At 35.6% G+C, this 57671-nt stretch carries 51 protein-coding genes, 1 tRNA gene and 1 pseudogene (2 of these 53 cut by a window edge); 26 read left to right on the forward strand and 27 right to left on the reverse strand.

Annotated features, from left to right (window positions below):
* The 6 genes from B4F31_RS17660 to B4F31_RS17685 all read right to left on the reverse strand — a co-directional run.
* Positions 1-1364 carry the 5' portion of a DNA gyrase/topoisomerase IV subunit A gene (locus tag B4F31_RS17660; RefSeq protein ID WP_093305362.1) on the reverse strand. 1285 nt of this gene lie to the left of the window's left edge, so only the first 1364 of its 2649 coding nucleotides appear in the window; the start codon lies at positions 1362-1364; its stop codon lies off the left edge, out of view.
* Positions 1364-1846 carry a hypothetical protein gene (locus B4F31_RS17665; RefSeq protein ID WP_075326986.1) on the reverse strand — a complete coding sequence of 161 codons (483 nt, stop codon included), beginning with the start codon at positions 1844-1846 and terminating at the stop codon, positions 1364-1366. Before B4F31_RS17665 ends, B4F31_RS17660 begins: the two co-directional genes overlap by 1 nt.
* On the reverse strand, positions 1843-3705 hold the full coding sequence (locus B4F31_RS17670) for a DNA topoisomerase IV subunit B (protein ID WP_093305394.1): 1863 nt from the start codon (positions 3703-3705) through the stop codon (positions 1843-1845). The genes B4F31_RS17665 and B4F31_RS17670 overlap by 4 nt, the downstream gene beginning before the upstream one ends.
* 122 nt (positions 3706-3827) lie before the next feature.
* Positions 3828-4256 carry a response regulator gene (locus B4F31_RS17675; RefSeq protein WP_075326988.1) on the reverse strand — a complete coding sequence of 143 codons (429 nt, stop codon included), beginning with the start codon at positions 4254-4256 and terminating at the stop codon, positions 3828-3830.
* A gap of 208 nt (positions 4257-4464) precedes the next feature.
* Positions 4465-8796, reverse strand: coding sequence for a PAS domain-containing protein (locus tag B4F31_RS17680; RefSeq protein WP_286761861.1), 4332 nt, complete (start codon positions 8794-8796; stop codon positions 4465-4467).
* A gap of 198 nt (positions 8797-8994) precedes the next feature.
* Entirely contained in the window at positions 8995-9567 is a 573-nt protein-coding gene (locus tag B4F31_RS17685; protein WP_093305398.1) for a T9SS type A sorting domain-containing protein, read from the reverse strand.
* A gap of 218 nt (positions 9568-9785) precedes the next feature.
* Between B4F31_RS17685 and B4F31_RS17690 the strand changes: the two genes are divergently transcribed.
* Positions 9786-10664 carry an AraC family transcriptional regulator gene (locus B4F31_RS17690; protein ID WP_093305400.1) on the forward strand — a complete coding sequence of 293 codons (879 nt, stop codon included), beginning with the start codon at positions 9786-9788 and terminating at the stop codon, positions 10662-10664.
* 77 nt (positions 10665-10741) lie between these two features.
* Here B4F31_RS17690 and B4F31_RS17695 read toward each other — a convergent pair whose 3' ends face one another.
* Positions 10742-11095 carry a 4Fe-4S dicluster domain-containing protein gene (locus tag B4F31_RS17695; protein ID WP_057483042.1) on the reverse strand — a complete coding sequence of 118 codons (354 nt, stop codon included), beginning with the start codon at positions 11093-11095 and terminating at the stop codon, positions 10742-10744.
* Between the two features lie 134 nt (positions 11096-11229).
* Here B4F31_RS17695 and B4F31_RS17700 point away from each other — a divergent pair, with 134 nt between their 5' ends.
* From B4F31_RS17700 to B4F31_RS17735, 8 genes are all read left to right on the forward strand, one after another.
* Positions 11230-12279, forward strand: a complete 1050-nt coding sequence (locus B4F31_RS17700) for an acyl-CoA reductase (protein WP_093305402.1) — start codon at positions 11230-11232, stop codon at positions 12277-12279.
* 32 nt (positions 12280-12311) lie between these two features.
* Positions 12312-13376 (forward strand): 3-phosphoserine/phosphohydroxythreonine transaminase, encoded by a 1065-nt coding sequence (serC, locus tag B4F31_RS17705; RefSeq protein WP_093305405.1) that lies wholly within the window; start codon positions 12312-12314, stop codon positions 13374-13376.
* Between the two features lie 163 nt (positions 13377-13539).
* Positions 13540-14493: a D-2-hydroxyacid dehydrogenase gene (locus B4F31_RS17710; RefSeq protein ID WP_286761875.1), complete on the forward strand. Its 954-nt coding sequence runs from the start codon at positions 13540-13542 to the stop codon at positions 14491-14493.
* A 163-nt stretch (positions 14494-14656) separates the two neighbouring features.
* A complete protein-coding gene (locus tag B4F31_RS17715) occupies positions 14657-15277 on the forward strand; it encodes a DUF937 domain-containing protein (RefSeq protein WP_093305407.1) in 621 nt (206 codons plus the stop codon).
* 116 nt (positions 15278-15393) lie between these two features.
* Complete coding sequence (locus B4F31_RS17720; RefSeq protein ID WP_075326995.1) at positions 15394-15813, forward strand: DUF6146 family protein; 420 nt, start codon at positions 15394-15396, stop codon at positions 15811-15813.
* Positions 15814-15857: 44 nt separating this feature from the next.
* Entirely contained in the window at positions 15858-16160 is a 303-nt protein-coding gene (locus B4F31_RS17725) for a DUF6787 family protein (protein WP_075326996.1), read from the forward strand.
* 39 nt (positions 16161-16199) lie between these two features.
* Entirely contained in the window at positions 16200-16484 is a 285-nt protein-coding gene (locus B4F31_RS17730) for a hypothetical protein (RefSeq protein ID WP_093305409.1), read from the forward strand.
* A gap of 45 nt (positions 16485-16529) precedes the next feature.
* On the forward strand, positions 16530-18869 hold the full coding sequence (locus B4F31_RS17735; protein ID WP_286761862.1) for a TonB-dependent receptor: 2340 nt from the start codon (positions 16530-16532) through the stop codon (positions 18867-18869).
* 104 nt (positions 18870-18973) lie between these two features.
* Here B4F31_RS17735 and B4F31_RS17740 read toward each other — a convergent pair whose 3' ends face one another.
* The 5 genes from B4F31_RS17740 to msrA all read right to left on the reverse strand — a co-directional run bounded on the left by B4F31_RS17740 (position 18974) and on the right by msrA (position 21930).
* Positions 18974-19216 carry a hypothetical protein gene (locus tag B4F31_RS17740; RefSeq protein ID WP_286761863.1) on the reverse strand — a complete coding sequence of 81 codons (243 nt, stop codon included), beginning with the start codon at positions 19214-19216 and terminating at the stop codon, positions 18974-18976.
* A 138-nt stretch (positions 19217-19354) separates the two neighbouring features.
* Positions 19355-20248, reverse strand: coding sequence for a YihY/virulence factor BrkB family protein (locus B4F31_RS17745; RefSeq protein WP_286761864.1), 894 nt, complete (start codon positions 20246-20248; stop codon positions 19355-19357).
* A 182-nt stretch (positions 20249-20430) separates the two neighbouring features.
* A complete protein-coding gene (locus B4F31_RS17750) occupies positions 20431-20739 on the reverse strand; it encodes a hypothetical protein (RefSeq protein WP_093305415.1) in 309 nt (102 codons plus the stop codon).
* Positions 20740-20783: 44 nt separating this feature from the next.
* Positions 20784-21380, reverse strand: a complete 597-nt coding sequence (folE, locus tag B4F31_RS17755) for a GTP cyclohydrolase I FolE (protein ID WP_093305417.1) — start codon at positions 21378-21380, stop codon at positions 20784-20786.
* Between the two features lie 7 nt (positions 21381-21387).
* Complete coding sequence (msrA, locus tag B4F31_RS17760) at positions 21388-21930, reverse strand: peptide-methionine (S)-S-oxide reductase MsrA (protein WP_093305419.1); 543 nt, start codon at positions 21928-21930, stop codon at positions 21388-21390.
* A gap of 135 nt (positions 21931-22065) precedes the next feature.
* Between msrA and B4F31_RS17765 the strand changes: the two genes are divergently transcribed.
* The 9 genes from B4F31_RS17765 (at position 22066) to B4F31_RS17805 (ending at position 32933) form a co-directional block, all read left to right on the forward strand.
* A complete protein-coding gene (locus B4F31_RS17765; RefSeq protein WP_286761865.1) occupies positions 22066-24504 on the forward strand; it encodes a DUF5916 domain-containing protein in 2439 nt (812 codons plus the stop codon).
* A 137-nt stretch (positions 24505-24641) separates the two neighbouring features.
* Entirely contained in the window at positions 24642-25316 is a 675-nt protein-coding gene (locus B4F31_RS17770; protein WP_093305421.1) for an ABC transporter ATP-binding protein, read from the forward strand.
* Positions 25317-25321: 5 nt separating this feature from the next.
* Positions 25322-26086: a TIGR02757 family protein gene (locus B4F31_RS17775; protein ID WP_286761866.1), complete on the forward strand. Its 765-nt coding sequence runs from the start codon at positions 25322-25324 to the stop codon at positions 26084-26086.
* 61 nt (positions 26087-26147) lie between these two features.
* Complete coding sequence (locus B4F31_RS17780; protein ID WP_093305425.1) at positions 26148-27359, forward strand: sensor histidine kinase; 1212 nt, start codon at positions 26148-26150, stop codon at positions 27357-27359.
* A gap of 66 nt (positions 27360-27425) precedes the next feature.
* On the forward strand, positions 27426-28628 hold the full coding sequence (locus tag B4F31_RS17785; protein ID WP_286761867.1) for a sensor histidine kinase: 1203 nt from the start codon (positions 27426-27428) through the stop codon (positions 28626-28628).
* A gap of 43 nt (positions 28629-28671) precedes the next feature.
* Positions 28672-30597, forward strand: coding sequence for a BatA domain-containing protein (locus B4F31_RS17790; RefSeq protein ID WP_286761868.1), 1926 nt, complete (start codon positions 28672-28674; stop codon positions 30595-30597).
* Between the two features lie 54 nt (positions 30598-30651).
* Positions 30652-31902, forward strand: a complete 1251-nt coding sequence (locus B4F31_RS17795; RefSeq protein ID WP_093305431.1) for a dihydroorotase — start codon at positions 30652-30654, stop codon at positions 31900-31902.
* 44 nt (positions 31903-31946) lie between these two features.
* A complete protein-coding gene (locus tag B4F31_RS17800; protein ID WP_075327010.1) occupies positions 31947-32273 on the forward strand; it encodes a DUF4870 domain-containing protein in 327 nt (108 codons plus the stop codon).
* Positions 32274-32933: an alpha/beta hydrolase gene (locus B4F31_RS17805; RefSeq protein ID WP_075327011.1), complete on the forward strand. Its 660-nt coding sequence runs from the start codon at positions 32274-32276 to the stop codon at positions 32931-32933.
* On the opposite strand, the gene B4F31_RS17810 is transcribed toward B4F31_RS17805, so the two are convergent.
* Together B4F31_RS17810 and B4F31_RS17815 are read right to left on the reverse strand one after the other, a co-directional pair.
* Entirely contained in the window at positions 32930-33430 is a 501-nt protein-coding gene (locus B4F31_RS17810) for a hypothetical protein (RefSeq protein WP_075327012.1), read from the reverse strand. The two genes, B4F31_RS17805 and B4F31_RS17810, sit on opposite strands and share 4 nt — an antisense overlap.
* Before the next feature lies 1 nt (position 33431).
* Positions 33432-34193: an MBL fold metallo-hydrolase gene (locus B4F31_RS17815; RefSeq protein WP_286761869.1), complete on the reverse strand. Its 762-nt coding sequence runs from the start codon at positions 34191-34193 to the stop codon at positions 33432-33434.
* Positions 34194-34298: 105 nt separating this feature from the next.
* Between B4F31_RS17815 and B4F31_RS17820 the strand changes: the two genes are divergently transcribed.
* Positions 34299-35759: a nicotinate-nucleotide adenylyltransferase gene (locus B4F31_RS17820; protein ID WP_093305437.1), complete on the forward strand. Its 1461-nt coding sequence runs from the start codon at positions 34299-34301 to the stop codon at positions 35757-35759.
* A gap of 109 nt (positions 35760-35868) precedes the next feature.
* Here B4F31_RS17820 and murA read toward each other — a convergent pair whose 3' ends face one another.
* The 3 genes from murA to B4F31_RS17835 form a co-directional block, all read right to left on the reverse strand.
* Positions 35869-37182 (reverse strand): UDP-N-acetylglucosamine 1-carboxyvinyltransferase, encoded by a 1314-nt coding sequence (gene murA, locus B4F31_RS17825; protein WP_075327015.1) that lies wholly within the window; start codon positions 37180-37182, stop codon positions 35869-35871.
* Between the two features lie 16 nt (positions 37183-37198).
* Positions 37199-37846 (reverse strand): DUF4290 domain-containing protein, encoded by a 648-nt coding sequence (locus B4F31_RS17830; RefSeq protein WP_075327016.1) that lies wholly within the window; start codon positions 37844-37846, stop codon positions 37199-37201.
* Positions 37847-38123: 277 nt separating this feature from the next.
* On the reverse strand, positions 38124-38417 hold the full coding sequence (locus tag B4F31_RS17835) for a DUF493 family protein (RefSeq protein ID WP_075327017.1): 294 nt from the start codon (positions 38415-38417) through the stop codon (positions 38124-38126).
* 84 nt (positions 38418-38501) lie between these two features.
* Between B4F31_RS17835 and B4F31_RS17840 the strand changes: the two genes are divergently transcribed.
* The 5 genes from B4F31_RS17840 to B4F31_RS17860 all read left to right on the forward strand — a co-directional run bounded on the left by B4F31_RS17840 (position 38502) and on the right by B4F31_RS17860 (position 43032).
* Positions 38502-39038, forward strand: a complete 537-nt coding sequence (locus B4F31_RS17840; RefSeq protein ID WP_075327018.1) for an AAA family ATPase — start codon at positions 38502-38504, stop codon at positions 39036-39038.
* A 5-nt stretch (positions 39039-39043) separates the two neighbouring features.
* A complete protein-coding gene (locus tag B4F31_RS17845; protein WP_286761870.1) occupies positions 39044-40945 on the forward strand; it encodes a RecQ family ATP-dependent DNA helicase in 1902 nt (633 codons plus the stop codon).
* Positions 40945-41892, forward strand: a complete 948-nt coding sequence (gene fmt, locus B4F31_RS17850; RefSeq protein WP_093305441.1) for a methionyl-tRNA formyltransferase — start codon at positions 40945-40947, stop codon at positions 41890-41892. The genes B4F31_RS17845 and fmt overlap by 1 nt, the downstream gene beginning before the upstream one ends.
* A 185-nt stretch (positions 41893-42077) precedes the next feature.
* Positions 42078-42350 (forward strand): HU family DNA-binding protein, encoded by a 273-nt coding sequence (locus B4F31_RS17855; protein ID WP_006990442.1) that lies wholly within the window; start codon positions 42078-42080, stop codon positions 42348-42350.
* A 121-nt stretch (positions 42351-42471) separates the two neighbouring features.
* Positions 42472-43032, forward strand: coding sequence for a YqgE/AlgH family protein (locus B4F31_RS17860; RefSeq protein WP_075327021.1), 561 nt, complete (start codon positions 42472-42474; stop codon positions 43030-43032).
* Here B4F31_RS17860 and B4F31_RS17865 read toward each other — a convergent pair.
* Positions 43029-43874 carry an aminotransferase class IV gene (locus B4F31_RS17865; RefSeq protein ID WP_075327022.1) on the reverse strand — a complete coding sequence of 282 codons (846 nt, stop codon included), beginning with the start codon at positions 43872-43874 and terminating at the stop codon, positions 43029-43031. The genes B4F31_RS17860 and B4F31_RS17865 overlap by 4 nt on opposite strands.
* Positions 43875-43925: 51 nt before the next feature.
* Entirely contained in the window at positions 43926-44315 is a 390-nt protein-coding gene (locus B4F31_RS17870; RefSeq protein ID WP_075327023.1) for an START-like domain-containing protein, read from the reverse strand.
* Between the two features lie 182 nt (positions 44316-44497).
* On the opposite strand from B4F31_RS17870, the gene B4F31_RS17875 reads away from it, so the two are divergent.
* A tRNA-Met gene (locus tag B4F31_RS17875) sits at positions 44498-44571 on the forward strand.
* A gap of 882 nt (positions 44572-45453) precedes the next feature.
* On the opposite strand, the pseudogene B4F31_RS18185 reads toward B4F31_RS17875, so the two are convergent.
* Positions 45454-46115, reverse strand: a pseudogene (locus B4F31_RS18185) (DUF6904 family protein).
* A gap of 89 nt (positions 46116-46204) precedes the next feature.
* On the opposite strand from B4F31_RS18185, the gene B4F31_RS17890 reads away from it, so the two are divergent.
* On the forward strand, positions 46205-46507 hold the full coding sequence (locus B4F31_RS17890) for a hypothetical protein (RefSeq protein WP_034892311.1): 303 nt from the start codon (positions 46205-46207) through the stop codon (positions 46505-46507).
* A gap of 94 nt (positions 46508-46601) precedes the next feature.
* Here the strand turns inward: B4F31_RS17890 and B4F31_RS17895 are convergent, their stop codons facing one another.
* The 7 genes from B4F31_RS17895 to B4F31_RS17925 all read right to left on the reverse strand — a co-directional run.
* A complete protein-coding gene (locus B4F31_RS17895; RefSeq protein WP_208225738.1) occupies positions 46602-49748 on the reverse strand; it encodes a type I restriction endonuclease subunit R in 3147 nt (1048 codons plus the stop codon).
* 7 nt (positions 49749-49755) lie between these two features.
* Positions 49756-50067 (reverse strand): DUF1016 N-terminal domain-containing protein, encoded by a 312-nt coding sequence (locus B4F31_RS17900; protein ID WP_034892306.1) that lies wholly within the window; start codon positions 50065-50067, stop codon positions 49756-49758.
* 137 nt (positions 50068-50204) lie between these two features.
* Positions 50205-53828, reverse strand: coding sequence for a hypothetical protein (locus B4F31_RS17905; RefSeq protein ID WP_286761871.1), 3624 nt, complete (start codon positions 53826-53828; stop codon positions 50205-50207).
* The gene (locus B4F31_RS17910) at positions 53821-55092 is read right to left on the reverse strand and encodes a restriction endonuclease subunit S (RefSeq protein ID WP_208225740.1); all 1272 of its coding nucleotides are present in this window, start codon (positions 55090-55092) and stop codon (positions 53821-53823) included. Before B4F31_RS17910 ends, B4F31_RS17905 begins: the two co-directional genes overlap by 8 nt.
* Positions 55076-56641 (reverse strand): type I restriction-modification system subunit M, encoded by a 1566-nt coding sequence (locus tag B4F31_RS17915; protein ID WP_208225741.1) that lies wholly within the window; start codon positions 56639-56641, stop codon positions 55076-55078. The genes B4F31_RS17910 and B4F31_RS17915 overlap by 17 nt, the downstream gene beginning before the upstream one ends.
* 290 nt (positions 56642-56931) lie before the next feature.
* Complete coding sequence (locus B4F31_RS17920; protein WP_034892294.1) at positions 56932-57414, reverse strand: hypothetical protein; 483 nt, start codon at positions 57412-57414, stop codon at positions 56932-56934.
* Positions 57404-57671: the final stretch of a hypothetical protein gene (locus B4F31_RS17925; protein WP_034892291.1), read on the reverse strand. 512 nt of this gene lie beyond the right edge of the window; 268 of the gene's 780 nt are visible here — the last part of the coding sequence; its start codon lies off the right edge, out of view; it ends in the stop codon at positions 57404-57406. Before B4F31_RS17925 ends, B4F31_RS17920 begins: the two co-directional genes overlap by 11 nt.

Below are 57671 nucleotides of genomic sequence, written 5' to 3' on the forward strand. Positions count from 1 at the left end.
GCGTAATCTACCAAATGATCTAAATGATGTTTCACATTGGCGATTTCATCTTCTAAAGACTCAATTTTTTGCTGTGCTTTATCTAAATCGAATTTCGAAATTCTTTTGATCCTAATTTCGGTAAGCCTGGTAATATCTTCGCGGGTGACGGCGCGTTTTAAGTGTTTTATATGTGGTTTTAAACCTTCATCTATGGCATTGATCACACCATCCCAGGTTTCTTCCTCTTCTATCTCACGATAGATCCGTTTTTCAATAAAAATTCGCTCTAAAGATGAAAAATGCCATTGCTCTTCCAGTTCGTCAAGTGTGATCTCTAATTCCCTCTTCAGCAAATGAAGCGTATGATCTGTAGAGCTTCTCAATATTTCTGAAACACCAAGGAAAATAGGCTTATTATCAATAATTACACAGCCAAGCGGTGCGATAGAGTTCTCGCAATAAGTAAATGCGTAAAGCGCATCAATAGTTCTATCTGGCGAAATATTATTTGGCAAATGAATAAGGATCTCAACTTCAGCAGCTGTATTATCCTCAATCTTCTTGATCTTAATTTTACCTTTATCGTTCGCTTTTAAAATGGAATCTATAAGACTTGTAGTGGTAGTTCCATAGGGAATTTCGGTAATCGCCAAGGTGTTTTTATCATACTGGCTAATTTTAGCCCGAACTCTAACACGGCCTCCCCGCTTCCCATCGTTGTAGTTTGAAATATCTGCAATTCCGCCGGTTGGAAAATCGGGGAATAAGGTGAATTTTTTCCCTTTTAAATGCTTTATAGAAGCATCTATCAGTTCATTAAAATTATGCGGAAGCACACGAGTACTCAAACCTACGGCAATACCTTCGGCTCCCTGTGCAAGCAACATTGGGAATTTAACCGGTAGGTTTACGGGCTCCTTCTTTCTACCATCGTAAGAAAGTTGCCATTCAGTTAATTTCGGATTAAATAAAACTTCCAGTGCGAATTTAGATAAACGAGCTTCAATATATCTTGGAGCGGCAGAACGGTCTCCGGTTAAAATATTTCCCCAGTTTCCCTGGGTATCTATTAAAATATCCTTTTGGCCCATTTGCACCATGGCATCACCAATACTGGCATCACCGTGCGGGTGATACTGCATGGTATGCCCAACGATATTCGCCACTTTATTATAGCGGCCATCGTCAAGATCTTTCATAGAATGCATGATACGGCGCTGTACCGGTTTAAAACCATCTTCCATGGCAGGTACCGCACGTTCCAGAATCACATAAGATGCATAATCAAGAAACCAGTCTTTGTACATCCCGGTCACTTTTATAAGCTCTTCTTTTGGTTGTTCTAAATGTTCATCTTTAGCTTCTTCCTGGTTTTCTTCCATTAAGCTGTAGTTTTTTGATTTTCTACAATTTTCTGCATAGAAGCTATCATGCCACGCTTCTTTTTACGGCTGAGAAAAGTAGTATTAAAAGTATATTTTTTGTAACCGCGCCTTCTGCGCGAACTTATGTAAATTGTTACTGCGGAATAAAAAAAGTAATCGCTGAATTTAAATTTCCCAAGTTTTCTTTTTGGGAATTCAGCCTTCTTTACCCGGTATTCCATAAATTTTGAAAAGAAAACCCCGTTGTTCTTTAGATTCAGGGTTTCACCATCACTATCAAAGTCAAAACTCTGACCAATTTTATGCACATAGAAACCAAGTATAAGCACCACAATATTTGGTACATAGTGGCTGAACCTTACCGGTTCTTCGCTGCTCATTAGCTCAATATTCACAAAAATATTGGTGACAAATATCGCCACCAAAACAATGTACATTGAAGGAACTATTTTTACTTCATTTCTATTGGTGAATCTCATAAGCCTAACTCTTCAATAAGGTCAAGTTCAACTTTAAGATTGTCAATAATAAATTCCTGCCTATCAGGCGTATTTTTACCCATATAGAAATTAAGCATTTCGTCTATAGACTTTTCTTTGTCCAGCATCACGGGATCTAATCTAATATCTTCTCCAATAAAATGCTGAAATTCATCTGGAGAGATTTCACCTAAACCTTTAAATCGAGTGATTTCAGCTTTTCCGGTTAATTTTTCTACCGCATTTCTTCTTTCGGTTTCGCTGTAACAGTAAATAGTTTCCTTTTTATTCCGAACCCTGAATAACGGAGTTTGCAGAATATATAAATGATTTTCCTTGATTAATTCAGGAAAAAACTGGAGGAAAAAGGTGATTAACAACAACCTAATGTGCATTCCATCTACATCGGCATCAGTTGCAATTACTATATTGTTGTATCTAAGATCTTCTAAAGATTCTTCAATATTTAATGCGGCTTGCAGTAAATTGAATTCTTCATTTTCGTAGACGATCTTTTTACTTAAACCGTAACTGTTCAATGGTTTTCCTTTTAAACTGAAAACCGCCTGCGTATTTACATCACGAGATTTGGTAATAGAACCACTCGCAGAATCTCCCTCGGTAATAAACAAAGTTGTTTCTAAATAGCGTTCTTTTTTACTGTCACCCAGATGAATACGGCAATCACGTAATTTTTTATTGTGAAGACTGGCTTTTTTAGCTCTATCCTTTGCAAGTTTTCTAATTCCCGACAGATCTTTACGTTCTCTTTCTGCCTGTAAAATCTTACGCTGAAGCCTATCGGCAGTTTCCTGGTTTTTATGCAAGTAATTATCCAGCTGTGTTTTTAGAAAATCGTTAATGTAAGTCCGTACGGTGGGCATTTTCCCACCCATATCTGTAGAACCCAGTTTTGTTTTAGTCTGACTTTCAAAAACAGGCTCCATTACTTTAATACTAATTGCCGATACTATAGATTTTCTAATATCGCTGGCATCGTAATTTTTTCCGTAGAACTCGCGTACCGTTTTAACGATTGCCTCTCTAAAAGCCGCAAGGTGTGTACCACCCTGGGAAGTATTTTGCCCATTTACAAAAGAATGATATTCTTCACTGTATTGGGCTTTACTATGTGTTAGAGCAACTTCAATATCCTCACCGCGCATATGGATAATTTCATACAAACGCTCATCTTCGTGAATACTATCTTTTAAAAGATCTTTAAGTCCGTTTTCTGAATAGAATTTTTCGCCGTTAAAAATTATGGTTAACCCGGGATTCAGGTACACATAATTTTTCAGCATTTTTTCTATATACTCATTTCGGAATTTAAAATTCTTAAAAATAACCTCATCGGGAACAAAGGTAACCTTGGTTCCGCGACGGCGGGAAGTTTCGTCAAGATGTTCTTCTTCTTTTAATTCTCCCTGCTCAAATTCGGCAGCGTGAGATTTGCCATCTCTGGAAGATTCTACTCTAAAATATGATGAAAGTGCATTTACTGCTTTAGTACCAACACCATTAAGTCCTACCGACTTCTTAAAAGCGCGGGTATCGTATTTCCCGCCCGTATTCATTTTTGAAACTACATCAACTACTTTTCCTAACGGAATTCCACGACCATAGTCACGAACAATAACACGCTGATTTTGCACCGAGATCTCAATGGTTTTTCCAGATCCCATTACAAATTCATCAATACTGTTATCCAGCACTTCTTTTAGGAGAATATAAATCCCATCGTCTGCACTGGAGCCGTCTCCCAGCTTACCAATGTACATCCCGGGACGCATTCTAATATGTTCTTTCCAGTCTAAAGACCGTATATTATCTTCGGTATACTTTGTTTCCTGGCTCATAAGTGGTTCATGGAGTTGTGGCGCTAATATAAGGTATAGCGCAAAAAGTTAAAACAATGCAAGCGGATTTTAATTAACAAAAATTTAAAATATAATGTTAATTATATTTTGAAGAAAAACGACTATTTAGAGGGATGTTTTACCAAATTCACCCAAAACTCCTCAATTTGATTCACGGCTTTCATAAAATCTTCTACTTCTATAGGTTTTGTGATATAACAGTTAGCATAATTCTGGTAAGAAATATCTATATCTTCTTTGGAAGACGAAGTAGTGAGCATAATTACGGGAATTTGTTTTAGGTCTTTATGCTGTTTAACAAATTTAAGAACCTCGTGCCCATTCATTTTTGGAAGATTTACATCCAGTAAAATAAGATCTGGGGTAAGTGCTTTTACATGCGTTCCTTTTTTATCCAGAAAATCCATCGCCTCTTTTCCATCTCTAACCACACTTAATTTATTTAGAATTTTACCGTCTTCAAGCGCTTCAGAAGTTAAAAGTATATCGCCTTCATTATCTTCAACCAAAAGTATGTGGATAGATTCCATAGCTATAAGAATTTATTTGAAAGTTTTAATAATAATCTACCACATAGTAACTTATGGGTATTCATAATTGACAATTATTTAATGTTCTAAGCAATATTGGTGCATTTATATCTCCATTGCCGAGTAGAATATACTGATTTACGCAATAATTAACTAAAAAATATAAATCATTTTTAATGTAAATCTAATTATTAGAAACTATTTATTATTATGAAATATATTTAGAAATGGTAAAGTGAAAAATACTCCCATTTCCTTCTTGAGATTCTACCCAAATGTTTCCACCCAGGTTCTCAATAATCTTCTTGGTTACCGCGAGTCCCATTCCGGTACCCGAATATTCATCCCTATGATGCAGGCGCTGAAAAATCACAAAAATACGATCAAAATATTCCTTATCTATCCCAATCCCATTATCTTTTATGCTAAATTCCCAAAAATTTACAGTCTCCTGAAAATCAATGGTAATCGTAGGATTAACCTCTGGTTTGCTGTATTTAATAGCGTTGCTAATAATATTTTGAAATACCTGTCTTATGGGACTTTTAGGCACTTTTAATACCGGTAAATTTCCATATATAATCTTCACATTTCTTTCCTCTATTCTTTTCCTGTACAGGTACTTAATTTCTTTTAAAATATCATCTAGCGCAACAGTTTCAAGTTTATCTTCGGTTCTACCTACCCTAGAGAATTCTAAAAGATCTAAAATAATTTGTCGCATTCTTTTTGCTCCATCTACGGCAAAATCTATATACAACAAACCTTTTTCGTCCAGAACATCTGCATATTTCTTTTCTAATTGGGTTAAAAAGCTTGTCACCATGCGCAATGGTTCCTGGAGGTCATGAGAGGCTACGTAGGCAAACTGTTCTAATTCTGCATTTGAGGTAGCCAGCTCTTTAGCTCTTTCTTTTAATTCTGCATTAAGTTTTTTAAGCGATATTTCGTATTGCTTTTTACGCGAAATATCCTGCATTGCACCAACTACCCTAAGGGCTTTATTATTTTTAGCACGTACTACAAAACCCCTGTCAAAAACATCCAGATATTCACCCTGTGCATTTATATACCTATATTCTTCTTCCCAAATAGTATCTTCACTGTTAAGAAATTCCTGAAAGCTATTAACAATTCTTCCCTGATCTTCTGGATGAATTTTATTGTACCACGTAGAAAGTTTCGGTTTAAATTCGTTCAAATTATAACCGAATAAATTTTCGAATCCTGCACCCCAGAATAATTCCCCTTCCACTACATCATAATCCCAAATAGCATCAGATGTGGCTTTGGTTACATAACGATATCTTTCGTTTGCATTTTCCAGCTCCTTTTCATAAGCTCTAATGTCTGAAACATCACGAAGTACTCCAATCATTCTTACCGCTAAGCCTTCCTCATTCCTAATAATATAGCCGTTATCAATAATATTTAAAAAATCTCCGTTGGCTTTTCTAAATAAATATTCAGAACTCCATTTGTTTTTACTCTTATCTTTTAAACTATTTTCCAGACTTTCATATACTTCAGCTATATGATTGGGGTGAACGCCTTCGCTCCATTTTCCGAGTGAAAACTTTGCATCCTCCCTATCGGCGCCAACCATTTTATAAAACCCATCTCCCCATTTAAGCTCGTCCTTAACCACATCCCAATCATAAATAGCATCTTCGGTAGCTTTATTTACAAATTCGTAGCGTTGATTGCTGCGTTTCAAGGCGAGTTCATTTATCTGAAATTCAATAATTAACTGTAGCAATCCAACCGCTCTTTTAATACTTCTTTGCTCCTTTTTTTCTTCAGAAAAATGCTCTTTTTTATAAAAAACCGTAAAAATACCCAGTCTTTCGCCTTTTGAATCTATAATTGGGTAAGTAGAGCAGGATTCAATTTCATTTTCTAATGCCAGTGCTTTTAAGTTGGAATCTGGAATTTTATTTATTTTTAAATTAACAGGTTTCCCCTCGTCAAATACAGAAAATATTTTTTCTCTTTTTTCAATTCCCAGCTCATTTAAAGCTTCTACAAGTGAGGGCTGAATTTCACCGGAAGCCCAATAAGATAAATTCTCGTTTTCAAACTTTTGAATAACAAAAAATGCATTAGGATTTATCTTTTCCAGGCTCTCCACATAAAAATTAAGGATTTCCTTTAATCGGGAGGTTTTTTTAAAATTCATTTCCAGGACTTTTCGCTCTAAATTCTCTAATTCCTGAAAACGCTTCTTATCGGTAATATCCCTGGCATTAGAAACATATCCATTTACTGCGGGATCATCAGAAAGATTGGTTAAGGTAGTTTCCAACCATCGCCAATCTCCATTTTTGTGCTTAAACCTAAAGCCACTAATTTCTATTCTTTTTTGCTGTTCTATTTTTGCAAATTCCTTTTGAACCTTTGGGAGATCGTCAGGATGAATAAAATCAAACGCATTTCTATTTTTAAAATCTTCCTGGGTAAAGCCTAAAACAGAAACTGAAGTAGGGCTTGCATAGATATAATCTCCATTTTCATCTAATATGGCAATTAAATCGCCACCTTCCTGCACCAAACCTTTAAAGCGCTGCTCGCTTAACTGAATTTGTTCTTCAGCTCTTTTTCTTTTCGAGATATCTGTCATAATACCTCTTAGCCATTTGATTTCCCCGTTTTCTCTTATTACCGAAACCACATCACTTAACCACACATAACTTCCATCTGCTTTTTGCATTCGGTATTCAAAGCTGTGGTTATTTCCTTTTTTTACCTGGTTAGAACAAAAATTTACCGCGTATTCACGGTCTTCAGGATGTATATGGTTTTGCCAAAAGCCTGCATCGTGATACCAATCTTTGGGCTTAATTCCTATTAAATCTTTTGCTTGTTCACTTACAAAGGTAAACTCAAAGGTTTTTGCATCCATTTCCCAAAAAACACCTTCTATGCTGTTTATTAATCCTTCATATTGCTTTTTGGCTTCATTGAGCGATAACTCTGCTTCCTTTTTTTCTGAAATATCAATCCCTATACACTGAATTTCATTTGGATTTCCTTCGGCATCACATAAGGCAATAAAATCCCATACCGTAGTTCGGGTTTTACCGTCCCTTCGGGGTTTTCCTATCTCTATTTGAAATGTTTCATTAGGATTCTCCAGGCATTTAATAGCGGTTTCCTGCACTTTTGGCCTGTCTTCTTCCACAACCGCTATCATACAACTATTTCCAATTAAACCCTCCTCTGTATGGATCCACCCAAAATCTTCTTTAAATTTTGAATTGTAATAGGTGTAATTTCCTTCGGTATCGGTTCTAATAACATAATTGGTTTGAGACTCGAGTAAACTACGCTGCCTGGATTCATTAATTTCTAATAATTCATACGCCAATTTTTCTTCGGTAACATCTAAAACAATGCAATCCCAAACAACACTTTCGCCTGCCATTTTCTGCGGAGTTCCAAATCCTCTATTCCAACGCAAACCTTTTTCGGGATGTTTTACCCGCCACTCATAGGTCCACATATTTAAATTACCGGCAGATTCATTGATTGTTTTTTTAAGTCCCGGCACGTCATCTTCATAATACAAATCCCATACAACGCTATTGTCTCGCGTAGCTTCCTGTGGGGTTATCCCCCAAACATTCCGAACCCCTTCGCTTATGTACATTAATTGATCATCACCATTTGGTTTAAGTTTATATCTAAAAACAACGCCGGGAATATTATCGTTAATGTTTTCAAGTCTAATTTGAGCAAGTTTACGGGAAGTAATATCCTGGGTGGCTCCAAATACTCTAACACATTTTCCGTTTTTAAAATGTGGTTTGCCCGTAGCTCTTATCCATTTATCATTATTTTTAGCAGTAATAATTTCCAGTTCAAGATCAAAAGTTTTACCGATTTCAATGGCATTAGAAACTGCATTTTTTATGGTGGTCCTATCTTTTTCTGTTTTATAAAAACCTATCGCAGCATCAAGACCCGGTGTAAAATCTTGCGGAACCTCGTGAATTTCTTTAAGCATATTAGACCAGGAAAGCGTATTTTGTTCAATATCCAACTGCCAGCTGCCAATTTTTGCAACTTCCTGAGTTTCCTTTAGAAATTTTTCATTTTCCTTTAAGCTTTTCAGCGAAGCCTGCCCCTCTTCTCGGGTTCTAATTACTTGAGTTATATCACGTACCCGGTGTAAAATAAATTCAATTTCACCGTTTTCATTTTTAATAGGAATATTATCTGCTTCCCAAATTTTTCGCTGTAGTGTACCCTTTTCATCTGGGAGGTCATATCGTACCTGGGGAATATGATTTGGTTCGCCAAATTCTATAGCTTCCCTAAGAAATTTAGTAATTATTTTAATAAAATCGTGATCTTTATTTTCTTTACCAAAAACCTCCAGCATACCATTTCCCACCAATTGTTCGCGCTTCATTCCAGAAGTTTTCATAAAGGCACGATTAACTTCAATAATTGTAAATTTTGGATCATCTGGTAGTAATAAGAAACAATTGTCAGGAAAAGACAGGAATACTTCTTTTTGTTGCGTGAGGTTAATCATTACAGATTGGGATTACTGGACTTGAATTTAATTATTTAAAATAAAGCGCTAATTGTTTTGGAAAATACTTAAAATTTGTGAGACTATTTTAATAGGAATAAAAAAACCGAAACTGGAGAAACCAGTTTCGGCCTTTAAATAATAAAAGCAGGAATTTTAGGTGCAAATTCCTGCTTTAGGTTGAATTAATAAACTAACTTAAATTGAAAGTTTTTCTGTAACTGTTTTGTCAGCAACGTTTAGTGTAAAAGTGTATTCTCCTTTTGGCATTTTAGAGAAATCCAGGGTTTTGTTCATTGTGTACCCTTTTCCTTTAACTTCTCCTACCAGTTTTCCTGTAGCATCATATACCTTTAAAGTGGCATTAGTTTCTGCCGGATTAGTTAGAAAAAATTTCACTTTTTTAGATTCCACTCTGTAAATTGGTTTAAAAACAACCGCAGCAGTTTTATCTTCAATGCTTATTCCGGTAGAAGATTTCTTAATTTCTGTAGTGTAAATCCCATTAAGATCTTCTGTATTTAAAAAGTAAGTTCCAGCAGGAATACGACTAAAATCTATTTGTTTCTTATAATTCCCATCAAGAGCCGGGCTATCCTTAAATAGAATAAATCCTGAAGCATCTTCTAGGCTTACTGTACTTACATTATCTAATTCTACAATTAGCGTTTGCCCTTTATCAACACTAACTTCCACACGGTCAGCTGCGTACATGTTTATTCCGGTTACCAATACTACTAGTAATAACGAATTTTTCAATAGTTTTTTCATAATTTTGATTTTTAATTGTTAATACCCCTTGTTTACAATTACAAAGATAGCGCACTTTTACCCTGCTGAATAGTAGTGGATAAACAAGAAAATGTGCTATATTGATCTTTACAATAATTTAATGTTGAATTATTGTGCATATAGCATATTTTTGAGTTAATTTTGTATTACAAACCTATATTATGTCCACATTAACTAATTGTTAATTTGTTGAGAATATGCTAAAAACAAGTAAACCTTCTTTTGAAAAAGTAGACCCAAGCTTTGGAAGTTCATTTTCTTTTAAAAATTTTAACCAGGATCATCAAAACAAAAACCACACATTTTGGCATTACCATCCCGAAATTGAACTTGTTTATGTAAACGGAGGATCTGGCAAAAGACAAATTGGAAGCCACGTCTCTTATTATCAAAACGGTGATCTTATTTTAATTGGTGCCAATCTTCCGCACTGTGGCTTTACCGATAGTTTAACCAATAACGACCGGGAAACCGTTATTCAGTTTAGCCCAGATTTCCTCGGAAAAAATTTCTGGGAAATTCCTGAAATGAGAAATGTGCGGGTTTTACTTGAGCGGGCCAAAAATGGAATTGTTTTTCATGGGGAAGATAAAAACCTTATTGGGGAAAAGATAGAAGCCTTAAGCTCATTAACTAACTATAAGAGGCTGCTGGGTTTGCTAGATGTTCTTAATATGCTGGAAAATGCAAAAGATTTTACGCTTTTAAATGCCGAAGGCTTTGTACTGGATACCGAACTTGAAGATCACAATAGAATTAACGTGATCTTTAATTTTGTAAAGAACGAGTTTAAAAGAAATATTGCCCTGGAAGAAATTGCCGATGTAGTGAGTATGACGGTGCCGGCTTTTTGTAGATATTTCAAAAAAACGACTGGAAAAACTTTTGTACAATTCGTGAACGAATATCGCCTGGTACATGCTGCAAAATTACTACACGAAAAGCAAATAAGTATCACCGATGTGTGCTTTGAAAGTGGCTTTAATAATTTTAGTCACTTTAATAAGCAGTTTAAAAAGTTTACCGGTAAATCACCTTCGATTTATCGTAATGAGATTAAGTTCGCGGTTTCATAAGCAATTCTATTATATAAAAAAAGATCCCATTTCAACTGAAACGGGATCTTTTATATTCTAAATTCAGCAGAATTTATTTATTCGTTCTCGTGCATAAATTTCTGCTTGGCGAGTAATTCTTCTTCGCTTTCTACGTGTTCATCATCTGGTACACAACAATCTACCGGACAAACCGCAGCACATTGTGGTTCTTCGTGAAACCCTTTACATTCTGTACACTTATCTGGTACAATATAATAGATCTCATCACTAATAGGTTCCTGGGCTTCGTTAGCATCGGCTTCTTTCCCGTTGGGTAGTACTACGTTACCTTCCAGGTCTGTACCATCGGCATAACGCCAGTCATCTGCACCTTCGTAAATTGCTGTATTTGGGCACTCGGGCTCGCAAGCACCGCAGTTTATGCACTCATCTGTTATAACAATTGCCATAGCTTTTTTCTTTGTAATTTAATTATCATAAAACTTAGTTGGTATTTCCCGTCGTTTTTTAGGAGTTTGCCGCCTTAAGTTTTAATTTCGCGCTACAAATTTAAAGCCATTGGCTATCATAACCAAATAAGGAAATGACAATCGAAGAAAGAAAATCATATTTTGTTCAAGTGGGAAAATTCCTGAGTCTTTTTGGGGATGCGACTAATAATTCAATAAAAATAACGCCTGAAAACGAAAGATTTTTTAATGAATTAAATAATAAAATTGATCAGGCTGTTCATTATAACGGCTGGTTTACTCGAGAAAACGTGATTTTTTCACTTCAGCAATGGAGCAAAGCGCTAACGCAAAGCAATTTGGATCAATGGCTTGAACCTTATAAATTCGATAAACCAGAACAAAAAACAGTAGCCATTATTATGGCAGGCAATATCCCATTAGTTGGATTTCACGATTTTGTTTCGGTTTTAATTTCAGGGCATAAAGTACTGGTAAAACAATCTTCTAACGATAAACAATTGTTACCAGTAATTGCCGGGTTTGTAATGAATATAGCGCCAGAATTTGAAGAACGAATAAAATTTACTGAAGAGAAACTTACCAATTTTGATGCGGTAATCGCTACCGGAAGCAATAATACCGCCCGCTATTTTGAGTATTATTTCTCGGGGAAACCTAATATTATAAGAAAAAATCGAAATTCGGTAGCCATACTTACCGGTAATGAAAGTAAAGAAGAACTGGAAGCTCTAAGCGAAGACGTTTTTAGATATTTTGGTTTAGGTTGCCGTAATGTTTCTAAACTTTATGTGCCCAAAGCATATGATTTTGATTCTTTCTTTAAGGCGATGTACCCGTGGAATACTTTATTAAATTCAGCTAAATACGCCAACAATTACGATTATAATAAAGCGGTGTATTTAATGAGTGAATTTAAATTACTGGAAAACGGGTTTCTTATTCTGAAAGAAGATGAAAGCTTCGGCTCTCCTATCGCCACTTTATTTTATGAAAAATATGAAGGTGAAAAAGAATTACAGGAAAAACTTGAGCAAAATAAAGAAAACCTGCAATGCGTTGTAGGAACCAATGCCGATGTTAATTTTGGCCAAACCCAACAACCAAAATTATGGGATTATGCTGATGGCGTAGATACTTTAAAATTTTTAGAAGAACTTTAAAACATAAGACTAACCACTTTTATAAACCAACTATGAAAAAACATAATTATAGCGCCGGACCCTGTATTTTACCACAGGAAGTTTTTAAAGAAGCGGCGCAAGGTATTTTAAATTACCAGGATTCAGGCTTGTCTATTATGGAAATTTCGCATCGCAGCGCTGCTTTTGTAGATGTGATGGAAGAAGCCCGAAGCCTTTCCCTTGATCTTTTAGGACTTCAAGATAAAGGCTACAAAGCCCTTTTTCTGCAAGGCGGTGCCAGCATGCAATTTCTAATGACTGCTTATAATTTATTGAATAAAAAAGCAGCTTATCTCAATACCGGTACCTGGTCTACCAAAGCGATAAAAGAAGCGAAACTTTTTGGTGAAGTATTTGAAGTTGCCTCTTCAAAGGACAAGAACTTCAACTATATCCCAAAGAATTATCAAATTCCCTCTGATGTAGATTATTTTCACTGCACCAGCAATAACACTATTTTTGGGACCCAAATTAAAGATTTTCCGCAAATGGATGCACCAGTTGTTTGTGATATGAGTAGCGATATTTTTTCCCGTGAACTCGATTTTTCAAAATTTGATCTTATTTATGCAGGAGCTCAAAAAAATATGGGCCCGGCAGGAACTACACTCGTTGTGCTCAAAGAAGATATCTTAGGAAAGGTTGAGCGCGAGATTCCTTCAATGTTAAATTACAAAGTACACCTGGAAAAGGATAGTATGTTCAATACCCCTGCTGTTTACGCGGTTTACGTTTCGCTATTAACCCTAAAATGGATTAAAAATAACGGCGGAATTGCAGCCATGGAAAAACGAAATAATGAAAAAGCCGATTTACTTTATAAAGAAATAGATAGAAATCCGCTTTTTAAAGGTTTTGCTGAAGTTGAAGATCGTTCGGTAATGAATGCCACTTTTAATCTTACCGATGAAAGCAAAAAAGAAGCTTTTGATAAACTTTGGAAAGATGCGGGCATTAACGGACTTAACGGCCACAGGAGTGTTGGCGGTTACCGTGCTTCTATGTACAACGCTTTAGATATTGAAAGCGTAAAAGTCCTGGTTGAAACAATGCGGCAGCTGGAACAGCAGTCGTAAATCAGAATCCAAAACCCGACCTGAAACTGGATAAATAAATTGAAAACGTACAGGAAAAAAAATATAATCCTTTACAAAACTCCCATAAGAGGGATTAAATAATAAATAAATGAAACCTGAAGATTTTTTTAATAAACCCACTACTCCAACTCAACCTGAAAGGATTAAAATCCTGGCCAACGACGGTCTTGCAAAAGCCGGGATAGAACAACTTGAAAAAGCAGGTTTCGAGGTCATAAGTACAAAAGTAGCTCAGGAACAACTTGCTGATTATATAAATTCAAAAAACATTCAGGTTTTACTTGTTAGAAGCGCTACCAATGTAGACAAAGCAATTATTGATACCTGTAAAAATTTAAAATTAATTGGCCGCGGTGGTGTTGGCTTAGACAATATTGCGGTAGAATATGCTGAAAGCAAAGGCATACAAGTCATTAATACGCCACAGGCAGCTTCAGGATCGGTGGCAGAACTTGTTTTTGCGCATCTTTTTAGCGGAGTAAGGAAATTGTTTGATTCTAACAGGAATATGCCTTTAGAGGGAGAATCAAGATTTAAGGAATTAAAGAAATCCTATTCCGCAGGAATCGAACTGCGAGGAAAAACCCTTGGAATTATAGGTTTTGGTAAAATTGGTCGTAAAGTTGCTAAAATTGCTTTAGGCCTGGGAATGAAGGTTATTGCGAGCGATAAAGAAGATGGGGAAGTAAAAATTACTTTAGAATTCTATAATCATCAAAGTATAGAAATCCCTATAAAAACTGAACCTGTAGAAGGACTTATAAAACATTCAGATTTTATAACGCTACATGTACCTGCTCAAACTAAACCATTAATTGGAAAAAAGGAACTGGAAGCGATGAAACCGGGAGTGAGGATCATTAACACTGCTCGTGGTGGCGTTATAGATGAAGTAGCGCTTTTGGATGCTATAGAAGATGGTAAAGTTGCTTTTGCAGGCTTAGATACTTTTGAAGCCGAACCAAGACCGGCCATTAAATTATTGATGAACGAGAAATTGTCTTTAAGTCCGCATATAGGTGCATCTACTTTAGAAGCCCAGGAACGTATAGGTTTAGAACTTTCAAAACAAATTATTTCTTATTTTAAAAAATAAACAACCTGAAAGCAAGCTTAGTAGCCATTGATAGCGAATAATTGTTTAATTATAACGGAGGTCTTTTGAGCATCTAATCTCCATTATCGAGCAGATTATAATAAAGCTTTAACGTGACTTACTATTTAAAAGCCGTAAATTCATTTTAATAAAAAATAAAATCATGGCTTCAATATTAGATTTACTTAATACCCAAACGGGAGATCAGCTGGTGAATAAAGCCAGCGAAAAAACTTCAGAAGAGAAAAGTAAAATTACCTCGGTATTGGGAATGGCTATGCCGTTAATTCTTGGCGCGATGAAAAGAAACGCTAAAGATCCTAAAGGTGCCGAAAGTTTAGATAAAGCTTTACAGGATGAAAAACATAATGGAGAGGTTTTAGATAATTTGGGAGAAAAAGATCCTGAAGACCTTACTAACGAGGGTAGCAAGATTTTAAACCACGTTTTAGGAGCAAAACAAAGCGGAATTAGTAAAACCATTGCCGGAACATTAAATATTGATGAATCTACGGTGAATAATATCCTGGAAATGGCTGCCCCGGTAGTTATGGGCTTATTAGGACAGCAAAAAAGAAAAGATAATGTAGGTTCTTCAGGTTTATCTGGTTTATTAGGTTCGGTTATGGGATCTGATGATTCTCACGACCAATCTTTACTGGAAACTTTATTAGACGCCGATGGTGATGGCAGCGTAATAGATGATGTTGCCGGAATGGCATTTGGAGGTAAAAAAGGCAAAAAAGGGGGTAGTCTGCTTGGTGGTATGTTAGGCGGAAAATAAATTAATTTAAAGAATATTATATTTTTCAGCAGATAAGATTTTAATATATTCCTTTTTGTTTGATGAAAAGGAATAGATTGAAAAATTTAGTCTCGATTTTAGAATAAAGAACAGGCATGAAAAACTTCATTTATATTTTACTACTGGGTTTATTTATTTATAGCTGCGGAAGCTCAAGAAATAGAAACCTTGGAGATTCTCAAATAAATGAGGATACAGTGCGCATTGCAAACGATAGCCTGGAATATGAAATTATAATTATTGAACCGGGTTTTAATCTTTTTATAAATTCCATAGCTAAACCTGAAGGTTATTATTCTCAACAATACCTGGAAAACAAAAACCGAATTTTAGTTTCAGATTATAATCAGCGCGTTAGGCAACCCCAGGTATATAATTCCGATCTGTATTTGCAGGAAATTAATTACGATCCTAATATAGATTACGGGTACGAGGTAAATTATTTGCTATACAATTACTTTGTGTTTTTCAGCAGGCATTATAATCAGCGATTCTCTGTACCTACGCGTATTTAACACTCATTATTTTAATTCTTCGAAGCTTTTAGTATTTTTGCGGCATGAATAAGTTAAAAGCACGTTGGGGTATAGATTCTAATTGGCAAATATTTATAATATTTATAGTGTTTGCTATTACGGGATCTACTTCAGCTAAATTAGCTGAGCCTCTATGTAATTTCCTGGGTATCTACCAGGCATCCTCTCATTGGGCGGTTTACTGGAGCGCTAGAATATTCCTGATTTTTCCTATTTACCAGGTTCTATTGGTTAGTTTTGGCTGGATTTTTGGCCAGTTTCAGTTCTTTTGGGCCTTCGAAAAGAAAATGCTAAGTAGAATGGGCTTTGCTAAATTATTCCAGTAATTATTCTTGAAATTCCTTAAACACATATTCGCTATATTATTGGGAGCATTACTTTTGCTTCCGGTTGTAATAAGTTTCTCGCATATTTTTAGCGGTCACGGCCACGAATTATGTGTAAATTATGCTGATAAGCATTTTCACGAAAGTAGCCTGGACTGTGAACTCTATTCTTTTCATCAAAGTCCGGTACTTGCTGCCGGTTTTATAAATTTTGAGCCGCTTGTAGAAAAACAGATCAAAAAACAATTCTTCGATTTTTATCAATTTTTAAGTGATTATCAAAAGCTCCCTTTCGAGCTTCGCGGTCCTCCACTGGCTGCCTAACATCCGTTTTTATTTGTTAGAATTTTAATTATTTAAAAATAATATATGAAAAGTTTACTTTTCTCATTGCTTTTTATAGCAGTGAGTCCAATTATATATGCTCAGAATAACTTCTCGGGCAAGGTTACCAATGCTGAAACCGGAGAACCGGTATTTAGTGCCAATGTTTATTTTCCTGAATTAAGTAATGGTGCTATGACCGATCTTGATGGCAACTTTACAGTTGAAAATATCCCTAACGGAAAATTTAAAATTATAGTTTCTTCAGTAGGTTTCGGCACATACTCCAACGAATTAGATTTTCCTGAAACTTCTACTTTAAGTATCACTTTAGAAAAATCGGCTATAGAGATGGAAGAAGTGATAGTCTCTACTCCTTTTCACCAGTTACAAAGTGAAAATGTAATGCGTGTAGAGCGGGAGAATGTAGCAGAATTAAACCGTAAAGGAGCCGTTACTTTAAGCGACGGGATAACCCAAATTGCCGGCGTGGAAAGTTTAACCACAGGAGTTGGAATTGGAAAACCGGTAATTAGAGGTTTAAGTTCTAATCGTGTTTTGGTTTATACACAGGGAGTTAGATTAGAAAATCAGCAGTATGGAGATGAGCACGGGCTTGGTATTAGTTCTAAAGGAATTGAAAGTGTTGAGATTATAAAAGGCCCTGCTTCCCTGCTCTATGGAAGCGATGCCATTGGTGGTGTACTTTACCTTAACCCAGAACGTTATGCAGCAGCAAACAAAACTAACGCTGAAGCAGATGTAAATTATTTCAGTAATACCCAGGGATACCAGGGAAGTGTGATGGCCAAAACATCTGGAGAAAAATTAAAATTTCTGGCTCGCGGTAGTTATGCCGCACATAGTGATTATGAAACCGGGGATGGAGAAAGGGTTACTAATACCCGATTTAATGAAACCGATTTTAAAGCGGGCATCGGCTACCAGGATGCTAAATTCAAAACCGATTTAAGGTATAATTTCAATAAATCGAATATTGGAATTCCGGAAGAAATAGGGGTACAATCTACAGATAAAGATCCCCTTCTTCCCTACCAGGAAATTGATAATCATATTCTAAGTTTAGAAAATAAACTTTATTTCAGCAATTCAAGTCTTGATTTTAAAGTAGGTTATCAATACAATAACCGGAAAGAGTTTGAAGAACACCACCACGAAGGAGAGCACGAAGAAGAAAATGCAGAGGAAGAACATCTGGAAGAGAATGAAGGTACCGACCATCCTGCTTTAGAAATGCACCTTGAAACCTTGAATTATAATCTAAAATATAATTTACCAAGAACAGGGAGATTTGAAACAATTTTGGGAGTTCAGGGAATGCACCAAACCAATACAAACTATGGCGAAGAAATTTTAATCCCAGATGCCACTACTACAGATTTTGGTTTTTTCGCGACTACCCACGTTCATTTTGACCGATGGGATTTCCAAGGAGGTTTACGTTTTGATACCAGGAGTATAGACAGCAAAGCAGTAGAAGCTCACGAAGAAGAACATATAGGAGACGAGCATGAAGGGGAAGAACATGAAGAGGAACACGATCACGACCACGAAACAGGCGAAATTGCAGCAATAAATAATTCGTATAAAAGTATAAACGGTGCGCTGGGGGCAAAATATAATGTTACCGAAAATTTAAGCGCAAGATTAAACCTGGCTACCGGTTTTAGAGCGCCAAATTTATCTGAATTAACTTCTAACGGTTCTCACCACGGTACCAATAGGTATGAGGTTGGAGATCAAAATCTTGAAAATGAACAGAATTTCCAGGTAGATCTTTCTTTAGAATGGCGAAATAAGCATTTTGAAGCTTTTGTGAACGGCTTTCATAATTCAATAAGCGATTATATTTATTTACAGCCTACGGGAGAATTAATAGATGATAATCCTGTTTTTGAATACACCCAGAATAATGCTGAATTATACGGTGGTGAAGTTGGAGTTCATATTCACCCGCACCCTTTAGACTGGTTACACCTTGAAAGTAGTTTTGAGACCGTAACGGGAAAAAGAAGGAATGGAGAATATTTACCGCTAATTCCAGCAAATTCCTTAACCAATACTTTAAGATTAGAATTTGACAATCCAGAAGATAAAATATATAGTAAGTATTCTTTCTTAAGATTGAAAAATGTATTTAATCAAAATAATGTAGATGCTTTTGAAACCCGTACCGGTGGTTATGGTCTATTAGGTGCAGGATTTGGAGGGCAATTCGCTATTAATTCCAGTGAAATGAGAATTGGCATAAGTGCAAACAATATTTTGAATAAAGATTATATCTCCCATCTTTCGCGTTTAAAACCCGACGGTATCTCTAATATTGGTAGAAATATTTCTGTTTCAGTAAGGTGGTTGCTTTAATTAAATAATCCACAAAAAGACCCAATCTATTTTATGCAAATAAAAAGACCTCACATTACCGCATCTGCGGAATTGTGAGGTCTAATTTTAAGTATTTGGGGTATTTAAACTATAATTTTCTTTTTCCCTTTAACTTCGGGATTATTGTCTTCTATATTATCTATATGGGTTAGATCATTTTTCTTTCGTTTTTTAAGAAAACTATAGGCTGCAATTCCCGCTCCGGCTGCTACTGCTCCTACTCCAAGGGCACTTGCCGGTTTTCTCATAATCATTTTTCCTGCTTTGAAGATCACAGCTCGTTTAAGCCATTTTATTCCTTTCTGTATTGCTGCTTGGTTATTCATAATATTTTTTTATTGGTTTAAGCCCGAAATTTTTCGGTTTATATAAATATCGTGGTAATTCTAAATACCTAACGTTAAAGAGATTTCAAATAACACAGTTTTAACGCTCTTAGATCGAGAGAATATTCAGTTGAAATTTTATTCAAAAGCGGTAACTTTCTTAGCATATCTCTCTGAAGCTGAATTTAGTTGCGCTCCTAAAAGCACGGTAAAGCAACTAATAAAAAGCCATAGCATCATAATAACCACTGCGGCAATAGAACCATAAACTTCCCCATAACTTCCAAAATTACTAACATAAAAAGAGAAACCCCATGAAGCGATTAACCAAAGAATAGTGGCGACCAACGCCCCGGGAACCACCCATTTTAATTTAGGGTTATTCCGCGCAGGAGCATATTTATAAATAATGCAAAGAAAAAATCCAACAATTAATGCTAAAATTGGCCAGCGTAACCAACTAATAAGGTTTTCAATATTTTGAGGCAAGCCTAATTCCCCTACTACGGCGGGAAAAACAACTATTAAGCCCATACTTAAAATCACCAGGATAATAGCGGCAAAAGTAAATAATAAAGTAAGTGCATTCTGTTTTATAAATCCCCGGGTGCTGCGGGTTGCATAAGCAATATCAATACCGGTAAATAAAGATTTCATTCCTTTATTCGCACTCCAAATACTAAATAAAATACCTATTGCCATTCCCCAACCTAATGTTTTACCCGAAGTGGAGATAAATGCTTCCAGCCTCTTTTCAACAATCCCAAAGGCTTCCTCTGGCACCATGGAAGCAAGCTGGTTTAATTGATATTCAATTTGCTTAGGATTTACCGCCAACCCGTAAATTGAAACCAGCGCCATTACAGCTGGAAAAATCGCTAAAAATGCATAAAAAGCTACACCGGCAGATACTATACTTAAGTTATTCTCATCTATTTTATCTTTTATTATAATTGCTATTTTCTTCCAGCCGGAAAATGAAATTTTTGACGGATTGGAAATAGTGTTTCGGTCCTGTTCAAACTCTGCCATATTATAAATTTTGCATTCAGCATAAATTACATAAAACATTTAAAACCAAAGAGTACCCGCTGTTAAAGAGTTTTTAAATAATTTACAACAAATGCAAAAAAAAGCGGAATCCCGATAAGGAATTCCGCTTTTATAAAGTTTTGAAAGAGTTTTACTCGTTAATCGAAAATTAGCTTTAGGCTTTACTCTATTATTTCAACTTCAATTACCCGTTCTTTAGGTTGCTTCTTTTTACTCCACACAAAAGTATAGAAATACATTAGCGTAAATGTTGGAATAATATCGGTTCCCGGTAAAATCTCTTCAATAAATACAAGTACAGATGCTACTTTTCCTTTTCTCCCGGGGTACATTTCGCCCATTTTTCTGGCTGCATAAGGTGCCCATAATAAATCAAGAAACGGACCCACTAAAGGAATTGCCATAGTAGCCATACCAATAGCATCGTACATTAGGCCTTTTATAAATAGTTTATCTTTTAAAAGTTTCATTTTGATTGCTTTTAGCCAAATAAAGCAAATAAAGTGCCAGTTTGTTATTTAAGATCTGAGCTAATGAGTTTTAAAAACTCATTTCTGGTTTCTATCTTCTCAAATTGCCCCCTAAATCCTGAAGTTGTAGTCGCACTATTTTGCTTTTGCACTCCTCGCATCATCATACACATATGTACGGCTTCTATAACTACTGCTACTCCTTTTGGTTTAAGGGTGTTGTTTATACATTCTAAAATATCATGCGTTAAACGCTCCTGCACTTGTAGCCGGCGGGCAAAAACATCTACCACTCTGGGTAATTTACTTAAGCCAACAATATGGCCGTTAGGAATGTAGGCAATATGAGCTTTTCCAAAAAAAGGCAACATATGGTGTTCGCATAATGAATATAATTCTATGTCTTTTACCACCACCATCTCATCATAACTCTCCTTGAACATCGCTTTTTCTAAAATGGTTTTAGCATCCATTTTATAACCCTGCGTTAAGAATTGCATAGCTTTTGCCGCGCGTTCTGGAGTGTTTTCTATGCCTTCACGGCTAATATCCTCCCCTATCCCTTCAAGGATATTTTTATAATTTTGCTGAAGTCCGTCAGTAACCTCAATATTATATTCTTCTTTAAATTTATAAGCCATCTTTTTATTATTTCAGTTTATCTGAAAAAACTTCAGTTAGTTTTTTTATTTTAGGATCTATAATAAACTGGCAATATGGCTGCTGTCTATGCTGGTTATAGAAATCCTGGTGCTCTTTTTCTGCAATATAAAAATCTTTTGCCGCAGTTATTTCGGTAACAATTTTATTCTCAAATATCTTTTTTTCTTCAAGTTCTTCAATCACCTTCTCTGCGGTTTCTTTCTGTTTTTCAGAATGATAAAAAACAGCGCTACGATATTGGGTTCCCACATCGTTTTGTTGTCTATTTAATGTGGTGGGATCGTGTGTGGCAAAAAATACATACAGCAAATCCTGAAAACTAATTATTTCTGGATTAAACCTTATCTGTATGGCTTCAGCGTGACCTGTTCTGCCCGTTATAATTTCACGATAAGCAGGGTTTTTTATATTTCCGCCGGTAAATCCCGAATGTACCTGTTCTACTCCTTTTAAACGTTGAAAAACAGCTTCGGTACACCAGAAACAACCTCCTGCCAAAGTTGCCAGTTCTAAATTTTCTGTATTCATAGATTAATTTTGTTTAGCAAATTTAAGGTAATAATAAACAAATTAGATATAGTTTAACTTGAATTTAAATCAAAGCTTTGACTGCATTGAGAACTATGATATATTTGAACTTATTTTCAATCAAATTATCAATTAATGCCTGCAAAAATCCGGTTAATTTTAATATTCCTCATTTTTACTCAACAAATTTCGGCTCAAATTGAGAGTCTTCCGCGTAAAAATTATACGGCAACAAAAATTCAGGAATCTCCGGTAATTGACGGAATCTTAGACGATAAAGCCTGGAATAACCTTACCAACGCTAAGAACTTTGTGATGTATTATCCTGGTGATGGCAATCTTATTCCCCAAAGTCATAATACCGAAGTGAAAGTAGTTTATACCAATGAGGCGCTGTATATCGCCGCATATTTATATGAAAATAGACCGGAAAAGATTGTAAAACAGTTTACCCAACGGGATAATTTGGAGCAAAGCGATTATTTTCAAATAGATATTAATACCTATGACGATGGTGAAAATCAAATAAGGTTTGCCGTTACCGCTGCGGGTACCAGAGCCGATGCTAAAATAAGCGGAAATAACGAGGATTTCGGGTTTAATATAGTTTGGGAAGCAGAAGTTTCTCAAGATGAAAGTGGATGGTATGCCGAAGTTCGCATTCCTTACGCTGCCTTGCGTTTTCCTGAAAAACAGGAACAGGAATGGGGAATTCAGTTTTTAAGGCAAATTTCGCACAGAAATGAAAGTTACACCTGGAATTATGTAGATAAAGCTGTGGGTTTAATGAGTCAACAAACCGGTTTGCTTACAGGTATTAAAAATATTGAACCTCCTACCCGACTGAGTTTTTATCCATATACTTCGGCTGAAATAGACATATTTGATGGTCAAACTGAAACTAATTTTAATGCCGGCCTGGATGTAAAATATGGAATTAGCAAAGCCTTTACTTTAGATATGACTTTAGTGCCAGATTTTGGCCAGGTTGCATATGATGATGTAGAATTAAATTTAGGCCCGTTTGAACAAATCTTTGGGGAAAACCGCGCATTCTTTACCGAAGGAACAGAACTTTTTACAAAAGGAGATCTTTTTTATTCGCGCCGAGTAGGAAATACTCCCATTGGTTTTAATAGCGCCCAGCGGGAAAAACTCGATAATGAAGAAATTCTTGAAAATCCTGAAAGAACCGATCTTATTAATGCTTTAAAGATTTCTGGAAGAACCGAGAGAGGCCTGGGCGTAGGTTTTTTTAATGCTGTTACCGCTGAAACTAAAGCGATTTTTAGGGACATTCTCACCGGCAATCGCAGGGAAAAAATTACAGAACCACTGGCCAATTATAATATCCTGGTGCTTGACCAACGTTTTAATAAAAATTCTTCTATTAGTTTAATTAATACTAATGTTACCAGGGAAGGGAATTTTAGGGATGCCAATGTTACCGGATTTCTATTTGATATTTTTAATAAAGCTAACTCCTTTAATTTTGTAGGAGAAGCAAAAATGAGCAATGTGAATTTACCGGGCCAAAATGAAACGGGCTTCGCTTCTTTATTTTCAATAAACAGAACCAAAGGAAATCTTAGGTATGGAGTTTCTCACGAATTCGCTAACGAAACTTATGATATTAATGATCTTGGAATAAGTTTTACAAACAATTACAACAATTTTTATCTGAATACTTCTTATCAAACTTTTGAACCCACCGGCATTTTTAATCAATATAACATAGAGTTATATGCAAATCACCAACGGCGTTACCGTCCCGATGTGAATGTGGCAAGCGGCGGCGGTCTAAGCATTTTTGCTATGACCCGAGATCGATTTGCCTTTGGAGGTTTTGCTGAAGTAAATTCAGCTTTTAAAGACTTTTTTGAACCAAGAAGGGAGAATACTTTTATCACCTATCAACCAAATATTGCGGCAAACGGCTGGATATCTTCAGATTATAGAAAAAAGTTAGCTGTAGATGTTCGAAGCACCTACCAAACTTTTAGTAAAAGTTCCCGGGAAAGTTTTAATTTTATTTTTGAGCCCAGAATACGTATAAACAATAAGTTTTTAGTGATTTATGGTTTTGAATACGATAACGAAATAAATCGTCCCAGCTTTGTAGGCCTTCAACCGCGAGATGTTATTTTTGGAAACAGGGATATGAAAAGTTTTGAAAATTCGCTTCAGGCAAATTATAATTTCACCAAGAAACAGGGTTTAAATTTAAGTTTTAGAAATTTTTGGTCGTTGGCGCAGTTTCAAGATGGAAGCTTTTCAAAATTAAACGAAGATGGAAGTTTAACTTCAATAAATTACAACAGGGAAGAAAATTATAATCCCGATGCTAATTTTAATATCTGGAACCTGGATCTAAGCTACCGCTGGCAGTTTGCTCCCGGCAGTGAAGCTATTTTACTCTATAGAAATTCTATTTTTAACCAGGATGAATTAAGTTATCTAGATTTTCAGCAAAGTTTGGATAATTTATTCAACAGGCCGGCACGACATAATTTTAGCCTACGAATAGTGTATTATATAGACTACAACCGGGTAAAAAACATATTCAATTCTTAGCTTGGGGGTTTTGCTGAATTTGGCTAATTTTCACGAGCCTAATAAATCTCTCTAACCAAGTGAAAAGACGTTATCAGTAATAAATTAATTTCCGGGGAAAGTCCTGGAGCTCTTAAATCTCGATTATCTAGCGAACAATGATAATAGCCAAAAATATTCATAAATACTACGGAGACCTGCACGTACTAAAAGGGCTCGACCTTCATATTAAAAAAAGCGAAATTGTTTCTATTGTGGGGGCTTCGGGAGCGGGTAAAACCACTTTACTTCAAATTTTGGGAACGCTGGATAAACCAGAAAAAAACAAAGATTCTACGCTTCAGATTAATAATACAGATATTTATAAACTTTCGTCCCGGGATTTATCTAAATTCAGGAATAAGAATATTGGGTTTATCTTTCAGTTTCACCAATTATTGCCTGAATTTACTGCCCTGGAGAATATTTGTATTCCGGCATTTATTAATAATACGCCAAAAGAAAAGGCCGAAGAACGCGCAAAAGAACTTTTAGGGTTTTTAGGCCTTAAAAACCGGGCACATCATAAACCCGCTGAACTTAGTGGCGGCGAGCAACAACGCATTGCGGTTGCAAGGTCTCTAATTAATAATCCCGCAGTGATTTTTGCCGATGAACCCTCGGGAAATTTAGATACCGAATCTGCCGAAAACCTTCACAAATTATTCTTTAAACTTAGGGACGAGTTTCAGCAAACTTTTGTAATTGTAACCCATAACGAGGAACTCGCCGATATGGCCGACCGGAAAATCACTATGCAGGACGGAAAAATTATTGACAAAAAGGAAATTTAAGCAGTTTGAAAAAAAGTGAACTCAAATCTTTTCTCGATTTTAAAGTCGAACAATACAATACGCCAGAATTTATAGAATCAGATCCTATTCAAATTCCGCATCAATTCAGTAAAAAGGAGGATATTGAAATTGCCGGTTTTCTTACCGCTACAATTGCCTGGGGAAACCGAAAAAGTATTCTCAAGAACGCAAATCGCTTAATGGAAATGCTGGACCGCAGTCCGCACGATTTCATTATTAATCATTCTGAAAGCGATTTAGAAAGCTTAACGGGATTTGTTCACCGCACTTTTAATGATATTGATCTTATTTATTTTATTTCATCATTAAAAAATATCTACTTAAACCACGGTGGTATTGAAACTGTTTTTACACAATATGCTGAAAAAGATTCCCTTCAACCCGCTATTCACGAATTCAAGAAAATATTTTTTGAAATCTCGCATCCTCCACGAACCCAAAAACATGTAAGTGATCCGCTGAAGAATTCGGCTGCAAAACGAATAAATATGTACCTGCGGTGGATGGTGAGAAAAGACCAGGCCGGGGTAGATTTTGGCCTTTGGAACAACCTTAATGCTTCGCAATTAAGTTGCCCTTTAGATGTACATTCTGGAAATGTAGCCAGGAAATTAAAACTCTTGAAACGCAAAACGAATGATGCCAAAGCTTTAAATGAATTGGATAAAGCGTTACGAAAGTTAGATGCAATAGATCCCGTTAAATACGACTTTGCATTATTTGGATTAGGAGTCTTTGAAAAGTATTAGCAAAAGTTTAACAGGTTACACTTAATTTTGTTAAATTTGTTTTAATGCAATCTTCAAATATATGTTAAGTCCTGCTATTCCAGATAACGAAAGCCAACGATTAAAAGCGCTTGAGGACGCCAACATTTTATACAGTCCCACCGAAGAGGAATTTGATAATATCACTCAACTTGCGTCTTTTATTTGCCAAACACCAATTTCCTTAATTTCCCTTGTAGGGGAACACGAGCAGTGGTTTAAATCTAAATATGGTACAGATATGTGCACCTCAGAACGGGATATTTCGTTTTGTAGTCACGCCATTCTGGAACCGGAGAAACTAATGGAAATTGAAGATACCCGCTTAGACGGGCGGTTTTTAGATAATCCTTTTGTACTTGCCGATAATGATCCTATAATTTATTATGCCGGTATGCCTCTAAAAAACTATGATGATATGGTTTTGGGCACTCTTTGTGTAATTGATACAAAACCGAATAAACTAAGCCAGGAACAAAAAAAGGCATTAAAATCATTGGCGAAACAGGTAGAAATTCTATTGGAATTGAAACGTAAAAACGATTACCTGGAGAATATTAAAAAGCAATTAAACGAGCATAATGCAATGCTCAAGGATTTTGCCGGGGTGGTTTCACACGATATGAAAATGCCCCTGGCCAATATGATTATCTCTGCAGATATTTTAAAAGCAAAATTTGGTAGTAAACTTGGAGAAGAAGGTTTAGATTATTTAAAAAACCTAAAACAAGCCGGATTAAAGCTTAGCAGCTACATAAATGGCATTTTAGATCATTATGAGAGTGATAATATTGCCGCTTCAAACAGCGAAGAATTTGATGTGCACCAACTGCTGGAAGAAATTATAGACCTTTTAACTATTACAGAAGATTGCGTAATTAACCTTCCAGAAGATAATAGCATTATTAGTTCTAACCGTGCAGCCCTGGAACAAATCTTTTTAAATTTATTAGGGAACAGCCTTAAATACAACGATAAACCCAAGATTGTTATTGATATTGAATTCTCTCAAAACCCCGATTTTTATTACTTCAGCATACAGGATAACGGGATAGGTATTCCAAAAGAGAAAGAAGATGATATTTTTAAACTTTTTACCACCGTTGCCAAAAGTGATCGCTCTGGAAATAAGGGCAATGGTATTGGGCTTTCTACAGTAAAAAGATTGGTGGGTAATTTAGGAGGGAATTTAAAAGTGACTTCGGAAATGGGAAAAGGTACCAGATTTGATTTTTCTATTAGCCGAAAAGCTTAAATAGCAAGCTTTTTCATCAAAAATCGAAGATTTTTTTATATATTATTGTATTAATTGCAAAAAAGTATGCAACAAAAAAAAATTTCTTCAAATGAGAGATTACGTCGGGCAGCACTTGCTGAATATGCAATTTTTAAATCGGGAGAAGACAAGGACTACGATCAGCTTACTTTTTTAGCGGCAAAGATTTGCCAGGTTCCAGTAGCAAAAATTAGTATTATTGGTAAAAATAATATCTGGTATAAATCGGCTTACGGTACTCAACTGGCCGAACTTCCCCGGGAAAATGCTTTATGCGAGCATTCCATTCACACAAGCGAAGAAATCTTTATAATTAATAGCGGCGAGCATCCAGGGTTATTTGAAAATGCCAGGAATATTTACGATCGTGAGTATCATTTTTATGCAGGGGTGCCACTTTTAAATGCAAATGGCCACGCAATAGCCGTTTTCTGCATTTTTGATACACGAATTAGGGAGTTAGATGAAGATCAGAAAAAATCTTTACTGGCTTTAGCGAACCAAAGTATGAACCTCTTTGAATCGCGAAAACATAAAAACAAACTTCAACACGTACAGCGAAAGTTGAAGCAAAAATATAAGGAACTGGAAAAATTTGCCAGCCTGGTTTCTCACGATATTAAATCGCCTCTCGCCAATATTATTTCCTTAACCGAATTGCTTAAAGACGAAAACAAGGAAAAACTTGATAAACAAAGCAGGCAGTATCTCGATTTTTTAGTAGAATCGTCTTATTCCCTTCGCAATTATGTAGATGGAATTTTAAGTTTTTATCGCAGCGATCATGTTTTAGAAAAAGATTATGAAGATGTGCACCTCCCTACCCTTTTAAAGCGAATTACAGATCTTTATAAACTGGAAGAAAATGTAGAAATCACCTACCCCAATAAAGGTCATCTTAAAAATATAAACAAAGCTGCGCTTAGCCAGGTTTTTATGAATCTAATAAGCAACGCTTTAAAATATAATACTTCAGAAGTTAGAAAAGTGGATATTAATTTCAAAACTACATCAACTTATTATTGTTTTGAAGTTAGCGATAATGGCATTGGAATTTCTGCTACCGATAAGGAAAAGATCTTTCAGCTTTTTGCTACTTTAGATGCCAAAGACAGGTACGGCAATCCCGGTAGCGGCATAGGCCTTGCCACGGTTAAAAAACATATAGAACAAATGAATGGCAGTATTGAAGTGATTTCTGAAAAAGGTAAAGGCTGTACTTTTAAATTCAAAATTAAACGGCCTTAGCTTAAATTCCATTTCATATATTTGAAAAACTTTTTAAAGCTTTATGGAATTTAAACAGTCGGAATTACTTTATGCCCTGTTTTTACTACTCATACCGCTGGCTGTTCACTTATTTCAACTACGCCGCTTTCAAAAAGAAGATTTTACCAATGTAAAATTTCTAAAAAAAGTAATTCGCCAAACCCGTAAGAGCTCTCGCTTAAAAAAATGGTTGGTACTGGCTACAAGAATGCTTATGCTCACCGCTTTAATTTTAGCGTTTGCTCAACCCTATTTTCCTGCTAAAAACCCTGAAGCAACCCAAAGTGCTCAGCTTATTTTTCTAGATAATTCTTACAGTATGCAAGCCACCGGCAGAAATGGCGAACTACTGGACGCCACCATTCAGGATTTGATTAAAAATCTTCCTGAAGATAAAGAAATAAGCCTGTTTACCCATACTAACGAGTTTAAAAACCTTACTGCGGAAGAATTAATCACCGAACTTCAAAACATCGATTTTGCAGAAAATTCATCCGAATTTAATACGCTGAATTTAAGAGCTCAACAACTTCTGAAAAGTTCTACCGGAGACAAAAATGTCATTTTTATTTCTGATTTTCAGCAAAATTTGAAGCCTGAAGACTTATCATATAAGTCCAATATAAATTACCATTTAATTCCTGCAATTCCCGAAAATACTCAGAATATCAGTATAGACTCTGTATCTATAAGCAATCGCGAAGCTTCTGAAATTAGCTTAAAGGTCTTATTAAGCAGTTCTGTGGAAATTTTAGAACCTGTAAGTGTTTCGGTTTATAACGGGGAAGAACTTTTTGCAAAAACTGCCGTAAATTTTAAGGAAAATCAAACAACGGAAACCAATTTTAAAATAAATGAAGAAGAAATTTCTAAAGGAAGAATAAGTATTGAAGACGCCTCTTTGAATTACGATAATTCGATGTTTTTTAGCTTAAATAAGCTTGAACCAGCCAATGTAGTGGTTATAAGTCAGAATACAGATGCCAGTTTTCTTAGCCGCATCCTTACTCCTCCTGAATTTAATACTGAAATCTTTGAAATAGATCAACTTGATTTTAATACTTTAAACTCCGCAGATTTGGTGGTGCTAAATGAGCTAGAAACTATCTCGAGCGCTTTAGAATCTAACCTTTTAAACCTTCAAAAGAATGGGGTTCCACTGGTAATTGTTCCTGCAGAAAACTTAGATATAAATTCCTACAATAACTTTCTTAGTCGAATAAATGCACCAGGAATTTCTGAATTAAAAACCCCGGAAACTTTAATAACCGATCTTGCTTTTGATCATCCTTTGCTTACCGGAGTTTTTGAAGAAAGAATTAAGAATTTTGATTATCCTAAGGTGCAGACTTATTATAATTTGAACGGAGGAAATAAAGTGATTTCATTTCAAAATAATTCAGGCTTTTTACTGGAAAGTAATGGAGTATTTCTTTTTTCCGCAGCCTTAAATTCCGAAAATTCAAACTTTAGAAATTCTCCATTAATTGTTCCTGTTTTTTATAATATAGGTCTTAGTGCTTTAAAAACGCCAAATTTATACTACGAAACGGGGCAAGAGAATGAGATCAATATTCCGCTTCAAACGCAGCAAGACGAGGTTGTTCATATTGTTTCAGATACCGAAGATTTTATTCCGCAGCAACGAGCCCTGGGCGATAATCTGGAGATTTTAACTTCCGGCCTCGATATAGCTTCAGGAAATTATTCGCTGGTATACAAAAACGAAAACCAGGGTTATATAAGTTTTAACTCGCCAAGGACCGAAAGTGAATTGGAATATAATATTCCCCAGGAAGCAGAAAATGTAAAAATACATTCCAACATAGCATCTTATTTTAATGAAATAAATGCGGCGGGGCAAAGCAACGAGCTTTGGAAATGCTTTGTTATTTTTGCACTTATATTTTTAACCGCGGAGATGTTTCTTTTAAAATATTTAAAATAATCGCATTATTACTGAATCGGGATTAGCAACAGATTTGGATAAAAACATAACTAAATGAAACTACTTTTAAAATCGGCAACAATAATAGATAAACACTCAGCTTACCATAAAAAAAAGCTGGATATTCTAATAGAGAATGGGATTATAATAAAAATAGGAAATGATATTTCTACCAAAGCCGATAAAGTGATTTCTGAAGAAAATCTTCACGTTTCCCGGGGCTGGTTTGATAGTAGTGTGAGTTTTGGAGAACCCGGTTTTGAAGAGCGGGAAACAATTGCCAACGGCCTTGATACAGCAGCAAAAAGCGGATTTACCAATATTGCATTAAACCCTAATACGTATCCGGTTCTTGACAATAACGGCGCAATTACTTCGGTAAAATCAAAGGCAGCACATCACCCGGTTAAAATGTTTCCTACAGGAGCTTTAACCATTAAAAGTGAAGGCGTAGATCTAGCCGAACTTTATGATATGAAACAGGGAGGCGCCATAGCTTTTGGAGATTATAAACGTGCTGTAAAAAATCCAAATTTGCTGAAAATCGCGCTTCAATATGCTCAAAATTTTAACGGATTAGTGCAATCTTTTCCGCAGGAAGATCGTATTGCCGGTAAAGGAATGGTAAACGAAGAACAAAGCAGTACCTCGTTAGGATTAAAAGGAATTCCCAACCTAGCCGAAGAATTGCAAATTACGCGAGACCTATATCTTCTGGAATACACCGGTGGGAAGTTGCATATTCCTACAATTTCTACTAAAAAATCGGTTTCCTTAATAAATGAAGCTAAAAAGAAAGGCCTGGATGTTAGCTGTAGTGTAGCTATTCATAATCTAATATTTACCGATGAACTACTGCAGGACTTTGATACCAATGCTAAGGTTTTGCCTCCGCTTAGAACTAAAGAAGATATAAAAGCGCTCATAAAAGGCTTAAAGGACGGAACTATAGATATGATTACCAGCGATCATACTCCTATTGATACCGAGCATAAAAAAGTAGAATTTGATAATGCTTTATATGGAAGTATTGGTTTGGAATCTGCTTTTGGAGCATTAAGCACAATTTTTTCTACCGAAGAAGTTATAGAAATACTTTCTAAAGGAAAACAAAGATTTGGGTTGGAAGACATAGAAATTAAAGAAGGAAATCCTGCAGATCTTAGTCTTTTTATCCCAAATGAAAAATATGAATTTAACGAAGCCCATATTTTTTCGACTTCAACAAACAGTATTTTTAAAGGGCATCAAATAAAAGGAAAAGCTTTGGGAATAATTACCAAAGCGGGAGATTTTGGTTTATAGATTTCACTATAAATTTAATACCTTTACAACCTAGAAAACCAGCTATGAAAACAGTGGCCGAAGAAGGAAAAACCCCAGCTATAGTTGCCTATCTCACGATTATTGGCACCATTATAGCCTATTTTATGAACAACGAAAATAAAAATCCGTTTGCTTCATTTCATATTAGGCAAGCTTTTGGCATCCACGTCACTTTCTATGTTTTAGGAGTGTTAGTAGGATTATTTGACAGCTGGTTAATTTCATCTGCCTTTTATATTTTTATTGCGGTTTTGGGTATTTATGGCCTGGTAACAGCAATTCAGGGCGAACAAAAAGAAGTGCCAATTTTAGGCGCATATTTTCAAAAATGGTTTAGTACAATAAATTAAATGAATACCAAAGAACTTTCTCTCCACCACCTTATAAGAAAACCGAAAACCCAAACTGAAAAGACCCCATTGCTCATTATGCTTCACGGCTATGGAAGTGATGAAAACGATCTTTTCTCTTTTGCTGAAGAATTACCCGATGAATTATTCGTGATTTCGGTAAAAGCACCTCACGCGATGCAACCTTACGGTAACGCCTGGTACGCGATTCACTGGGATAACCAGAATGGAAAATTTAGCGACGATGAGCAGGCCAAAGAATCCCGGGAGAAAATTACAGGTTTTATAGATGAAGCGATTGAAGCCTATAATTTAGATGCGGAAAATGTTACTCTTTTAGGCTTTAGCCAGGGTAGTATTTTAAGTTATGCGGTAGCCCTCTCCTATCCTGAAAAGGTTAAAAATATTGTCGCTCTTAGCGGTTATATAAATAAAGAAATTATAAAACCTGGATTTGAGAAAAATGATTTTTCTAAACTATCATTTTATTGTTCGCACGGTTCTCAAGACCAGGTGATTCCTGTAGAATGGGCTAGAAAAACCAAACCTGTTCTGGATAAACTTAATATTGAAAACAGTTATTCAGAATTTCCTGTAGGTCACGGGGTAGCGCCACAAAATTTCTTTGAATTAAGAGAATGGCTTAAAAAGCGAATTTAATTGGCTGCCGGGTAGATAAAAGACTTTTCGGCAATTAGCTCGGGCTTTCCGTTTTCATCAATAAAATAGGTGAAAAATACTTCTCCCCAGTAAGTGCCATCGGTAAAATCGGCAATAACCCACTTATGGTTTAAAACCTTGATTTTGTTGATATGCATATTACCTTCCATCCCGTCAAATGGAACATAAGAATTATCAACATCTACCTTATTCTGGTTCATTAATTCATTTTCTATAGCTTCACGAACATCTTCAGCTTCAATTCCCTTATTTTCAAAATAAGTCATAGCATCTTCGTTATCCATCAAAGAAAAATAACTTTCATTTTGGTTTAAAGCAGCTGCAGATTCATTCTCTAATTCCAGGCGTTCTACTTCGGCTTTCAATTTTTGAATTTCAGCATCGCGGGCATCAAGAATCTTTTTATCGTTCACATAAATAAAAATGGTAAACAAAAGTGAAAAGATAAAAAGGTAAAGTAATAAATTTTTACGCATCTTAAATGGTGATTTTTAGGTTATCGTAGGCCACGAATACATTTTCGGGAAGTTGTTGCTGCACTTCATCATGAAAGCCCAGTAAATGACTAATATGGGTTAAATAGGCTCTTTCGGGTTTAACTCTTGCTATAAATTCTAAGGCTTCCTCGAGGTTTAAGTGAGAATGGTGCGGCTCTATTCTTAGAGCGGTTACTACCAGCACCTTTACGCCATCCAGTTTTTGAACTTCTTCTTCCTCAATAGATTTAAGATCGGTAAGATAAGCGAAATCTTTAAGCCTAAACCCAAAAACCTGCAAGCGGTTGTGCATATAGTTTATGGGAGTAATTTTTAAATCTTTAAAGTAAAAATTTTCATTTACAATTTCATTCTCCTGTACTCCCGGCGCCCCGGGATATTTATTTGTTGAAGTAAATATATATTCAAATCGTTTTCTAAGAGATTCCAGCACTCTTTTATGAGCAAAAACCGGTATATCGCCCTGGCGGAAGAAAAAAGGCCTAATATCATCTAAACCTGCAGTATGATCGTTGTGTTCGTGGGTATATAAAATGGCATCAAGGCTTTCTACAGGGTTTGCCAGCATTTGCATCCTAAAATCAGGACCGCAATCTACTAGAATATTATATTCTTCCCATTTTACCAAAACCGATACCCGCAAGCGTTTATCTTTGGGATTATCACTAAGGCAAACCGGGTGTTTACTACCTATAATAGGGATTCCCTGTGAGGTGCCTGTACCTAAAAATATTACTTCCAAGAATTCTATGTTTTAGGCAAAAGTAAAGATATTTTTTTTCAATACCTTACCGATTTTAGTACCTTTGGATTAAGCAAAAAAGAAACCACACATAAAAGAAAAATTATGCCAATTACAATAATGGGCGATAAGGAATTTGAAAATGTTCCTTCAATTAAAAGCAAAGCACTTCGCATTAATTTAAATGAAAATATCTACGGAACTTTTTCTGAAATTGGTGCCGGCCAGGAAACGGTAAGAAATTTTTTTAGAGCCGGTGGCGCCTCCGGTACTATCGCAAAAGCCATGAGTGCCTACGATAAAGATTTTAGTGATGCAATCTACGGAGTGGAAAATGACAGGAGATATGTTACTGAGGCACGCTTAAAAAAGATGCTTTCTCACGAAATTGGCCTGATTGAGCAGCGAATTTCCCGTGAAAAACACCCTAATAAACTTTTCTTTAGTTACGCTAACACCGTTGCTACCATAGATTTTGCTAAGAAATATAAAGGTCACGGTTGGGTAGGAATTAGATATCAGGTGAGTCCTGAAGAAGATTATAACGAGATTAGCTTGCACGTTAGATTTCACGAAAACGATGCACGCCATCAACAAAATACGCTTGGAATACTTGGTGTAAATCTTATTTACGGGGCTTATTATAAATATGACAATCCTAAGAAACTTTTACGTTACCTCTACGATCATATAGATAAAGATCAAATAGAAATTGATACCATAAACTTTAGCGGTCCACGATTTGAAGGTGTAGACAACCGATTAATGAGTTTACAACTGGTTAAAAACGGAATGACAGATGCCGTTATGTTTGCTCCAGATGGTAACAACGTACTTCCTGCTAAAATACTTTACAAAAAGAATATCCTTGCGCTGCGCGGAAGTTTTAGACCGGTAACTAAGGTTAACATGGATATGTATGAGCGTTCGCTGGAATTATTCCTGAAAGAAAGCAAGGTAGAAAAAGAAAATACAGAAGTTATTTTTGAAATCACCCTTTCTAACCTAAGGGCCGAAGGTGAAATTGATGAACGCGATTTTATGGACCGGGCAAAACTTTTATGCTCCCTGGGACAAACCGTAATGATTTCCAATTTCCAGGAATATTATCGTGTAGTTGAATACTTCTCAAGATATTCTAAGCAAAGAATGGGCTTAACTATGGGTGTAAATAACCTGGTAGATGTGTTTGATGAGAAATATTATAGGCATCTAAGCGGTGGTATTCTGGAAGCTTTTGGTAAATTATTCTTTAAAGACCTTAAGGTTTACCTCTACCCGCTTAAAGATCCAGAAACCGGAGAAATTACTACCAGCGATAACTTAAAAGTTCATCCTAGAATGAAAGAATTGTATAAATTCTTTAAGTATAATGGTAGAGTTGAAGATATTGAGAATTACAATCCTGAAATTCTGGATGTTTATTCAAGAGAAGTTTTACAAATGATTAGTGAAGGAAAAGAAGGCTGGGAAGATATGTTGCCTGAAAAAACCACGAAAATGATTAAGGAACATAACCTTTTTCATTATAAAGAAAACAAGAAAAAAGCTGAAACTGAAGTTTAGTTTCATAAAATTCTAACAAAAAAATCCAGATGAATTAATCATCTGGATTTTTTATTTATTAGTCATCCTGAATTTATTTTAGGATCCAGGGTTTTTCTTTGCAAAAGCTTTAAGCTACACGCTCTATTTTAGCGCCAAGTGCTTTAAGACGTTCATCTATATTTTCGTAACCTCTGTCTATTTGTTCAATATTGTGTATGGTAGAAGTTCCTTTTGCTGAAAGTGCGGCAATTAATAAGGAAATTCCGGCCCTAATATCTGGAGAAGTCATTGTGGTAGCTTTTAACTGCGATTGAAAGTCGTGCCCAATTACCGTAGCCCGGTGCGGATCACAAAGAATAATCTTCGCTCCCATATCTATCAGTTTATCCACAAAGAATAATCTACTTTCAAACATTTTTTGGTGAATAAGTACACTTCCACGAGCCTGAGTAGCAACCACCAGAATAATACTCAATAAATCTGGCGTAAAACCTGGCCAGGGAGCATCGCTAATATTCATTATAGAACCATCTATAAAACTCTGAACCTCGTAGCCATTGGTGTGCGCAGGAATAAAAATATCGTCTCCTTTGCGTTCTATGGTGATTCCTAATTTTCTAAAAGTTGTTGGAATAATCCCCAACATGTCCCAGTTTACATTTTTAATGGTAAGTTCACTCTTGGTCATCGCCGCCATCCCAATCCAGGAACCGATTTCAACCATATCTGGAAGAATTCTATGTTCGCAACCTTTTAAGGAATCTACACCTTCAATAGTTAAAAGGTTAGAACCTACGCCACTAATTTTTGCGCCCATTGAATTCAGCATATTGCAAAGTTGCTGTAAATAAGGTTCACAAGCGGCGTTATAAATAGTAGTAGTTCCTTCAGCAAGAACAGCTGCCATTACAATATTTGCCGTACCGGTTACCGAAGCTTCTTCCAAAAGCATATAACTGCCTTTCAATCCGTTTGGAGCTTCTACGCCGTAAAAACGTTCTTCTTTATTGTATCTAAATTTAGCACCTAGTTTAATAAAACCTTCAAAATGCGTATCCAGCCTTCTTCTACCAATTTTATCGCCACCCGGTTTCGGAACAAATCCCTTACCGAATCTTGCCAGTAATGGTCCCACAATCATAATTGATCCTCGTAAACCACTACCGTCTTTTTTAAACTGGTCACTACTTAGATAATCTAGATCCAGATCATCACTTTTAAAAGAATAACTTCCTTTTCCAAGTTTTTTAATCTTTACTCCAAGATTTTCAAGAAGCTGAATTAATTTATTCACATCCAGGATATCTGGAATATTATTAATCACAACTTCATCTGAAGTTAATAATACGGCACATAGAATTTGCAGGGCTTCGTTTTTGGCTCCCTGTGGCTGAATTTCGCCACTAAGTTGCTGCCCGCCTTCAATTTGGAAAGTTCCCATGAAAGTAAAATATTATTTAGTAGCGCTTGCGGCCACCTCCACCTTTGCGGTTGGATTTTTTAGGATTATTGTTTTTACCGGTGTGCTTCTTCTTATTTCTAATAAGGCTTGAAGCATCACTAAGATCTTCATCGGCATTTTTTAAATTAATTTTCCCGCCGCTAAGTTCCCGAAGATGTTCAAAAATTATCTCATCTTCTACAGTATCACGATTCCAATTAAGGTAAGATTTTTTCATATGGTTGGCTATCGTCAAAACCAAACCTTCTTTTAAAGGACCTTCTTCCCAATCTTTAACCTCATTAATCATTCGGTTAATATTATTTCCGTAGAAACGATATTTCGGAAAGTTTTGAGGATAACCTAACATTTCAGGACGCTCTTCCAGCATTTCCCGGGTTGGTTTAGGAAAAGGTGATTCTACATCAAGCTTAAAATCACTAATTATAAATAATTGATCCCATAATTTATGTTGAAAATCGGGTACATCGCGAAGATGCGGTTGCATATTACCCATTACGGCAATAATAGACTTTGCTACCTGGTTTCGTTCTTTATCATCTTCAATTTCAATGGCTTCTTCTACCATTTTTTGAAGATGTCTCCCGTATTCGGGAATAATTAAGTGTCTCCTTTCGGAGTTATATTCTAATGCGTGTGTCAAAATTGAAATTTATAAGATGATACTTTACTCGATAATCGAGACTTAAATACTTTGAGGCCAGGCTCAAAATCAAAAAAATCTTCCCTTTAATGCCTCATAGGCTTCCCCCAGAGGTAATTTACTGTAGAAGTTATTCGCTGCAAAATACTAAATATTATCGGGATAGATAAAATTTTTGAAAAATTAAAAAATCTACAGTTTCGGGGAAGATAATTCAGAAGATAATTTTTTACAATTTGCGGTCAGCCTTTTTTCTAATTCCTCCCTTCTGAAAGGATTAAAGAGAGATTACACCCTCTACTTTTTCTGCCACTTCTTTATATTTTTCAATTACAGCATCGGGATTCTTCATTCGCACATTTACCGATGTACTTATATAAGTTCCTTTTTTAGACTTCCTGGTAGTAATAACAGCTCCCATATTATTGAAGATCTCCTCAATAATTTTCACCTGGTTCGATTTTGCAGGAACTATAAATTTATATAAATATTCAGATGGCCAAAGAGATGTATCCTGTAATTGCGCTCTTAATTTGTTATAAAACTCTTCCTGATCTTTCGCTCCACTCATAATTTTCTAACTTAATTTTAGGCTGCAAAGATACATGGATTGCATACATTTTTATAATCAATTTCAAATGTCGAAATTTGCAGCGTGAAAAAACAGAAAATAGTAATTACCGGTGGCCCCGGTACCGGAAAATCTTCTATAATACGCCAGTTGGAAAAACATGGACATGAATGTCTTCATGAAATTTCCAGGCAAGTAACTTTAGAAGCCCAAAAACAGGGTATAGACCAATTATTTCTTGATAAACCCGTACTTTTTAGTGAAAAATTACTGGAAGGTCGAAAAATTCAGCATCGTGAGGCCGATATGCTACCGGCTTCAACCATTTTTATCGACCGTGGCCTTCCAGATGTATTGGCTTATATGGATTATTTTAAAACCGAATATTCTACTTATTTTACCAATACCTGTAAAGAATATTCTTATGATAAAATATTCTTTTTACCGCCCTGGGAAGAAATTTACCAAAGCGATAACGAGCGTTACGAGTCTTTTAAAGAAGCTAGCTTAATCTCTAAGTATCTCTTTGAAACCTACAAAACTTACGGTTATACCCCTATTGAAGTTCCTAAAACCTCTATTATTGAAAGAACTCAGTTCATTTTAAATAAAATTGAATAAGCTATTTGCAGGATGCACATTACATATTAAAAAAATACTGGGGACACTCGTCTTTCAGGCCGCTGCAGGAACCTGTTATAGAAAAACTCCTGGAGAAAAAAAATGTACTGGCGCTAATGCCAACCGGAGGTGGGAAGTCACTTTGCTTCCAGGTACCTGCATTAATTAAAGACGGAATATGTATTGTAATATCCCCGTTAGTTGCATTAATGGAAGATCAGGTAAATGCGCTTCAGCAAAAAGGAATAAAAGCAATGGCATTAACCGGCGGAATGGCTTACCGCGACCTGGATGCAGCGCTTGATAATTGTATTTACGGAAATTATAAATTCCTCTATCTTTCTCCTGAGAGACTCCAACAAGACCTGGTACAGGAACGCATTAAGTTGATGAATGTAAATCTAATCGCGGTAGATGAAGCACATTGTATTTCGCAATGGGGCCACGACTTTAGACCAGCATATAGAAATATTTCACTCTTAAAAGATTTAAAACCAGAAACACCTTTCATTGCACTTACAGCAACAGCAACCCCGGCGGTGGTGAAAGACATTGTAAAAGAATTGGAACTGGTAGATATTGAAGTTCTAAAAGATTCTTTTTATCGTTCAAATATTGCCTATAATGTCTTAATAGCTGAAGATAAATATTATAGATTATTTCAACTTCTGAATAATAAAAATGAGGCTGCGATAATATATGTTCGAAGCCGAAAAGCCAGTCTGGAAATAGCTGATTTATTGATCAAAAAAGGCTACAAAGCTGATGCCTTCCACGGGGGATTACAACCTAAAGAAAAAACAAAAAAGCTTACCAGCTGGCTAGAGAATAAGCATCATATTATGGTGGCTACCACTGCTTTTGGGATGGGAATAGATAAGCCAGATGTTAGGCAGGTAATTCATTTAAATTTACCAGAATCTTTAGAAAGCTATTTCCAGGAAGCCGGACGCGCAGGGAGAGATGGAGCAAAAGCAGATGCAACAATTTTAACTAATAATAGCGACATCCCGGTTTTAAAAAATCAGTTTCTCGCTAATTTACCCCAACTGGAAGATGTAAAACTGGTTTATAAAAAGCTTAATACCTATTTCAGGATAGCCTACGGTGAAGGGGAGGAAACCGAACATAATTTTAGTTTTTCTAAATTTTGTGCCCAATACGAACTTCCATTTTCTAAAACTTACGAGGTGCTTCAGCTTTTAGATAGATGCAGCGTTCTAAAACTATCAAAGGAATTTCATAAAAGAACCAGTATTCATTTTATCATTTCTGGAAAGCAACTTCAGTATTATCTAGAGCAAAATCAGAAATACGAAAATTTTGTAAAAGCGCTATTAAGAACCTACGGTGGAATTCTGGAAAATAAAACAGCGATAGACCTGGCTTCGATTTGTAAAAAATCTAATATAGAGCAAGACAAAGCGCTAAAATTTCTTCAGGAGCTGGAAAAAGACCAGGTGCTGGAATACGTTTTTGCAGAACACGATGCAACCGTTTTATTTTTGGTTCCACGGGAAGACGATTTGGTTATTTTTCCGTTGGCGACATATATAAAGCAACATAACCAGTCTAAAAAAGAAAAAATAGATTCGGTTTTGGCTTATCTGGAGAATGAGAAGATTTGCCGAAGCAAGCAATTACTCGCATATTTTGGAGAGAAAAAAGTAGAAAACTGCGGAATTTGTTCGGTTTGCCAAAAACAAGCTGCGCCTTTAACCAGAGAGCTTAAAAATGCGATTTATAAAGAAATAATAAACATTTTAAAAACCTCTAACGCTTCTTCGCGGCAGCTCACCGAGGCCATTAATTATCCCGAAGATCAGGTTTTAGAAGTTTTACGATTATTAATAGACAAAGAATTAATTTCTCGAAAAAACGGGAATGTTTACCAAATAAATAGATGATGAGATCATTAAAAATAGTATTTATGGGCACGCCAGATTTTGCTGTGGCCAGCCTGGAAAGTATATTAAACGCCAATTATAATGTAGTTGGCGTAATAACAGCCCCCGATAAACCCGCTGGAAGAGGAAGAAAATTACAGGAAAGTCCGGTGAAAAAATTTGCGGTGAGCAAAGGTTTAAAGGTTTTGCAACCTACTAATTTAAAAGATCAAACTTTTATTGAAGAATTAAAAGCTCTTGAACCAAATGTACAGGTAGTTGTGGCTTTTAGAATGTTACCAAAAGTTGTTTGGGATTTGCCTAAATTTGGAACCTTCAATCTTCATGCTTCCCTCCTGCCTCAATATCGTGGTGCCGCTCCTATAAACTGGGCTATAATTAATAATGAAACAAAAACCGGGGTTTCAACATTTTTTCTTGATGAAAAGATTGATACCGGTGCGATGATACTTCAGAAGGAAATTGATATTGCTCCCGAAGAAAGTGTTGGTGAATTGCACGATAAATTACTGGAACTTGGCTCGGGTTTGGTGGTAGAAACACTTGAACTTATAGAAAATGGCAACCTCACTCCCACTCCACAACCCTTTAATGAAATATTAAAAGACGCCCCAAAATTAAATAGGGAGAACACAAAAATTAATTGGGACGATTCTTTAGATCAAATTTATAATTTAATTCGAGGCTTAAACCCTTACCCGGCCGCCTGGAGTATTTTGTTTAACGATAATAAAGAAGAAAAAGTAAAGATCTACGATTGCAAAAAAGAAAATACCAGTCATTCTTTAGAAAATGGCTGTATTTTGGTTGAAGATAAAAAGCTGAAGGTAGCAACAGAGGGCGGTTATCTAATAATTGAAGAATTACAACTTCCCGGAAAGCGAAAAATGGATGTAAAATCACTTTTAAACGGATATGATTTTACGGAAGGGTCAAAATTCCGCTAAGGCCTTATGGTTACTGAAACGGATAAAAATCAACTAAATTTATACTTGTTTATTAACAAAATGGCCGACTTATTAACAATATTCTGCATTTCCCTTGATATTACTTGCACGGCCGAGAATTCCATATAAATTTGTAAAGCAATTTAACAGAATGTTTAACCAACAATTTATTTAAAATTCAAATTATGAACAAAACAGATTTAATTGATGCAATGGCTGAAAACGCTGGAATCTCAAAAGCAGCAGCAAAAAAAGCCTTAGAATCTTTCCTGGAAAACGTAGAAAAATCTCTTAAAAAAGGAGATCGTGTTTCTTTAGTAGGATTTGGATCTTGGTCAGTTTCTAAAAGAGCTGCCCGTGAAGGAAGAAACCCACAAACCGGAAAAACCATTAAAATTGCTGCTAAAAATGTAGTGAAATTTAAGGCCGGTGCAGATTTACAAAAAGCTGTAAACTAATAATTTATATTAGTAAAACATTGAAAGCCTCTCATAAGAGAGGCTTTTTTAATGAAAATAATTTAAGTTTTAATTTGATTTTTTTTTAAATTAATAGTAGTTTAGATAAAAACATGCTAAAATGATCGCTTTAAAACCAACCAAAGGCCATCTATTGGTAGCAGAACCATCAATAATTGGAGATGTGGCATTTAACCGCTCTGTGGTTTTGCTTGCCGATCATTCTGAAGCGGGTTCTGTGGGTTTTATACTTAATAAAGCACTAGATTTTACTTTAAAAGACCTTGTACCTGATCTTTCTTCTAATTTTAAAATCTACAACGGTGGCCCGGTAGAGCAGGACAATCTTTACTTTATTCATAAAATACCAGATCTTATTCCCCAAAGTGTAGAAATTGCCAATGGCATTTATTGGGGCGGTAATTTTGATGTGGTTACAGAACTAATTAATCAAAAATTAATTAGTGAAAAAGAAATACGGTTCTTTTTAGGATATTCGGGTTGGGATGCCAATCAATTAGATGAAGAATTAAGTTCACACGCCTGGATTGTAACTACCAACGAAAATCCTAAAGACATTATAGAACGTCCATACCATTCCTTTTGGAAAGATAAAATGATGCAACTTGGCGGGGAATATATTTTATGGTCTAATGCACCAGAAAATCCCAGTTATAACTAACCCAATCTTGCTTTTACGTTTAATTTTGAAAGCAGGTCTTTAGCTACTTTATTTCCAAACTTCTTTTTACGATATTTTGTTACCGGTTGGATTCCTGTAATTACATTGGTTATAAACAACTCATCAGCTTTTTGAAGTTCAAAAGGAGAAATTGAAGTTTCTTCTAAAGTTAAATCGGGAAGGGTTTTAATAATTTCTAGTAATTTCTTCCGGGTAATTCCATTTAAAGCTCCATCGGTAAGTGGTGGCGTTTTTATTTTATCTCCTTTTACAAGGAATAAATTACCATTTAAGGCTTCAACCACATTCTTTTTTTCATTGATCAAAAAACAGTTTTCATATCCATTTTCTGAAGCAAAAATACTTCCCAGGACATTTATGGCGCGGTTATTTGATTTTATAGTAGAAAATAATCCGCTGGTTACGTAGTGATCTTTAAAAAGTTCTACTTCATAATCGTCTTCATTCAGTAAATAAAAAGCATCAGAAAGTTCTTTAGCAGTGATAATGAATCCTATTTCCCGCGTTGCTGGTTTATAATAACCTCCTTCTTTGCGGTAAGCCGAAAATTTTACACGCGCTGCTGTAGTATCTAAACCATTTTCTTTTACCAGGTCAAGAATCTCTTCTTCAAGAAATTCAGGTGAAAAATTAGCAGGAATTTCCATACGCATAATGCGCATAGAAGCCATAAGCCTAAAATAATGATCTTCCCAAAACATTATTTTTCCGCTAATTACACGAATGGTTTCAAACACCGCATCTCCATAGGCAAATCCCCGATTGGTTACCGAAATTGATGCCTGCTTATCTTTTACTAAATTTCCGTCTAGATTTATCATAAAAAAGCCCCGTTTTAGAACGGGGCAAAGGTAATATTTATCTTAAGATTATTAAGCAGATCCCAACACCTGTTTAAGGTTAGAGATCATATTTTCCCAAAGCATTTTGCCTTCTTCAATTTCATCTTCATCTTCGGCAAAATCGGTAATCATTATAGAAACATCTTTGGTAATTTCGTCTACCTGGATTCTTATTTCAAAAAAATAAGGAGTGTCTTCATCGTCAAGCCACTTAAATTTTACGCGCTCATCACTCTTTTTGCTTACCAATTTGGCTTTCTCTTCACTTCCTTCCCAAATAAAAGTAAACAATTCGCCCCGTGAATTCACATTATCTGCATACCATTCACTTAGTCCTGAGGGGGTTGATATATATTGGTATAACAATGAAGGAGAAGCCTGAATGGGAAATTCCATTTCGTACTTTATCTTATCTTCCATTTTTAGGTTTAATTAGTTTCGGGCAATATAGATATTAATTAGAAAGATAAAAAGAAAACAAATTAAATATTTTAGAAAATAATGTTTGCGTCAATACAAAATGTTTATATATTTGCACCCGCATTCACAACCAGCAAGAATGCTTGTAAAGTCAGGCCAACAGGCAGTTTACATAAAATTACGGCGAGGTAGCTCAGTTGGTTAGAGCGTCGGATTCATAACCCGGAGGTCCCGAGTTCAAATCTCGGTCTCGCTACAGTAATAACAAGGCTTCACAGAGATGTGAGGCTTTTTATTTTTGTACCTAGTACAGAATAAGTACAGAATTTGATCTATTTTCAATAATTCATTAGGAGTCATTTGAAATATTACCAACTGATAGCAATTGAAACTGAATTTTAGGTTTATTCTGGAAAATCTAATTTAGAAGGCAATCTTTTTCAATATAACTATGGGTTTACCAGGAGAAAACTTGTACCACCAAACAGTTTCGCGATGTAACCTATAGTCGTTATTGAATATACCCAAGATCATTATTTCCCACTCCCCCACCATGCAACGGTAAATTCTCCTACTTCTAAGCACATTTTTCTAAAATCAAAAAGGTAAGATTTTAATTATGGCAGGCTGAATAATATCTTCTTCTCTTTTTTCTTATCCACTAAAAAACATATATAAACTATTTAGTAAAATTATTATATTTATCCTAAGTTGAAGATAGCGGTTAAGGAGTGGCCAACACCTGGCAGATGACGGGGGCAACTTTCGGCTGATAAGGACGGCGCTATCTGATATTAATCTACAGTTAAGTCCCGTGTTAAGTGCGAGCTTAAATTTATGTGGCGCGGAGGCGAAAGCCTCCAAGCCGCTCCTTTTTCTAAACGAGGATTAAATTACCTCCAAAAAAGAAGATTTTACACTGATGCCTTTTTTGTTTGGAGCGGCAGTTAAAATTTTAAGTCTTATATTCAGCCTCCAATGGTATTTCCCTGGTGATGGTATAAGACTTATTATATAAGCCTTAAATGCGACTTAGGATTGCAGTTCCTTACGCGACGGTTTAAGGTTTAAAAAAGCAGCTTTAGATAGTTTGTAGATTTTCAAAAATCAAATCTTTCTGATGAGCTGCTTTTTTCCATTACCAAACTATTTCAGGGTAATTATCATAACTTATTTCGTGCACCTCACATTTTAAAGCCTTAGCACTACTTTCCATATCAGACTTCCACATCTTATAGGCTGGCGAAAATTGGGAATAAGCAATTAACAAATCTGGTATTCCGCGAAATCTTCTTTTTCCCGGTGTCTTGCTGAAATATTCTATATTAATACCCTGCAGAACTAAAAAAACCAGGTCATTATGTATATCTATTCTTTGCCCTATGAAATTTTGAATTTTTTGTGCGCCCTGGGGATCATAATCAAATAAGGCTTTCTTACAATTAAATTCGAGGATATAAAGGTTCGCCTGATCCAGGGCATCCAACACTACATAACCTGCATTGTAACGAAGAACAGAAATCAAATAAAGTAAGTTGTCCATAGGTATCTAAAGCCTAAATATTCAACCTTATTCTCCGAATCAAAAACAAAATTTTCTTTCAACCTGGAATGCTGGAAAGTCTTTCGAACCTCATAAGCAAAGCCCATTATTATATCTGATTGCCCCTTCTCTTCTTTCTTATATTCATTTAAACGCTCTCCTATTTTGTGAATCGTTTCATACAGGCTTGTTAAGTCACCGTAATCACCCCATAATTCTATTCCTGTCCCTTTCCTGGTTGGGTTACTTTGAAGCATAAAAAAGTATTCTAATTATGTATTCTTTTTCAAATATCACCATTTAAATCAATGTAGTTTATTTAGTAATCACCAAATTTTCAATAATTATGGAAGAGCAGGGAGCATTTAAAGAAGTACAATTTCACGATGAATTCAGGAAAGAGGTCATTGACAAATTACTTGAATTACACCGTCAATTAGTTTTACTCGAACATCTTGAAAGGGGATCAAGAATGCCATTTTTGAGAAAGATAGCGATTCTTCGTGATTTTTTTTGGGATTCAGATATTGAAGAATATTTATACGATAATGAAGATCTTGGGTACATATATAATAACCTGGAGAGGTTCATGGAAAAACTTAAAATTTATGAACCATTCCCTGAATGGTCTTATCGAAAGCCAAAGTAATACAAATTCAAAAACTTTTTATAACGTATTTTTACTATTTAAGCGGTTAAATATTTACACCGTTAGTGCCAGGCCTTAAAATTTAGGAATTCCTCTAGGCTGGTCTATTCTTCTTAAAATTTTCAGCCTGTTCAAAGATTTCTTCATAGACCTCGTCTCGTTCCACCGGGGGATAACCGTGCTCATCGAGTAATAGGATAAGCCCGACTTTTAAAGCAGATTTAATGTCGTTTCTTTTGCTCCAGTCCGGGAATTTTGCCTGTTCATCCACCAAATCCTTTACTGCTTTCGAAAGCTCGATAAGCTTATCTTCCGGATATTGAAAGTCATACTTTATACATAGTTCTTTTAAAATGTCGTAGAAAGCTTTTTCCTCAAAATCAATTCCCAGCATTTCCCCGGCCGAAAACTCTTTTTGTACCTGCCAAATAAGATCGGTAAGCTGTTCCGCCATTTCTTCATAAACTTCACTGCGTAACACATCTCCTTTTCGTTCATTGTACCTGGAGACCAGGCCCTCCATTTTTCTGGAAAAATCAACTCCTTTTACCTTGTTCACCTTCTTTATCTCATCAATGGCCCTGGCCAGTAATTGCTGTAAAAGTTTGATTTTTGTATTAGGCAGTTTGATCTTATCGATCTTTGCCAGATAATCTTCATCAAAAATGTCCTGCTGGCTATTGGTTTGGTCACCCATTTTAAAGATCTCCTCTACGCCTTCACTAGCCAAGGCATTTTTGATCATTTCCCTTACTTTGGCGTTCATTTGGGCGGTATCCGGTGCGTTCCCTTTTGTAAGCTTAAAGACTATAGACTTTACAGCTAAATAAAAATGAGTATAATCCCGTTCTTCCTGAGTTAACTTTTCACTTCCAGCGCAAATATCATAGGCGGCTTTCAGGCGTTTTACCAAATTCATAAAGCGCGTTTCCAACTCTTTGGTTTGTTGTACGTATTCAACGGCTTTGTTTAGGTTGTTAAACTGGCTCAAAGGGTCGCCCCGGAAATAATCGGTGCTGTCAAATTTGTGGAAAATCCTTCCCAATAAATCCAGGTGGTCCCTTACTATTTTCAGGGACTTTGCAATATCTTCAAAATTTTGCCGCTCCCCCTTATTATACTTGGCAAGTGCTAAATTCATTTGTTTTTTAATGCCAATATAATCTACTACCAGTCCTTTGTTTTTACCCTGGAACTTCCGGTTTACCCGGGAAATCGTCTGGATTAGGTTATGCTGCTGGATGGGCTTATCGATATAGATGCTATCTAAAAACGGAACATCGAAACCGGTGAGCCACATATCGACTACAATGGCAATTTTAAAATTCGATTTCTCATTTTTAAACTGACGATCCAGCTCTTTCCGGTACTCTTTTGTACCTAAAAGATCATACATTTCTTTGGGATCGTCTTTTCCTCTAGTCATGATCATTTTTATGCGCTCAATAGGCTTAAGCTGCTTCCTGTCTTTTTCGGTTAATTCGGCACCTTCTTCTGCTTTTCTGATCTTTGCCCACTCCGGCCTTAGTTCGATGATGTTCTTATAAAGCTCGTAAGCTATCTCCCGGCTACTACTTACAAAAATTGCTTTTCCTTTTACGGTAGCGCCTTCCTTCAGCCTTTTCTCATAATGCTGGATAAAATCTTCTGCTATGGCCTGTAAACGATCGGGATCACCCAGAATTGCGTTCATGTTGGCCGACTGCTTTTTGCTCTCTTCCACTTGGTACTCATTGGCACCTTCTTCCTCAGCTACTCTATAATAATCTTCAATTTTTTGCAATTCCCGGTTTTCCAGGGCCACTCTGGCCGATCTTCCTTCATAGACTATGCGAACGGTAATCTCGTCTTTTACAGATTCCGTCATAGTGTATTCATCTACTACTTTTCCAAAAACATTTAAAGTAGCGTCGATTGGCGTTCCGGTAAAACCTACAAAAGTAGCATTAGGTAAAGAATCGTGAAGGTACTTGGCAAAGCCGAAAGTTTTCTGAACCCCTTTTTCGGTAATCTTTATTTTCTGGTCAAGATTGGTCTGGCTCCGGTGAGCCTCATCAGATATACAAATTACGTTGCTTCTATTGGTAAGCAATTCTGTGTCTTCCGTAAACTTGTGAATGGTGGTAAGGAATACGCCGCCGCTTTCCCTTCCTCTTATGCGTTTCCGAAGATCTACACGACTTTCCACACTGGCGATAGCATCATCGCCAATAAATGATTTTGCATTGGTAAACTGTCCTGCAAGTTGATCATCCAGATCAGTTCGATCTGTAATTAGAATAATAGTGGGACTTTCAAAGTGGTCGCTTTTCATTAAAAGCCTTGTCAGAAAAAGCATGGTAAAACTTTTACCGGAACCGGTGGCTCCAAAATAGGTGCCTCCTTTTCCGTTTCCGGCCGGTTTTTGAGCTTTCTGAATATTTTCAAATAGAGCCCGCGCCGCATAATATTGAGGATAACGGCATACTATTTTTTCATCCTTTTTGGAGCTGTCCGGTAAATAAATAAAGTTTTTAATGATGTCCCGAAGCCTGTTTTGATGCAACATCCCCTGGATAAGGATGAACATGCTATCAATGCCATCAACCTCTTTTACCAGCCCTGCGATTCTGCGCCAGGCATAGAAGAATTCATAAGGGGCAAAAAAGGAACCTGCTTTGGTATTTACGCCATCGCTGATCACGCAAAACGCGTTATACTTAAAAAGTTCGGGTATATCCCTTTGGTAACGAACGGTTAATTGTTTGTAAGCATCATAAATTGTGGTGTTTTCCTGAATGGCGGTTTTAAATTCGAAAACAACCACCGGAATTCCGTTGATATAAAGTATCCCGTCAGGAATACGTTTTTGGGTTCCGGTAATTTCCAGCTGGTTGACGAATTTATAAGTGTTGCGGTTCTCTACTGAATAATCAATTAAATAGATCCAGATATCTTTTTGGGAACGGTCTTCCCGCTTTAGCGAAAAACCATCAGAAAGCATTTGCATAAATCCTTTATTGCTTTCATAAAGGTCTGAAGCCGGAAGGGTTTTGAGCCTGAGAATGATGGATTCTACTTCATTTTTGGTGATCCCGTTTTCCCGGTACCTTGACATCAGAAATTCCCGAAGGTCACTTTCAATAAGAACTTCATCTTCCTTTCGGGATATGCTGCCTCCTAACTGATGCTGATAACCTTCCTGTTCCAGCTGTGTGGCAAAAACGCTTTCCAGTTGTGCTTCGGTAAACTTTTTACTCATTCCTGGTTTATTGCAATTTTTTCTGTGCTATACGTTCGCGCGCTGCGACCATCGCAGTATTTATTTTTATTCCGGTTTTTTTATTAGATGTTCCAAAGCTATTCCCGTAGCGCTTTTTCAATTGTGACGACACTGTTGTCACAATGTTTTTGCCATAATCTGCCCGTACATATTGCAGTATTTCTTTATTTATACGTTTACCTACTTCCCAAAACACTAAAGTCATGGTACTGTTTACCTGTACCGCGATTTGATGTTTTCCCTGTTCTATAAGCTGGCTTAACTCCTTTACCAGGTTATTATGTAGGCCGTTTTTCATGTTGTATTTAATCTTGTGCTATGGGAAAGCGTATCAAAAATTACTTTGCTAATCCTTTTTCACCTTATTCTTAATCTTCTTTCCAGATTTCCGGAAAGTTTTCGTTTATATTCTATACGGTTGGTTTCGGGCATCATTTATTTTCTAAATGTTGTAACTTGGATATGGTCTTTTTTTTCTTTGATTTTAGATATTTTATCTTCTTGTTTTAAATATTGAAAAAAACTGAGCAAAAGGGCAGAGTTTTTAAAGTACGGCATAGGACCTTTTGCATTTAATTGCTTATAATCTCCCCCTAACGAATTCAAAAACGGTTTTATAAATTCCTTATCAAAGGAAGTAAGATTGTTCATAAAAAGCTCAATTTTCTCATTAGTCTTTAAAGCAGATTTTAATAGAATTGAAGAAATATTTGAATCAGACAATTTTAGTTCTTTGTGTTTTAAGGCCATTTTTCCTATTAAAGAAAGTGCCTTCTGATCCGAAATAGCGTTATCAGCTTCGAATTTTTCTATTAATTTTATTTTATGAGAATCAGATAACATAGAATTTTCCAGGATTTCCGCCAAATCTGATTCTGATAGAACTATTTCTGAAAATATTTTAAAAAACTCTGAAATATTCAGGATAATAAAGATGAGATGTGTGGGAGAAAAACTTGATCTTAGTTTGGTATGATTTTCTTGATTAAATGATAATTTTAGCTCATTTACTAATCCTTCTACTTTTTTAAACGATAAATCTTCAAAGTTTAAATCTTTGAATGCTAGCGGTACTGTTTTTAGATAAGAGTTGTACAATTCATCTTGAATCTTATTGTTTAACAAGAAATCACGTCTAAAACTTACTAATTCCTTATCTGTTGGTATAGATTCTTTTACTAGGACTTCAGCAATTTTTGGATTATTTAAATAACCAGTTAGTGTTTCCGAAAATTTATTTTCATTTTCTTGATAGTTGAAAATAACATTTTTCCAGGTTGGTTCTATCTTTAAATTCTTAAGCAAAAAATCACTCAATTCCTTAGAATCTTCTAATTCAGAAATAGAAGGCAACAGAGTTTCAGTTTGAGATATTATATCTTCTTTGCTAGTTTTTTTGATGTTTGAATTGTTTAGTAGCTTAAGTAGATATTCCTGTTTTTCATTGAAGTTATCTTTGAGTTTTAAATATACCGAACTGATATACTTCTCTATGTTCTTTTCTATATACTCAATTAATTTATCACAGCCAGACGAATGAATGGCTGCATAATTACTCCGATTAAAATCATCCTCCCTATATTCTCCAAATTCCTTGATCATTCTTTTCAACATGTATGTATTGATCGCATAGTTATTCATAGAATATATATATTCCTTTATTTCCTCAGAGGATTCATCCAAATTTAAGGATGTAAATTTCAGGTCAAATTGGTCGATGATTTGGATCTGTTTCTTTGGATCATTGACTATTGATAAAAAATCTGCCTTTTGGTTTAAAACTGCCTCTAATTGGGAGGTAGAAGCTATTTTTTCTATATCTTCAATTTCTGCGTTGTTAAGAAGGAGAGAGAGATAATTTGATTTATCATCCTCTGAAAGCGAGCTATCTTCTTCAATAAACTTCCAAATGTCTATCCAACTTTTACATAAAGCTTTTATGAACAATCCGGAATTTTTACCTTCTTTGATATAAGAGTAAATAAATTTGACAGAATCATTTGATTCGTTTGACAGCTGCTTCAAAAATAATTCCTTTTTCAAGGGAAATTTTTTACTCTTTAAAAACTGGTCTAGAAGACTATAATTTAAAACAAATCTCCTTTCAAATTCTGATTCACTTATTTTTTTGATAACATTTTCTACTTCATCCAGCTTATAATCAAATTTACTATCCATTTCATTCCTTACATTCATCAAAAACCAGTGATCTCTTTCAGTAATACTTCCCGGATAGAAATAGGAAATATAATTAAGATAATCTTCAGCTATATAGCCATTACGAATTAATAAAATTATTAACTGTTCCTGTTTGGAGGGCTCTGAAGACAATGCAATTTTTTTGTCCTTTAAAAGATATTTTATCTTTGCATTTTTTATTCTTCTATTTTCTTCTTCATTCTTCTTTAATTTATCTCTAATATCTTTTACCCTCCCGGTATTTTTGCTTTCAATTTCAGTTTTTCTTTCCAAGTAAGACTTTTCCGGATCAAGACGAGATTCTACATCAGAAAATTTAAAGTTGAACGGTCTGGTATATTGACTTTCTCGATAGCTTATAGATCCACTTTTTAATTTTTCAAAATTTTCCTCTTCAAGCATTTGCTGAACAGTATAATTTTTATTTTGAATTTTAAAATACATGAGATTTGGAACCTTTTGTATGTATTCAAAAAGATAAATGCGTTTTAATTCCTCTAAATTTCTAGGTAAAGATTCTTCTAGCGTTTTTAATTCTATTTTTAAGCTAGAATTGTCTTCTTCAATCTTTTCTATTGCACTATTCACCCAATCCAACTTATTCTCTACAAGGTTTTTATAAAGAATGCCTTGATTTTTTCCTAGCATAACAAAATCTTCAGGATAAATATTTTTATAAACGATTATTGCAAAAAGTTTATTCTGATATTTTTCACCTTTAAATTTTTGAAAGTAAATATGGAATTCGTTTACAATATTATACAGAAGCCGCATATCATCTACATAAAATGCGACCTGATCTATCAATTCTGTGGATAAAGAATAATCAAATTTTTCTAATGCCCGGGTTAATTGTTCATTGGAATTAGAGTAGTTGATAACTGGTATAACGGGGATTATAAAATCGAAAAATTTAGTCCGGTCTTTGTCCTTAAACATTTCATCGCGAATAGCATAAATAAATGTTACGGTACGATTAATCGATTTTGAATTATTAATTAGAAGGTTTATTTCTCTAAGCTTGGTGAAAATTTCTGTTTGCTCAAAACGGTCCAGATCTTCAATGATTACAACATTATAATCTGTTACCTCAAAAAAATACAAAATTTCATCCAGATGATTATTCAGGATAGATTTGTCTATTTTATCAGCTACCTGGATTTCAAGATTCTGAAAATTTAATTTACTAATCGTAAGTTTTTGAGAAAATCCTACCACAGCACGTAGGAAGTAAAATGAAAGAACTAAACCTCCAATAGCCAATAAGCCCTGTACAATATATGCGAACCATAATTTTGGTTCTGGCAAATTAATTAGGGTTCTAAGGAAATGGAAATTAAAAAAAGTGTATAATACAAAGATAAGTCCGAATACTAACCAAGTAGTTTCCTGAACTTCCTTGGGATTCAAACTTCTTATTTTCTTGAACCTGGAATCAGGTATATTATCATATTCTTCGTGATAAAAGATTTGTTGAAGAATGCTTAATTCTACTAATCGAAGCTGATCATTTTTTGAAAGTTTGTCACTATTTATGTTTTCACTTCTTAAATGTGCATATTTATCAGTGTCATTCCTTTTCTCTTCTTTAAAAGTCGCCAATGAAACATTTAAAAATTTTAAACTTTCATTTTTATTGGTTTTCTGAAAAGTTTTTAAAATGCTGCTTTTGCCGGAACCATAGGTTCCAGATAGCGCGATATTTTTTATATCTTTTTCTTTCCGATTAGACAGAGCCCATTCTAAAGAATCACAGTAAAATTTATGCTTTTCTGGATCACTAACTGGAGAAAGGGAGTTAAAAGGGATATTTTGTTTCTTATCCTTAATTTCCTGATTCTTTTGTAAATTTTCACTCATAGGCAAGAGATATTTTTTCTTGTTTTACCCTTGCAATTCTGGAAAGCAGAAGATTTTGAAGTTGATTTAAATATCTAATTTGCAAATTTTTATCATCTATTGAATTTTGCAATGGAGTGACTTTTGAATTAAAATTTTCTGTTAGATTGTTTTGGTTTCCAGGCATTGGAAATTTCATCCTTTTAATGTCTGTTATCGGCAATTGTGGCTGAGCAGATCCAGATAAATGATTTATAATAAGATCTTTCATTTCCGCACTTTTCATTTTTGTATATAAAAAGAATGAAATCCTGGGATTTCTTAAAATCACCATTCCCGAATTAATCCTGACATTTTCAAAATCTAATTTATCATTGTAGTAACCTATATTCCCAACCGTACCTCTAGTGGTCATTACGACATCTTTTCTTTTTAATTTTCCTTTTCGCAGTAATTCATCCTTTTCTTTAGTCACAAAACTATTATTACTAAAATCAAAACCTGATTTTGTTACATTTCCGGCATTTAGAAATAGGCAATAACCATCATTTGAGAATTCTTCTTTTTTGGGGTAATTTTTCCCTCTATCTCCATCTTCGATGTCACAAATTTCATCAATGCTACCAGCGATCCACCCTTCTGGAATTTCCTTATCCAACTCTTCATTATAAACCATTTCTCCACCGGAAGATTTATAAGGCTTACCTTTTTTATTAGGAAATTCAAAATCAACAAACCAATGTTTATAAAGGGCCTGGGCAGTTTCTTCCAGCTTCTGGTTTATTTCTTCATTTAATTTTATACGGTTTTTAACCACATTATATTCCTTTACAATTTCCCGCTGTTTTTCTATGGAAGGAACGGGAAGTTCAAAAGCTAAAAAATCTTCCCATTCCAAGCTCCCCCTAACACCTCCAACTGCGTGAAATGTTGCTTGTCTGTCAAATTCAGAACGGGAAAACCACATCATTAGATATTGGGGGAGTAAAACCTCCGTATCTATTATTTCAAACACAGGATAAGCTTGAGAAATAATGGCTTCTTCAATATCTTCAAGTAATGCCACGGGCATTTTACCATCTCTCCTAACCTGCATAATACTACAGGCAAATTGATTTTCACGAATAATTTTATAGTTGCGCATATTTGTTCCTACCGTATTGGCCACGGAAGGAATAAACTCTTTGGATATGCTTAGGCCTAAAAGTGTAGTGACTTTTAACTCCTTATTACGTTCATCAACCAATTGTATATAATCGCCTATAGGCCTATAGTTTGATGGCATACCCCAGCTCTTTAAAAACGTCCAACAATTCTTTTTTAGATTGCTCTTCCTGTTGTAGTAAGTCTGTAAGTTCGGTTTGTAAACCTGCCATCTTGGTATCAAAATCGATGTTTTCATCCCGGTTTACAAATTCAATATATTTGCTGGGCACCAGGGAGAAATCTTTCTTTTCAATATTGGCTTTAGTGGCACTGTAGCAATATTCCGGGATATCTTTATAATCCGTGTCTTCCTGTTGCCAATCGTGGTAAGTCCTGGCAATATCTTTAATTTGCGTTCCACTAAACTGGATAAATTTCTTTTCAAATGGCTCTCCAATTTGCCGCAAATCCATAAACAACACCTCCTCTTCCCGATTGCGGTAGTGGCGGACTTCGTCTCCAATGGAACGGGTATGGGCAGTTTTATTTTTATTCAGGATCCAAACAGTTACGCTTATATTCGTGGTATAAAACATATTTTGTGGCAGGATAATAATGGCTTCCACCAGGTTATTCTCCACTAGTTTTTTCCGTATTTTATATTCCTCACCACCACCCGAAAGCGATCCGTTAGCCAGAATAAATCCGGCAACCCCATCATCTGATAATTTGGAAACCATATTTAAGATCCAACCATAGTTCGCATTACTTTTTGGAGGCACTTCATAGCCCTGCCAGCGAGGATCATCGATTAATTCCTGTGGTCCGCGCCAGTCTTTTTGATTAAATGGCGGGTTGGCCATAATATAATCTGCTTTCAGATCCTTATGCTGGTCGTTGCTAAACGTATCGGCAGCTTTATCCCCCAGGTTTGCCGATATTCCCCGAATGGCCAGGTTCATTTTGGCCAGTTTGTAAGTAGTATTTGTGTATTCCTGGCCGTAAATGGAAATTTCCCGTTTGCTGCCGTGGTGGCTTTCTATAAACTTGATAGACTGCACAAACATACCACCAGAGCCACAAGCCGGGTCATAAATAATCCCTTTATAGGGTTCGATCATTTCGGCAATAAGGTTTACAATACTTTTTGGCGTGTAAAACTCTCCCTTTCCTTTTCCTTCCGCCAAGGCGAATTTGGATAAGAAATATTCATATACACGCCCCACAATATCCTGGGATTTGTCTTTTTGGGTATCGATTTTATTAATGGTGTCCAACAGGGAAGCCAGCTTACTTTTATCCAGTCCCAAACGGGAAAAATAATTATCCGGCAATGCACCTTTTAAAGAAGGATTGTTCTTTTCTATCCGGTTTAAGGCAGTATCAATCTTCAAGGCAATATCGTCCTGTTTTGCATTTTTAATAAGATAATTCCACCGGGAAGTCTCAGCTAAGAAAAAGACATTCTTCATATTGTAGAAGTCTTTCATCTCGAGGTACTTTTCTTTGCCTTCGGCAATAAGCTCCTCGCGGCGGACCTCAAATTTGTCACTAGCAAATTTCAGGAAGATAAGCCCGAGTACTACGTGCTTGTATTCTGAAGGTTCAATGGAGCCACGAAGTTTATTGGCAGCATCCCACAGACTTTCCTCAATCGATTTTTCTTTGCTCGTTTTCTTTTTGGCCATTATTAAAATTCGGGTCTTACAAGTAAATATTTCAATAGCTTCATGAAGTAGGGTAAGAAGCCGCAGCAATTTAGGAAAAATCTTTCTAATGTTAAAGGATTCTAAAGATTGAGCAGATTCTTGCCTGAATTGCCGGTCATTGCTTGGTCGGCACACTATCGCAAGTTGGCGGAGTAGGGAAGCGGATTTGCCGACTTACCGTTTTTGTTTCCTGGTTTTCTAAATTACGCTTTTTCGACAACACCCGTCTTTATTTGCGATGAACCGACTTGTTGTGCAACGTATTTTTACTATAAATCTAAAATACCGAAAGCTTCTGTGTGAGGTACATCAATGGAAATAATCGAAAATTTTGGAGTCACCCTTCTTTTTAATAGTGCGAGAGTGTTTTTTGATCGCACATCAGACGTCACAAAATGGGATATTGTTTTATCTAAATCGGCTTGCGCAAATAACTTTGAATCGTTTGGAATTATAGCCCTAGGAGTTAATTTTTCAGTTTCAATTTTATTTTCACTAAAAATGATTTTGGCAAATTCGCCAGTTCTTTCTCCTTCTTTTAAATTGAATGGAATAATTTGAAGGTCTTTTAAGGGTAAATCTTCTAATTTGCCTAAAACGCAATATTCTGCAACTGAAATTGTTGAAATTTTCAAGGTTACATCGTTCTCCAAGAAATATTTGTAATAACCTACTGCATTTCTATGAAGGGGATCTTCGTCATTTAGTAATCGAATAAAAAAACTAGTGTCTAATAAAACGCTATGCTTCATAACCTCCCCGCATATTTAACAACCAATCATCTGCATTTATTCCTCTCCAATTATTTTTTGCTTTATTAATTAATGTATTCAGATAATCGTTATCAAATTTTGGATTGTAATCTATTAATTCTAGTAATTTCAAAGATTTTGTGTCAATTTCTCCAGTTTCCACATTCTGTTTTCCAGATGCTCTAACACCGAATTTTTTATATAAAAGGTTTTCTTCTCTTTCTTTCAAAAATTCTTCTCCAGTTTCTATTGATAAG

The sequence above is a fragment of the Salegentibacter sp. UBA1130 genome, assembly GCF_002311535.1.
GTDB classification, from domain to species: Bacteria; Bacteroidota; Bacteroidia; order Flavobacteriales; family Flavobacteriaceae; genus Salegentibacter; species Salegentibacter agarivorans.

Bases quoted from the DNA above. Each gene is read 5' to 3' on its own strand.
- B4F31_RS17750 (WP_093305415.1), bottom strand. From the start codon at position 20,739: ATGAAACTTTTAAAAGATAAACTATTTATAAAAGGCCTAATGTACGAT.
- B4F31_RS17870 (WP_075327023.1), bottom strand. From the start codon at position 44,315: ATGGAAGATAAGATAAAGTACGAAATGGAATTTCCCATTCAGGCTTCT.
- murA (WP_075327015.1), bottom strand. From the start codon at position 37,182: ATGGGAACTTTCCAAATTGAAGGCGGGCAGCAACTTAGTGGCGAAATT.
- B4F31_RS17765 (WP_286761865.1), top strand. From the start codon at position 22,066: ATGCCTGCAAAAATCCGGTTAATTTTAATATTCCTCATTTTTACTCAA.
- B4F31_RS17715 (WP_093305407.1), top strand. From the start codon at position 14,657: ATGGCTTCAATATTAGATTTACTTAATACCCAAACGGGAGATCAGCTG.
- B4F31_RS17700 (WP_093305402.1), top strand. From the start codon at position 11,230: ATGACAATCGAAGAAAGAAAATCATATTTTGTTCAAGTGGGAAAATTC.
- B4F31_RS17820 (WP_093305437.1), top strand. From the start codon at position 34,299: ATGCCAATTACAATAATGGGCGATAAGGAATTTGAAAATGTTCCTTCA.
- B4F31_RS17795 (WP_093305431.1), top strand. From the start codon at position 30,652: ATGAAACTACTTTTAAAATCGGCAACAATAATAGATAAACACTCAGCT.
- B4F31_RS17785 (WP_286761867.1), top strand. From the start codon at position 27,426: ATGCAACAAAAAAAAATTTCTTCAAATGAGAGATTACGTCGGGCAGCA.
- B4F31_RS17800 (WP_075327010.1), top strand. From the start codon at position 31,947: ATGAAAACAGTGGCCGAAGAAGGAAAAACCCCAGCTATAGTTGCCTAT.
- serC (WP_093305405.1), top strand. From the start codon at position 12,312: ATGAAAAAACATAATTATAGCGCCGGACCCTGTATTTTACCACAGGAA.
- B4F31_RS17900 (WP_034892306.1), bottom strand. From the start codon at position 50,067: ATGAAAAACGGCCTACATAATAACCTGGTAAAGGAGTTAAGCCAGCTT.
- B4F31_RS17910 (WP_208225740.1), bottom strand. From the start codon at position 55,092: ATGCCATCAAACTATAGGCCTATAGGCGATTATATACAATTGGTTGAT.
- B4F31_RS17685 (WP_093305398.1), bottom strand. From the start codon at position 9,567: ATGAAAAAACTATTGAAAAATTCGTTATTACTAGTAGTATTGGTAACC.
- B4F31_RS17690 (WP_093305400.1), top strand. From the start codon at position 9,786: ATGCTAAAAACAAGTAAACCTTCTTTTGAAAAAGTAGACCCAAGCTTT.
- B4F31_RS17860 (WP_075327021.1), top strand. From the start codon at position 42,472: ATGATCGCTTTAAAACCAACCAAAGGCCATCTATTGGTAGCAGAACCA.
- B4F31_RS17805 (WP_075327011.1), top strand. From the start codon at position 32,274: ATGAATACCAAAGAACTTTCTCTCCACCACCTTATAAGAAAACCGAAA.
- B4F31_RS17890 (WP_034892311.1), top strand. From the start codon at position 46,205: ATGGAAGAGCAGGGAGCATTTAAAGAAGTACAATTTCACGATGAATTC.
- B4F31_RS17670 (WP_093305394.1), bottom strand. From the start codon at position 3,705: ATGAGCCAGGAAACAAAGTATACCGAAGATAATATACGGTCTTTAGAC.
- B4F31_RS17725 (WP_075326996.1), top strand. From the start codon at position 15,858: ATGAATAAGTTAAAAGCACGTTGGGGTATAGATTCTAATTGGCAAATA.
- B4F31_RS17745 (WP_286761864.1), bottom strand. From the start codon at position 20,248: ATGGCAGAGTTTGAACAGGACCGAAACACTATTTCCAATCCGTCAAAA.
- B4F31_RS17855 (WP_006990442.1), top strand. From the start codon at position 42,078: ATGAACAAAACAGATTTAATTGATGCAATGGCTGAAAACGCTGGAATC.
- B4F31_RS17915 (WP_208225741.1), bottom strand. From the start codon at position 56,641: ATGGCCAAAAAGAAAACGAGCAAAGAAAAATCGATTGAGGAAAGTCTG.
- B4F31_RS17865 (WP_075327022.1), bottom strand. From the start codon at position 43,874: ATGATAAATCTAGACGGAAATTTAGTAAAAGATAAGCAGGCATCAATT.
- B4F31_RS17810 (WP_075327012.1), bottom strand. From the start codon at position 33,430: ATGCGTAAAAATTTATTACTTTACCTTTTTATCTTTTCACTTTTGTTT.
- B4F31_RS17770 (WP_093305421.1), top strand. From the start codon at position 24,642: ATGATAATAGCCAAAAATATTCATAAATACTACGGAGACCTGCACGTA.
- B4F31_RS17895 (WP_208225738.1), bottom strand. From the start codon at position 49,748: ATGAGTAAAAAGTTTACCGAAGCACAACTGGAAAGCGTTTTTGCCACA.
- B4F31_RS17790 (WP_286761868.1), top strand. From the start codon at position 28,672: ATGGAATTTAAACAGTCGGAATTACTTTATGCCCTGTTTTTACTACTC.
- B4F31_RS17835 (WP_075327017.1), bottom strand. From the start codon at position 38,417: ATGAGTGGAGCGAAAGATCAGGAAGAGTTTTATAACAAATTAAGAGCG.
- folE (WP_093305417.1), bottom strand. From the start codon at position 21,380: ATGGCTTATAAATTTAAAGAAGAATATAATATTGAGGTTACTGACGGA.
- B4F31_RS17720 (WP_075326995.1), top strand. From the start codon at position 15,394: ATGAAAAACTTCATTTATATTTTACTACTGGGTTTATTTATTTATAGC.
- B4F31_RS17695 (WP_057483042.1), bottom strand. From the start codon at position 11,095: ATGGCAATTGTTATAACAGATGAGTGCATAAACTGCGGTGCTTGCGAG.
- B4F31_RS17920 (WP_034892294.1), bottom strand. From the start codon at position 57,414: ATGAAGCATAGCGTTTTATTAGACACTAGTTTTTTTATTCGATTACTA.
- B4F31_RS17735 (WP_286761862.1), top strand. From the start codon at position 16,530: ATGAAAAGTTTACTTTTCTCATTGCTTTTTATAGCAGTGAGTCCAATT.
- msrA (WP_093305419.1), bottom strand. From the start codon at position 21,930: ATGAATACAGAAAATTTAGAACTGGCAACTTTGGCAGGAGGTTGTTTC.
- B4F31_RS17780 (WP_093305425.1), top strand. From the start codon at position 26,148: ATGTTAAGTCCTGCTATTCCAGATAACGAAAGCCAACGATTAAAAGCG.
- fmt (WP_093305441.1), top strand. From the start codon at position 40,945: ATGAGATCATTAAAAATAGTATTTATGGGCACGCCAGATTTTGCTGTG.
- B4F31_RS17680 (WP_286761861.1), bottom strand. From the start codon at position 8,796: ATGATTAACCTCACGCAACAAAAAGAAGTATTCCTGTCTTTTCCTGAC.
- B4F31_RS17905 (WP_286761871.1), bottom strand. From the start codon at position 53,828: ATGAGTGAAAATTTACAAAAGAATCAGGAAATTAAGGATAAGAAACAA.
- B4F31_RS17675 (WP_075326988.1), bottom strand. From the start codon at position 4,256: ATGGAATCTATCCACATACTTTTGGTTGAAGATAATGAAGGCGATATA.
- B4F31_RS17740 (WP_286761863.1), bottom strand. From the start codon at position 19,216: ATGAATAACCAAGCAGCAATACAGAAAGGAATAAAATGGCTTAAACGA.
- B4F31_RS17665 (WP_075326986.1), bottom strand. From the start codon at position 1,846: ATGAGATTCACCAATAGAAATGAAGTAAAAATAGTTCCTTCAATGTAC.